We start from the raw sequence: 57,671 nt of genomic DNA on the forward strand, positions 1-57,671 counted from the left end.
CGGGCGTCACTCCGTCACTCACTACGAGACGATCGAGGCCTTCCGTCACGCGACCCTGCTCAAGGTGCATCTCGAGACCGGTCGAACCCACCAGATCCGGGTGCACATGGCAGCCGTCAAACATCCCTGCTGTGGAGATCCGCTTTACGGGTGTGATCCGGTGCTGGCCAAGGAACTGGGGCTGGAGCGGCAGTGGTTGCATGCCGCGGAACTGTCATTCACCCATCCAGGACGTGGCGAATGGGTGACGTTCCGCTCGGACCCGTCCGAGGATCTTCAGCACGCGCTGGATGTGGTGAGGCAAGCCTGAACAGTCGCTCAGTCGGCTGTGGTCATCCGTGCATCATGGATGAACGTCTGGTGTACATCCGGCGCTGAGAGGCTCATTGAGTCGGGTTCCCTCCATGTCGGGCGGTATCGTGAGAGGTGTGCGTAGAGCTAAGATTGTGAACACCCTTGGACCCGCTGTGTCCAGCCATGACGCCATGAAGGAGCTCATGGAGGCTGGCATGAACATCGCCCGCCTCAACATGAGCCACGGCGACTACTCCGAACACCAGGAGCGTCTTGACCTGGTTCGCTCGGTTTCGAAGGAGCTCGGGCTCAACGTGGCAGCCCTGGCCGACCTGCAGGGCCCGAAGATCCGTACCGGCCTGTTCGAGAAGGCCGAGGGAGAGTCGAACGGCAAGATCGACCTTGAGATTGGTGACAAGTTCACCATCACCACCGATGACATCATGGGCAACCAGGAGCGCGTCTCCACCACCTTCAAGGGACTGCCCGAGGACTGCAAGGCTGGTGACGTCATCCTCATCGACGACGGCAAGACCGTCCTGCAGGTTGACTCCGTCAGCGGCAACGACGTCAACTGCCACTGCACCGTCGCCGGCCCGGTCGGTGACCACAAGGGCATCAACCTTCCCGGTGTCGCCGTGTCCATCCCGGCCCTGACCGAGAAGGACGAGGAGAACCTGCGCTGGGCACTCAAGGCCGGCATCGATCTCGTCGCCCTGTCCTTTGTCCGTCACGGTTCCGACATCGACCGCGTCCACGAGATCATGGATGAGGAGGGACGCACCGTCCCAGTCATCGCCAAGCTCGAGAAGCCGCAGGCCATCGAGAACCTCGACGAGATCATCGACGCCTTCGACGCAGTCATGGTTGCCCGTGGCGACATGGCCGTTGAGTGCCCGCTCGAGGAGGTCCCGCTGATCCAGAAGCAGATCATCGAGAAAGCTCGTCTGCAGGCCAAGCCCGCTATCGTGGCCACCCAGATGCTCGAGTCGATGATCCACGCTCCCCGTCCGACTCGCGCTGAGGCTGCCGACGTGGCCAACGCCATCCTGGACGGTGCCGACGGCGTCATGACCTCCGCTGAGACCAGCGTTGGCGACTTCCCGGGCGAGACCGTTCGCACCATGGCCAAGATCGTGGAGTCCACCGAGGCTCACGGCCTGGACAAGATCGCCAAGATCGACTGGGACCCGCACACCACCGGCGGCATCATGTCGAAGGCTGCTGCCGAGATCGCCGAACGTGCCGAGGCCAAGTTCATCGTGGCCTTCACCAAGTCCGGTGACACCGCTCGCCGTATCGCCCGTCTGCGTCCGAGCACCCCGCTCATCGTCTTCACCCCTGATGAGACCACCACCAAGGATCTCGCCTGGGTGTGGGGTGCCCACGCCGTCGTCACCCCAGTCTTCAAGACCGCTGAGGAGCTGTACCGCTGGGTCAACGCCTACCTGCGTGACAAGGGCTTCGTGCCGGTCGGCGACCGCGTCGTCGTGCTGTCCGGCTCCCCGATGGACATCCCCGGCAAGACCAATGATCTGCGCATCCTTCGCATCAAGGAGGACGACTGATCGCGGTTGAACCTCGATTGTCGCGACGTCCCTCACCCCTTCTGGGGCGGGGGACGTCGCCCTTTTCAGGACGGGGAGAGCGACTTCGTCCGCACCTCGGAAGGATTCGACGAGGTGGGGGACGGGGCTGGTAAAGTCCGTGACGGCGATGGATCCCGCCTGGCCGATGCCGAACTGCCGATCTGGCTGATGGTTCCTGCCCCGTCATGCGTGGGTGGGAGTCTGCCCTCGCACCAATGAATGAGCGAGATGACGATGGATCCCGTGCAGTCGCGTGGCCTCCAATGCGGAGGATGGTCATGAGTGGACACATGGCGGCGAAAGATGGCGCAGTGCCTCAGCCGCACCCCTCCCGAATGGTCGAGTTCCGCGGTCACCCCATCGTCGTCGCGGTGGTTCCGGGGCAATCGAGTCTGGTGGCCCTGACGGCTGCCTCACTGGCCCGTGCAACCAAGGCCTCCCAAATTGTCTTCGCCCACGTTGATCAGCGGCGCTGTGTCGTCGAGGAGAACACAGATGGGTCGGTGGTGTCCGTACCCATCGACCCGGACGCCATGGATGGTGACGCTGAGACCCTCCGTCAGCGTCTGACCGAGGAAATCTCGACAGCCTTGGGAGACTGCGATGTCCCGTGGTGGCTGGAATACCTTGCTGGTCGGCCAGATCGTGCCTTGACCCACCTCGCTCGAGCCATTGACGCCGCGGCCTTCGTCGTGGGAGCCAGAACGCATCGCCGGCGTCGGGTCCAGGAATTCGTGAGTGGATCGATTGCGACCAATCTGTCCCACCATCAGCACCGTCCGGTACTTGTGGTGCCCACCGCCGTCGTCGACTGGAAGGATTCCTCGCCATGGCAGTGAGATCGGGATTTCTCGATCGTCGTCCGGTACTGGTGGGGTTGGTCTTCCTGGGGGGATGCCTGGGCACCCTCATGCGAGCCGAAATAGCCCACGCCTGGCCGGCTCCTGCCGACGGTGTGCCCTGGGCGACCCTGGTGACCAATCTCGTCGGGGCCTTCGTGCTCGCGACCCTGCTCGAAGTTCTCGTCCATGCCGGCCCTGACGAGGGGATTCGCCGAGCGGTTCGGCTCTGCCTTGGCACCGGTCTGCTTGGCGGGTTCACGACCTATTCCACCCTCGCAGTGGAGTCCGGGCAGCGTGTCATGTCTGGGTACTGGCTGTTGGGCATTGCCTACCTCTTGACGAGTGTCGCGGCAGGTGCCTTCCTGGCCTGGGCCATGATCACCACGGTGCGTGCTGCAGTTCGCAGGAGGTCGTCATGACGATGCTGTGGATCTGCCTGGCTGGTGGCCTTGGTGCGGTCACGAGGTTCTTGCTTGACTCGCGCGTCAACTCTCGTTTCCCGGCCCCAGTGCCGGTGGGAACCCTCGTCATCAATGTGCTGGGATCCCTGCTGTTGGGATTCATCATCGCGGTGGCTCTCAACCATGTGGGATTCTCACAGAGTCTCAAGGGTCCGCTGGGAACCGGATTCTGCGGTGGCTTCACGACTTTCAGCACGGCGTCAGTGGAGACCTCGCGCACCGCGTCCAGCCGTGGGATGAGCGTGGGAGCTCTGCACTGTCTGGGGATGGCCATTGCGGGAGCGCTGGCAGCGATCCTGGGCCTGTCCCTGGGATCACTGGTGTAAGCCGACGGTGCCCGAGAGGGGAGTCGAACCCCTACGCCCGCAAGGACAGCGCATTTTGAGTGCGCCGCGTCTACCATTCCGCCACTCGGGCCGGCTCGCCTATTGTGCCACAGTTGCGCCGGTATGCCGATTTTGCGGCCACTGGGTGTTGCCGCTGATCGACCATTCGGTCGTCACTGAGGGAAATGCCGTTACGATCGGGCACGCCTGCAGGTGCGTCAAGGCCTGTCAACCATTAGGATTGAATCGAGTTGTCAACGATCGACATGCAAGGAACCACCGTGAGCAAGCCACAGGACCCCACCCGGTCAACCTCTGATTCGGGGGTGGAGAAGGAACATCCACGCGTCGTGGTGGCCGAGGACGAGGCTCTCATCCGCCTTGATCTCGTCGAGCTTCTCGAGGAGCATGGTTACGAGATCGTCGGCCAGGCCAGTGACGGCGAAGAGGCTGTCCGTCTCGCCAATGAGCTCGAACCTGACTTGGTCGTCATGGACGTCAAGATGCCGAAGATGGACGGCATCACCGCAGCCGACAAGATCGCCGAGGACCGCATCTGTGCGGTCGTCATGCTGACCGCCTTCTCCCAGCGCGACCTCATCAAACGTGCCAAGGAGGCCGGTGCGATGGCCTACGTCGTCAAGCCCTTCGATGCCTCGGACGTCATTCCGGCCATCGAGATCGCCATGGCCCGCTTTGCCGAGATCCGCGGCGTGGAGGACGAGGTCATGGACCTGGAGGAGCGTCTGGAATCGCGCAAGATCGTCGACCAAGCCAAGGGCATCCTGCAGACCAGCCTTGATCTCACCGAGCCGGAGGCCTTCCGGTGGATCCAGAAGACCGCCATGGACCTGCGCAAGTCGATGCGCGAGGTGGCTCAGGGAGTCATTGACCACGCCGAGAACGAGAAGTGATCTCGGCGCAGCCCCATTCTCAGATGACCTGACAGGTCATCCTTCCAACAGCACAGATACGGCCCTCATTGTCGACAATCTCGACGGTGTGGGTCGTTGTGTGTCTGCCCAGATGCACCGCCGTCGCGGTCGCGATGACCTGATGGCCGTGGGGTGGGCGCAGATGCGATACCGAGAGTTCAGTACCGACGGCAGAATGCTCGAAGGTGCGCGCGTGGGCCATGGCAGCCAGGGAGCCGGCTGTCTCCACGAGGACGCCAGAGCCGCCGCCGTGCCACAGACCCATGGGCTGGGTGTTGCCGTCGAGCGGTGCGGTGACGACACAGCGGGTGGGAGAGATCTCACGTACCTTGACGCCGAGTTTGTCGTCAAGGGGGCTGACGAGCTCGGCCAGCCACTCGGGAAGCGGATGTTCAGGGATGGAATAGCTCACAGGTGAAGCATGCCACCGTTTGCCATGTCGATCCCTCAAGACTGTCCGCGGTGTCCTCTAAAGTCGAGGACATGAGCGAGACGACGCAGCCCACCCTCATGGTCCTCGATGGGCATTCCATGGCCTTCCGGGCTTTCTATGCCTTGCCGGTGGAGAACTTCATCACCTCGACGGGCCAGCACACCAATGCGGTGCACGGTTTTGTCGCCATGCTCATCAACCTGCTGCGTAATGAGAAGCCCACGCACATCGCGGTGGCGTGGGACCTTGCCGGTGGTACCTTCCGAACTACTGAGTACCCCGAGTACAAGGCGGGACGAGCCGCCACTCCGCCGGAATTCCCCGGCCAGATCGATCTCATCAAGGAGGTCCTCGACGCCCTCCACATCGTTCATCTGTCCAAGAAGAACTACGAGGCCGATGACATTCTCGCCACCCTGTCCACCCGGGCGACCGCTGAGGGGTTCAAGTCCTTGCTCGTCTCGGGGGACCGGGACGCCATGCAGCTCGTCAATGACCAGGTGACGGTGCTCTATCCGCGCAAGGGTGTCTCGGACCTCGCCCGCATGACACCGGAAGGCGTTGAGGAGAAGTATCTCGTGCCCCCCGCCCGTTACCCCGAGCTGGCGGCCTTGGTGGGGGAGAGCGCTGACCATCTTCCCGGCGTTCCCGGGGTTGGCCCCAAGACGGCTGTGAAGTGGCTCAACGCCTATGACGGTCTGGAGAACCTCATTCGTGAGGCTGACACCGTCAGGGGCAAGGCGGGCCAGTCCTTCCGTGACCATCTCGACGACGTCATTCGTAACCGCAAACTCAACGCCCTGGTCCGTGACCTCGACCTTGACGTCACCCTGGCCGACCTTGCTCGTCAGGCCTGGGATCCCAAGGCCACCCGCGCGGTCTTCGACACCCTCGAGTTCCGTACCCTGTGGGATCGTGTGCGTGTGCTGGCATCCGAGTCGGATGCCGATGAGGTCGTCGAGATTGACGAGACCCTTGACGTCTCCGGCGCGGCGCTCGAGCCGGGCACCTTGGGAGACTGGCTCTCCACGGTGGAAGGCCGGATCGGTGTTGACGTCACGGGCACCTGGGGCAGTGGGGCCGGTGACGTGGAGGCCGTGGCGTTGGGAGCCGGAGACGGCACTGCGGTGTGGTTCGACACAGCTGATCTCGGCCCGGGTGACGAGAAGGCCTTTGCACAATGGCTCGCAGACGAGGCCCATGCGAAGGCGATGCATTCGGCCAAGGGCCCGGTGGAGGCGTTGGCCGAGCGCGGCTGGGAGGTCAATGGGCTCACCTGCGACACCGAGCTTGCCTCGTACCTGCTGCACCCGGATCGCCGCACCCACAAGTTCGACGACGCGGTGCGCACCCACCTCAACGTCACCTTGGGTGAGGAGGAGGACCAGTCCGACCAAGGGATGCTCGACTTCGGGGACGACCGGTCCGCTGAAACCATGGAGGGGGCGGTGGCGGTCACCAAGCTGGCCGACGTCATGGAGAAGGAGGTCGAGGCTCGCGGCGGGTCCGAGCTGCTCCACGACGTCGAGATGAGGGTGCAGCGGTGCCTCATCTCGATGGAGCGGGCCGGCATCGCCGTCGACGCCGACGTTCTGGAAGGGCTGCGATCCGAATTCGACGAGCGTGTCACTCGCGCCCAGGAGGCTGCCTGGGAGGCGGCTGGTGAGAAGATCAATCTGTCCTCTCCCAAGCAGTTGCAGGGGATACTCTTCGACAAGCTCGACATGCCGAAGACCCGGCGCACCAAGTCCGGATACACCACCGACGCCGATGCGCTGGCTGGTCTGTACGAGAAGACCGAGCATCCCTTCCTGGCCCATCTGCTGGAGCATCGCGATGCCATCAAGTTGCGTCAGACCGTCGACGGACTGCTCAAGGAAGTTCGTGACGACGGCCGGGTCCACACCACTTACATGCAGACGATCGCCGCGACCGGACGCCTGTCGAGCAAGGATCCGAACCTGCAGAACATTCCCATGCGCACCGAGGAGGGACGACGCATTCGGGAAGGATTCGTCGTCGGTGAGGGGTATGAGTCCCTCATGAGTGCCGACTATTCCCAGATTGAGATGCGGATCATGGCTCATGTCTCGGGGGATCAGTCCCTCATCGACGCCTTCCGGTCTGGGCAGGATTTCCATACGGTGACGGCCTCGCACGTCTTCGGAGTGGCTCCTGAGGATGTCAGTGTCGCCCAACGTTCCAAGATCAAGGCCATGAACTACGGTCTGGCCTACGGTCTGAGCGCCTATGGGCTGTCCAACCAGCTCAAGGTGAGCGTCGGCGAGGCCAAGGAACTCATGGCTGATTACTTCAGCATCTTCGGGAAGGTCCACGAATATCTCGAGGAGGTCGTCGACCAGGCCCGTCATCAGGGATACACCGAGACCCTGCTGGGACGCCGTCGCTACCTTCCCGACCTCACCTCGACCAATCGCCAGCGTCGCGAGATGGCGGAACGCGCCGCCCTCAACGCACCCATCCAGGGATCGGCCGCAGATCTCATCAAGCTCGCCATGCTCGCCACCGACGAGAAACTTGACGAGGCTGGTCTGACGAGTCGCGTCCTGCTGCAGGTCCATGACGAGCTTATCCTCGAGGTCGCCAATGGCGAGGAGAAGAGGGTCCGCGAGATCGTCACCGACGCGATGGTCCACGCCATGGAATTGTCAGTGCCGCTGACGGTGTCGATTGGCGTCGGACGGTCGTGGTTCGACGCTGCGCACTGAACCCCGCCAACGAGATGAGGGGCATCCCAACCGGGACGCCCCTCATCTCGTCATCAGTTGTGACGATCACCCCATGTCGAACCAGACTGAGCCGGAGTAGGTGACTTCGGTGCCATCGACGGTGATGGTTCGGGTTTCGGTAGTAGCGGTGAGAGGCATCTGAACTCCCGGCGTTGCAACGGCGATGTGGTACGCAGTGCAGTGGACTGTACCTATTCAGAGATCGTTCCGCGAGAGAAAAAGAGATATTTCTCTCATTTTAGCTTGCCGGGGGTTGAGGGGTCATGAGAACCCGAGGGACGTCTGCGCCCGATACGCAACTGGCCCGGCCGATGTCGGCCGGGCCAGCAGGGCCTACGAATCACTGATCATGCCGGGGCGTACTCCACCATTCGTTCGGACAGGACCGAGAGCACGTGGCGCCACGGCTTTCCGGTGGCTCGTTCCATCCCGAGCTCGCAGGTGCGGTTGGCCGACAGGTAGAGGTCGAAATCTCGTGCCGACAGTTCGGCTGCCTCGCGGCGGCTGGCTGATTCGGTGAGCTCGGGGTGCAGCATCCCGCGGTCTCCGGCGAATCCACAGCAGCCCCAGGCGTCTGCGACGACGACCTCGTCAGCGACCGCTTCAGCGCAGCGTTTGAGGGCATCGTTCCAGCCCATCCGCGTTGAGGAGCAGGTGGGATGAAGGGCGGCTGAACCAACCTTGGGAAGGGGCGGCATGATCGGGAGGACCTCGTCGGCGACGTACTGGACTGCGTCGACGACCCGGATCCCCGTCACTCCCTCGTACTCGAGCTCGTGGACGAATCCTTCCGAGCAGCTGACGGCGTCGGAGATGATCGTCAGCTCACCATTCCTGGTGGCCCGACGCATGACGTCGACGACACGCCGCCGCATCGTCGCGTATCCCCTCGTCATCCCCTTGGACTTCCAGGGCGTGCCACAGCACAGCGAATTGATGCCCTCGGGGACCGTCACGCCAATGCCAGCCGCAGTGAGCAGCGCAATGATCGAGAATTCCGTGGTCTGCTCGCCCGGTACCGCGCCACCGAACATGGTGTTGACGCAGGCCGGCAGGTAGACGACTTCCGGTCGTCCTCTTGGTGCGCTGCGATGTCCAGAACTGCGTCGGTGCCCGCCACCAGGTAGCTCGTCGGACACCTTTGGGATTCGGTCGGCTCCCAGAACAGCGCGTGCCGCACCGGTGAGCACATTGGTGGCGGACGTCGGGATCGGCTTGATTGCGGACATTCCGGCGCTCGCCGCGGTGACGAAGGGATTCCATCCCTTGGCGGCCAGGTCCCAGGTGGTTTGCCAAGCAGCTGGATTCTGTTCGGCTCGCAGGCGGCGAACCAGGTCTCCGGTGTTGATGTGCAGTGGACAGTTCGTCTCGCACATCCCGTCGACGGCACAGGTCTGCACCACCGGGTAGGTGGCGCGCTGCTCGAGATCTGCAGCCAGCTCCTCGTCGCCGTCGTCGCGGGCCTGGGCGATGGCCCGTTGCATGACGATGCGTTGGCGAGGAGTCACGGTGAGATCGCGGGACGGGCAGACCGGCTCGCAGTATCCACACTCGACGCAGCGATCGACCTCTTCCTGGACGGTCGGGGTGAGCTTGACCTCCTTGAGGTGCAGCTTGGGGTCGTCGGTGATGATGCTGCCGCGGTTGAGTACACCCGTCGGATCCACTGATTCCTTGACCTGCCGCATGATCCGGTAGAGATCGGGGCCGTACTGACGCTCCACGAAAGGGGCCATGATCCGTCCCGTGCCGTGCTCGGCCTTGAGGGTGCCGTGGGCATCGAGGACGAGGGTGACCATGTCCTCGGTGAATCGTTCGTAACGATCCAGCCCCTTCTTCTCCCGGAAGTCCTCGAGGACCAAGAAGTGGATGTTTCCGTCCTTGGCATGGCCGAAGATGACCGACTCCGGGTAGTTGTGCTCGCCGAAGAGCTGCTGTAGGTCTCCGCACACCCCGGCGAGGGTCTCGACGGGGACGGCAATGTCCTCCAGCAGTGCTGTCTGGCCAGATGGTCGGGTGCCGGCAATTTTGGCGTAGAGGCCATTGCGCAGGGTCCAGATCGGGCCGCGGACGGCGGGATCGTCGGTGAAGGTGGGCTCGTTGACGAGGTCAAGACCGGAGATAACGGAGTTGCCAGCCTCGATGGCTTCCTTGCGGGACTGATCGTCGGGGCAGTGGTACTCGACGAGGAGAGCAGCGTCTCCGCTTCCGGGGGCTGGCGGGATGATGTGGCCGTTGGCTGGGTCGTCGCGACATAGCTGAAGGGACGAGGAGTCCATCAGCTCGGTGACGGTGACGCCGGATTCCACCAGGGCGGGAAGGGCCTTGGTTGCGGAGTCAAGGGTCGGGAAGTGGAGGAGGGCTGTGGCCAGTTTCGGCATGATCTGCACCGTGTTCATGACAGCCGATGAGATGAACCCGAGTGTGCCCTCGGAGCCGATCATGAGGTGGGAGAGGATCTGGGCGGGGGTGTCGTAGTCGAGGAAGGCGTTGAGCCCATACCCCATGGTGTTCTTGCGAGAGAACTGGAAGGCAATCTCATCAGCGCGGGCCCTCTCTCGGCACTGATCGCGCAACGCCAGCAAGGTTTCCACGAGTTCTGGCTCGTCGTGGGCCAATTTGTCCTCGCACTGTGGTTCCGAGGTGTTGACGACAGTCCCCGAGGCCAACACGAAGACCATCGAATCCAGAGTTCGGTAGGAATTGGCGATGGTGCCGCAACTCATGCCCGAGGAGTTGTCAGCGAGGACGCCGCCCAAGGTGCATGCCACTGACGAGGCCGGGTCGGGGCCAAGTTTGCGTCCGTACCTGGCAAGGACCGCATTGACTGCGACGACGGTTGCCCCAGGCTGGACGCGTACCTTGCGGCCACCGTCGAGAACCTCAATGCCACGGAACGACCTGCGGGTGTCGACCATGACGCCGTTCGTCAGGCCCTGCCCCGACAGACTCGTTCCGCCGGAACGGAAATTGACAGCCACGTTGTGGCGTTTGGCTGCCGCCATGGCTGCTGCGACATCGGAGGTCGATCCGGCGCGGACGAGGGCACCTGGAGTGAGGAGGTAGTGGGAGGCATCGGGGGCCACCGCAGCCAGGTTGAGAGGATCGTGGCTGACCTTGGTCTCCCCGAGCGCTGCGAGCAGATCGGTGAGAAGTGTGGACGGAATGGACGAGCGTGCACCGCGGTTCATATTCCTAACTTTAGGTATGACCGAACGTGCGCGCCCTTCTCAGGGTGGCCTTATGTGAACTTGTGGTGAACCCTTGGGGTCAGGCGACCGGATCAGCATGGAAGAACACGCGGGACTCCCAGTCCTCCTTGCCCTTGTAATCGTCACAGACAACGATGATGGCTTGAGCAGGACCGTTGTCGTTGTAAAGAACATTGGAGTTCGGGTCGTAATCCTTGACCATGATCTTCGTCTTGTGGTCGTAGCGGTAGCAGACCGTCTGCCCAGCCTTGTCAGTCAGACGAATGATGTCGCCCTTCTTGAGATCGGCCATCAAGCGGTTCCCGATGGCCCCGCCCTTGTGGTAGGTGTGGCCATTCAAAACGACGTTGCCCTTGTCGGAGCCAGGCTTCGGGCCTTTGCTGAACCAGGCCCAGGAGGACGGATCGCTCTTCGGCGGAGTCCCTGCGGCGCCAGTCTCATCGATACCGCGCGACAGCACCTTGGCGGAGACTTTCATACCGTCGATGGAGTACTTGACCGGCACGATGGGCTTCGGGTTCTTCATGCAGCCGGCCGGGGCGGGGTCCTTCTTCTCGGCCGAGGTCTGCGGGGCTGCCGACGATGTATGTGAGCCGCCTGCGGCAGTGCTCGAGCCGGAGGCCGGGCTGCCGGCGGAGTCGTCGTCGGTGTCACGTTGGACGAAGATGGCTGCAATGGCAGCGATGATCAGGGCAATGACCACCACGATTGCGACGATTCGCCACTTCGGGCCACCAGACTGGGGGTCCTCGCCAGCAGAGGCAGCGGAACTGAGCGATCGCCTGGCCGACGGGCCGTGGCTTTTGGGGCGAGGAGACTGATCAGTCATGGCAGTGATGTCCTCCAGAGCGCGTGAGGGTCCACTCTCGGGATGGGTTTCCCGAAGGGCTTAGTGTCCGACGAAATCGGACTCCCGAATGCAGGGTACCTTCTCCTGAGGCTGGCCTCCTGCTGACTCGACCTCGTGTTGACGGTGTGGATGACGAAGAGGTGTCGGCAAAGGTATGGGGCTGGTTGACCCTTGAATGCCTGGGTATTAAACTGACCTCTGCGTTGTGGTCTGTGCGATCTCGGACGGGAGTAGATCGTGCTCGATCACCAAGGTCGGGGCTGCGACGCGTTTCAAACCACCTGACATCAATCGGAGTCCTACTACATGACCTCCTCCACTGAGGCCTCCACCTCGAACCCGGTCGACATCGACCAGCAGAATGCCGCCAACACCGCCGATGGATCCGTGGCGGTTGACGACCTTGGCAGCCCGGAGGCCTTCCTGGCCGCTGTGGACGCCACCATCAAGTACTTTAACGACGGCGACATCGTTTCTGGCACCGTCGTCAAGGTGGACCGCGACGAGGTTCTCCTTGACATCGGTTACAAGACCGAGGGCGTCATCCCGTCCAAGGAGTTGTCGATCAAGCATGACGTGGACCCCTTCGAGGTCGTCAACGTCGGTGACGAGATCGAGGCCCTCGTCCAGCAGAAGGAGGACAAGGAGGGTCGCCTCATCCTGTCCAAGAAGCGCGCTCAGTATGAGCGCGCCTGGGGCACGATCGAGCAGATCAAGGAAGAGGATGGCGTCGTCACCGGTACCGTCATCGAGGTCGTCAAGGGTGGGCTGATCGTCGACATCGGCCTGCGTGGCTTCCTTCCCGCATCCCTCGTCGAGATGCGCCGCGTCCGCGATCTCCAGCCCTACGTCGGCCAGGAGATCGAGGCCAAGATCATCGAGCTCGACAAGAACCGCAACAACGTTGTGCTGTCTCGTCGTGCCTGGCTCGAGCAGACCCAGTCCGAGGTTCGCCAGAACTTCCTGCACCAGCTGCAGAAGGGGCAGATCCGCAAGGGCGTCGTCTCCTCGATCGTCAACTTCGGTGCCTTCGTCGACCTAGGTGGAGTGGACGGTCTGGTTCACGTCTCCGAGCTGTCCTGGAAGCACATCGACCACCCGAGCGAGGTCGTCGAGGTCGGTCAGCCCGTCACCGTTGAGGTGTTGGACGTCGACATGGATCGCGAGCGCGTCTCGCTGTCCCTCAAGGCGACCCAGGAAGATCCGTGGCAGGCCTTCGCCCGTCTGCACCAGATTGGCCAGATCGTTCCCGGTAAGGTCACCAAGCTCGTTCCGTTCGGTGCCTTCGTCCGCGTCGAGGATGGTATCGAGGGCTTGGTCCACGTCTCCGAGCTGGCTGAGCGCCACGTCGAGATCCCGGAGCAGGTCGTCAGCGTCAACGACGATGTCATGGTCAAGATCATCGACATCGACCTCGACCGTCGCCGCATCTCGCTGTCCCTCAAGCAGGCCAACGAGGGCATCGACGTCGAGTCTGACGAGTTCGACCCGTCGCTCTACGGCATGACCGCCTCTTACGACGAGGACGGCAACTACATCTACCCCGAGGGCTTCGATCCGGAGACCAACGACTGGAAGCCGGGCTACGACGAGCAGCGCATCGCCTGGGAGCAGCAGTACGCCGAGGCCCAGGCTCGCTGGGAGGCTCATCGCAAGCAGGTCATCGATGCCGAGCAGGCCGAGCAGGAGGCCGCCCTCAACGACGGTGGAGCCCAGTCGTCCTACACCAGTGGCCCGGCCGAGGGCTCGCTGGCTTCTGACGAGGCCCTGCAGGCTCTCCGCGACAAGCTGACCCACAACTGATTGGTCAGTTGTTGACCCATCGCAACGTCGAGGGGCCCCGCCATCGTGGCGGGGCCCCTCGTGTTTCATCAGCTGGCCGGGCCGAGGCGGGCCCTGATAGATCGGGGCAGCCACGGTCTTACTTGGTCGCGGCCTCCTCGAAAGTCTTGCCGTAGCGTCTCTCGAACCAGGAGGTGATGGCCTTATTCTCCCCCTCGGTGACCTTGGTGACCATGTCCCAGCGCCCCATCTTCTTGAGCTTCGCGGTGATGTCGTGGTGGACGGCGACGATGACGATTCGCGGGAACCGCATCGAGCCAGCGCAGCGACGGCTGCTGTCATCAGGACGACGCGGCGCGAAATCTGAACCATGGTACTCACTCTTGCCTCGAGAGTGTGTGCCGCTCGTCGACCAGGTCGGGCTTGTCACGGGGGAGTGACACACCGTTGCGGGACAGCTCCGGATTCTCACCGGTATTCGTCGTCGAAGGGACAGTTTCGTGGCAACGCTCGGGAGTTCAGCAAGGCCGAAGAGGGTGCCCTTACCATGGGCCCTTTCCGCAAAGTCTCCTTCTGCTCACATGGCTGCGACCAGCATTTTCACCCTTGCGCGCAATATTTAGGTGAGGCTAACCGTTGGAACGGCTCAAGGTGAGCCGAATCGATCAGCAAAGGGGGACGCCTCACGACCACATCGGCCATGCGCAGACTTGTCGCCAGCGTGCTCGGGGCCATGTTGGCCCTAGCTGGAGCTCTTGTCGCTCCGGCAGCGTGGGCGACCGACGGTCCGACTGTGACCGTCTCACAAGCATCCCGGGATGGCGGCAAGGTCATCATCACCGGAAAGGGATTCGCGACCAAAGGGACCGGTGTGTACGTTGCCGTCGCGCCCGCGTCGGTCAAGCAGTTCTACGGTAATTCGGACAAATTCGTCGGGTACGACCCGAACAAGCCCATGACGGAGTCCACCTCCACGATCTGGGTCTACCCGCCGGCGATGAAGGCCGTGGGTTCCAAGTTCACCCAGGGCGCGCCTATGGCCGCGGATGGTTCGTTCACCATCAAGATGTACGTTCCTGCCTTTGAGAAGGGCAAGGGCTACGTCGTTCTGACCAGCAAGGCTCATGGCGTCGGGATGCGCGACAAGTCCGATGACACTCGTACCCCGGTGACCTACCAGGCGGCCCCGGTTCCTCCGGCGCCAAAGCCATCGATCGCTCCGTCGACCCCGGTCAAGCCCAGCACCCCGGTCAAGCCCAGCACCCCGTCCAAGTCCAGCATGCCGTCCAAGTCCAGCGTTTCTGCCAAGCCGTCCCCCACTCTCAAGTCCGCACCGGCGAAGCCGGTTGTCACCACCCCGGCCCCCACCGCACCATCACCAGGAAGGTCTGCACCAACGGCCGGTCCAAGATCACCGCCGGTTTCCTCAGGTGGGGTCTGCGCACCTCCTTCACCAGCTACCTGCGTGGCCCGATCGCCAATGGTTTTTGGAAGCTGTCGGACGGCGCTGACTGGAACGGTTCGGCCTTCACCTTCCCGCTGCGCAGCGGGTCATTCGATCCCGCCACCAAGTCGGGCACCCTCAACTACTCCGGGACCGTCCACATGACTGGTCACAACGGCATCCTGGACATGACGATCTCCAACCCCGCCCTGGTCATCAAGGGGTCAACGGGTCACGTGTACATGACCGTCAAGTCCTCCTCGATGGATGGGAGGAAGACCGACTACGGGCGAGTTGACTTTGCCACCTTCTCCACTTCCACCTCTGGAAATGTCAAGATCAATGGCTCTTCGGTCAAGCTCAAGGCCCAGGGTGCCAAGGCGTTTGCCGGGTTCTACAAGGCTGGGGAGCCGATGGATTCGTTGTCGCCGAGTGTCACCCTCTCGGCCGAGAAGGTCTGCCACGATGTCACCATCGATGCTGTCACCGGCAAGGTCATCAGCGGCGGTCCTGGGTCCGGTCGTGGGCTGCCCGCCACCGGTGCCCTCGTACCGTCGGCCGCTCGTGGCGACCTCGCTGCTGCTAGCAGCTTGGCCTTCATCGTCGTCATCTCGACGGTGGCCGCGTGCCGACGCCGCTACGCCGAGCGCTGATCCAGCCAACCTGACTCATGGGGGTGGGGTCGCCCGACCTCACCCCCAACCATCCTCCCGAAAGGTCGTTGCATGATCCGGATGCGCCGTCGAGTTGCCGGAGCCGGCCTCGTACTCGCGATGTTGGTTGCCGGGTGTGGCCCCTCGGCCACGCAGTCAGAAACATCGCCCCACTCCGTTGCCCCCACAACGTCCCCGTCCCCGACGCACTCGGCGACTCCGTCCACTGCGGCGCCGAGGCTGCCTGACCCTCGCAACCTTCGCGGCCTCACTGAGGTGCCGGACCTGTCGGACCCAAAGCCGGTCGACGGGTCTTTCGGCCAGAAGCTGCCAGTCACGGTCACCGACGTCGAGAACAACACGGTGACGGTCACCGACACCTCTCGGATCCTGGCCCTCGACCTCTACGGCACCCTCTCCCGTACCCTCATCGGACTGGGCATGGGGGACAAGATCGTCGGGCGCACCGTCTCGTCGACCGAGAAACAATTGCACAATCTTCCCGTCGTCACCGAGAACGGCCACACCCTCAACGTCGAGGCCATCGCCGCCCTCAAACCGACCCTCGTCATTGCCGACCGCAGCCTCGGCCCCCGTGAAGCCCTTGATCAGCTTCGCAAGTCCGGGATCCCGGTCGTCCTCGTCAACCCCCATCGCAGCGTCGACAAGACCGCTGACCTCATCCGTACGGTTGCGAAAGCAGTCGGCAAGCCCGCCGCCGGTGAAGCCTTGGTGAAGCGTGCCCGTGATGAGATCGACGCAGCCAAGGAGGAAATAACTCAGTGGGCCCCGAAGAAGCCGATGAAGATCGCCTTCCTCTACGTGCGCGGCACCGCTGGGATCTTCTTCATCCTCGGCTCGCAGGACGGGGCCAGTGAGCTCATCCATGGCGTGGGAGGCGACGATGTCGCCGGAGACAAGGGCATCAAGAGCGTCGCCCCCGCGAATGCGGAGTCCCTCGTCTCCCTCAATCCGGATGCCATCTTCGTCATGAAAAACGGGTTGACGTCCACCGGTGGCATGAAGGGTCTGCTGGCGAGAGCTGGGGTGGCCAACACCACTGCGGGCAGGAACCATCGCGTCATCGCCATCCCGGACGGTATCTCCTTGTCCTTCGGACCGCAGACCGGTGAGGTGCTGACCTCGGTCGCCAAGGCACTGTACGGGGTCAAATGAGTGCTCTCGTCCAACCTGTGACTGCGCGAACGGGAATTGCCCGACGAGCGCGAACCCGAGTCGTCACCTTCATCATCCTGGTTGTCATCGTGTGCTGCCTCGTGCTGCTCTCGGCGATGGTCGGGCAGTACCGAGTCGAGGCCACTGACGTTGTCGGAGGAGTCTTTGGCGGCTCATTGGCTGACCCCCTGGCGGAGTCCGTGTTGTGGCAGATCCGGTTCCCCCGCATTGTCCTGGGCCTTCTGGTGGGAGCCAGCCTCGCGGTGGCTGGAACCGTCATGCAGGCGCTGTTCTCCAACCCGCTCGCTGAACCCGGCATCATCGGGGTCTCCTCGGGGGCTGCTGTGGGGGCATCGATCATGATCGTGGTGGCTCCCACCTTCCTGGCCGGATTCGGGGTTCCCGCGGCTGCCTTTCTCTCGGGGCTGCTGGCTGCTAGCACCGTCTACGTCATGGCGCGATCCGGACGACGGACAGAATCGACCACACTCGTGCTGACCGGCATCGCGGTGACGGCGGTCTGTTCGGCGATCACCTCAGTGTCAACCTATGTCGCCCCGACGACCGCACGAGACCAGATCGTCTTCTGGCAGATGGGTTCCCTCAACGGGGCCACCTGGAATCAGGTGGCGACGATCGGGACGGTGGCCGCCGTCGGCATCGTCTGGGCCGTGTTCCTTGCCGCCAGGCTCGACACTCTGGCCCTGGGGGAGAGGGCTGCCGGGCACCTCGGTATCAACGTCAATCGGCTGAGGCTGTCCTCGATCGCGCTCACCGCCCTGCTCACCTCTGCGGCGGTGGCCTATGCCGGGGTCATCGCATTCGTCGGCCTCATCGTGCCTCATGTGCTTCGGCTGGTCATCGGGCCAGCGAACACATGGCTCATCCCGGCCTCCATACTGGGTGGGTGCTTGCTGGTGACCCTGTCGGACGTCGCAGCTCGCACCCTTGTCCCCTACGCCGATCTTCCCATCGGCATCTTCACGGCCATCGTGGGTGGGCCGACCTTCTTCATCCTGTTGCGACGAGGAATGCGACGAGGGGGAGCGTCGGGATGATTCGTGCCCGTGGTGTTTCCTTTCGGTACGGGGAGCGGACAATCCTGGACGGAGTCGATCTTGACGTCCGCGCCGGAGAATTCGTCGGCTTGCTCGGGCCCAACGGGGCCGGCAAGACGACTCTGCTGAGCGTGCTGTGCGGAGACCTCGACGGTTGGCAGGGAACCGTTGAACTCGACAGGGTTCCGCTGCAGGATATCGCGCGACCCGACCTGGCCCTCCGCCGCTCCGTGATGCCCCAGTTCAGCGAGTTCCCGTTCTCCTACCTGGTTCACGACATCGTCATGATGGGTCGTTCCCCGCATCCACGCGGCCCAGAGGACGCCATTCTCGTCGAGGCCGCGATGGAGCGCACCGAAGTCACTGGGTTGGCGGACCGAGAGGTCACCGCTCTGTCCGGGGGAGAACGCTCCCGGGTGACCCTTGCCCGGGTATTGGCCCAGGACACCCCCTGTGTGTTTCTCGACGAGCCCACTGCTGCTCTCGACATCTGTCATCAGGAACGCACCATGGAGATATGCCAGGAATTGGCTGCAGCGGGATGCGCAGTGGTTGCGGTGATGCATGACGTCGGATTGGCTGCGGCCTGCTGCGATCGCATTGCCCTGCTTTCCGCAGGAAAACTCGTGGCCGTCGGCGATCCCGAGGAGGTTATCACGGAGGGTAACCTCACTTCCGTGTACGGATGGCCCATCGACGTCATCACGTTGTCGACCGGGGATCTCGTCGTTCTGCCCAGACGTCCCTGGAACCCCACCCGCGACGAGCGAAGGACACCATGCCCAGAGATGCAACATCGGTGATGTCGCCCCGATCACCCCACCGGGCTCGACAAGTTGCTGCGGTGCACCTTCTCGAAGTTGCTGCCACGGCACTTGTCCTCGTCGCCGTGGGGCAGGCCGTCGGTGGTCGCCTTGAGGGGTTCGTCCTCGGCTCCGGGTGGTACTGGGCGATGGGAGTCGGCGGCGTCGTCGCTGCCGTAGCCGCAGGTGCAGCCATGGGGATGTCAGGTCGTCATGCCCGCGCCGAGGAGGCTGCCCTGCATCCCCGAGTACTCGACGTCCTCTATCGACGATCCCTCTCCGCTCCACCTGCTCCGGATGAAGGTGACAGGGTCGTCATCCTGGCTGGTGACAACGCCGAGCGGGTGAGTGAGTACCGCCAGGTGTTCCGTCCCGACATGATCGCGGCGCTGACCACCCCCGTCCTCGTGTGCCTCGGGATCCTCATTGGTCTGGACTGGCTCACGGGACTTGTCCTGCTGGTGATGTGCCCGCTCATTCCAACCTTGATCAAGGGATTCCTCAAGCTCTTCCGTAAGAGGTCCTCGGAATCCCGGCGGGAACGAGCACGCCTGACTGCTCGCTACCTGGACGCCATCTCGAACCTCGTCCTCATAAGGATGCTGGGAGCCGGCCAACGAGTCGAGGATGATCTGCGACAGCGAGGGGAGGCCAACCGCGGAACGATCATGAAGCTCTTGGCCGGAAACCAAGTCGTCATCATCGTCGTGGACGGCCTGTTCTCCCTCCTCTTCATCGTCATGTCGGCAGGCATGGCCATGACGCGGTGGCAGAACGGCCACATCACGGCGAGCTCAGCCATCACCATCGTGCTGCTCTCGGTTCTGTTGTTGGAGCCGCTGCACCAGGTGGCGGCCTTCTTCTACATCGGCATGGGCGGCAAGGCGTCGGAGAAGGCCATTAGCAGGTGGTTCGACGAGGCTCCGCAGACCGCAGCGTCGCGTCGTTCGGTCACCAGCACAGGTGACGGTTCGGGAGCCATGTCGCTTCGCGACGTCACCGTCTGCTATGGGGACTCGCAGATCCTGCACGGCGTTGATTTCGTCATCCCGCACGGATCACGCACCGCGATCGTCGGGCGGTCAGGGGCTGGCAAGTCAACCCTCCTCGGGGTCATGACAGGGACGCTGCCCCCGCACTGTGGTCAGGTCGTCGTCGACGGCCTTGACGCCGAGATGGCCGAGGCCGGCGCCATCCGTGGAGCAAGTGCATCGGTCAACCAGCGGACCTGGTTGTTTGCCGGCACGATCGCCGACAACCTCGCTGTCGCTAATCCGCATGCCACCGCGGAGCAGATGTGGGAAGCGCTGAGACGCGCGGACATCGCCGACGATGTGGCGTCAATGCCTCGTGAATTGAATTCTGATGTCGGTGAACAGGGTTGCCTGCTCTCGGGCGGCCAGGCCCAGCGCATCTCGCTGGCTCGGGCCTTCCTGTCCGGGCGGAAGATCCTCCTGCTCGACGAGCCCACCTCCCACGTGGACATGGATTCCGAACAGCGCATCATCGACGCCATCTCCAGGATTGGTGACGACACCACGGTCGTCATGGTCACCCATCGACGCCGTCTCCTGGATTTGGCCCGTGACGTCTACCGGGTCACGGACGGCACCCTCGTGCCAGTCGGCGCCGACGGGGTGACCGGTGAGGACCTTGACAGAGTCGAGAGCGAGGACCGAGTATGACCGAACCGTCGACACACGAGGTCGTGACGTGGCTCACCGGAATCACACGTCCGGTTCATCCTCCTCTCTACTTCTCGGCCGTCATGAGGATCGTCCACCTGGTTGCCGACATGGGGCTGTTCGCAGTGGCGGCCGGAGGAATGGTTGCCGTCGTCACTTCCGGATGGTCGGTGTGGGCCTGGCTGGGATGGTTGGTCGGGCTGGCCCTGGTGCAGGCCGTGACCTTCTACCTGGAGCAGTTCAGCGGTCATTACGTGGCCTTCAAGGCCCTCGAGGTGTTGCGAACGCACGCCTTCTCCCAGCTGTGGCCCAAGGCTCCGGCCGTCGTCAGCCATTCGCGCACCGGTGACGTTCTCGCCAGTCTCACCCGAGACGTCGACCGCATCGAGGTCGTCTACGCGCACACCTTTGCTCCCGTCGTGGCGGCTTTCCTGGCCCCTCTCATCGCTGTCGTTACAGGCGGAGCACTCTACGGATGGTCGGTGGTGGCCATACCTGCCGTCGTGCTGGTGGCTCTCATTGCAGTCCTACTCGTCGTCGGGACGAGATCGAGTCTGGATGCCACCCACGAGGTCCTCGGACTGAGACGCGAGCTCGCGGCTCACGTCACGGATTCCGTCTTCGGCGCAGCTGAAGTGGTGGGATACGGTCGCCAGCAGGACCGGATGGCCGAGATGGCTCATCTTGACGGGCAGATCGCGGAAGGATCGGCCAAGGCCCGTCGATACGTCGCCGTCCGACGAGCTGCGTGCGTGGCGGCGGCAATGGGGATCGTCGTCTCGGTGACCCTGATGGCGATCCACGAGGGGATCGGCGCTGTGGGGGTGTGCGCTCTGGCCGCCGCTGGTCTGAGGATTGTCGAGGGACCGCGCGGGATTGAGGACGCCGTCGGGTATCTCGACCATTCCCTGGCGGCGGCGCGACGATTGTGGCAGATCAGCCACTCGCCCATGGAGGTCGTGGATGGACCACGAGAACTGTGCTTGGACCATGCTCCGACAGTCGAATGGCGCGACGTCACCTTCTCCTACCGCGAGGCCGATGGAACAGTTTTGGCTCCTGCTCTTGAAGACGTGAGCCTCAGCGTTCCTGCAGGTGGGCACATCGTCGTGACCGGGGCGTCCGGTTCAGGCAAGACGACCTTGGTGAATCTGCTGCTGCGCCATCACGACCCTGACTCCGGACAGATCCTCCTCGACGGTGAGCCGGTCTCGTCGTTCACCTTGGACTCCCTGCGTCGCACCATGGCGGTGGTGTCCCAGCGCGTGGAGCTGCTCAACGCCTCGATCGCGGACAACCTACGACTGGCCGTTCCCAATGCCAGCGACGATGACTTGTGGCAGGTGCTTGGGGAAGTCGGACTGGCCGAGGAGGTGCGAGGGATGGACCGCGGTCTGGGCACCGTCATCGGCCCACGAGGAACGAGACTGTCGGGAGGTCAAGCCCAGCGAATGACGGTGGCACGGGCCATCCTGCAGCAGCCTCGCATCCTCGTGTTGGACGAGTTCACCGCATCCCTTGATCCACGTCTGGCGGCAGAGATCCGAACCAATCTTGCACGGTGCCTGCCGGCAGTGACGGTGGTGGAGATCAGTCATGGCCAGGATCATGACGGTGAGGTCGTCGTCATGGACAGAGGACACCTGGTTGAACCGGCGACGATGGGGTGACGCGCCCTTATGCTGGTGCCACGACCGATGGAGGTGTCATGAGGGCTGCGCGAGTGGCCACGGCAGTCCTGATCTTGACTGCTGCCGCGGCGTTGACTGGCTGTTCATTTTCTGACGAAGGGTCGAGGCCGGCAACGACCCAGGCGAGTTCCGACGTTTCCAACGTCGGGTTGACGTGCGATTCCGCCCTGGCCAAGAAAATGGTCGAGCCCGCCACGGCTACCGCCGTCAGGGGATGGAAGGGCAAGACCGTCACGGTCTGCCTGATGGACTCGAGCGGCAAGGTCAACGAGTCCATGGAACAGGCCTTCAGCGGTGACGACGACATCGATGACATCATCCAGGGCAATGCCGAGACCGCCAAGGACCGGCCTGCCACCTGTCGTCCACAGGAGGATCAGTGGACCATGGTCATCGACCAGTCCGGTAAGGCCTGGCGCCTCACTCCGCTGGAATGCACCGTGGCTCCTGGTGGGTCGGCGACCCCGTCTGACGAGAAGACCCCAGCCTGATGTCCGGTCGTCAGAAGAGCATTATCCGGGTCGGCTTGACGGGCGGAATCGCCAGCGGCAAGTCGACGGTATCCGCGCTCTTGGCCGAGCACGGGGCCGTCATCGTCGATTACGACCAGCTCTCCCGGAACGTCGTCGCAGTCGGATCCGAGGGACTTCGCCAGGTCGTCGAGGCATTCGGTGAGAAGGTGCTCTCCGAGGATGGTTCCCTGAACCGTCCTGCGCTGGGGGCCATCGTCTTCGCTGATCCAGCGGCCAGGCGACGTCTGGAAGGGATCATCCATCCTCTGGTCGAGGAGGCTGCACGGCGAGTTGACGAAGAAGCCCGTGCTGCGGACGAACAAGTCGTCGTGGTCCACGACATTCCCCTGCTCGTGGAAACCGGCAGAGCTGACGAGTTCGACACGGTCCTCGTCACTGATGTCGATCCTGCCGAGCAGGTGCGACGTGTGGTTGAGAGGGACGGCCGTTCCGGGGCGGACGCCTGGGCCAGGATCCGTGCCCAGGCCTCGCGCAGGGAGCGTCTGGGGGTCGCTGACATCGTCATCGACACCAGCGGTCCGCTCGAGGACCTTCCCCACGCGGTGGACCGAGCCTGGACCCACATCCTGGGGCGTGGACGACCTGGCGGTGATCAGCGGTAGAATCGGTCACCCTCCCTGGCACCGTGGCACATCTCCTTGTCCTTGCCCTGGTCCGAGTTCCCACCGAGCTGAAATCCGGAGGCCCGCGTCGGGGTGGCACCGAACTAGGGTTGTCCCCATGCGTCCAGTTACCGACATCACTCGCCGTGTTGCGCCCTTCCATGTCGTCAGTGAGTTCGACCCCTCTGGCGACCAGCCGCAGGCCATTGCGGAGCTGGAGAAGAGGGTCAAGAACGGTGAGCAGGACGTCGTCCTGCTTGGTGCCACTGGTACTGGTAAGACGGCCACGGTGGCGTGGCTGGCGGAGAAGTTGCAGCGGCCGATGCTCGTCATGCAGCCCAACAAGACCCTGGCGGCCCAGTTCGCCCAGGAGCTGCGCACCTTCTTCCCGGACAATGCCGTCGAGTACTTCGTCTCGTACTACGACTATTACCAACCCGAGGCGTACATCCCTCAGACGGACACCTTCATCGAGAAGGACTCCAGTCTCAACGAGGAGGTCGAGAGGCTGCGTCACTCCGCGACGAATTCCCTGCTGACCCGGCGAGACGTCATCGTCGTGGCGACCGTCTCGGCCATCTACGGTCTGGGTACTCCGCAGGAGTATGTCGACCGGATGATCCCGTTGGAGGTCGGGCAGGAATGGGATCGTGACGAGCTGCTGCGTGACCTCGTCACCAACCAGTACGTCCGCAACGACATCTCGGGGGAGCGGGGCACCTTCCGAGTGCGCGGAGATACCCTGGAGATCTTCCCGGTCTACGAGGAGAACGCCCTGCGCGTGGAGTTCTTCGGAGACGAGATCGAGGCCCTCACGACCATGCATCCTCTTACCGGCGAGGTCGTCAGCGAGGACGAGCAGGTCTACGTCTTCCCGGCGACCCACTACGTTGCTGGACCGGAGCGCATGGAGAGGGCGATCGCGTCCATCCAGAAGGAGTTGGGGGAACGCCTCGCCGTCCTGGAACGGGACGGGAAACTGCTGGAGGCCCAGCGACTCCGAATGCGCACCACCTACGACGTCGAGATGATGCAGCAGGTCGGCGCCTGTGCCGGTATCGAGAACTATTCGCGTCACATTGACGGACGCGCTCCCGGCTCGGCCCCGAACTGTCTGCTCGACTACTTCCCCGAGGACTTCGTGCTCGTCATCGACGAGTCCCATGTCACCGTCCCGCAGATCGGAGGCATGTACGAGGGCGACATGAGCCGTAAGCGCACCCTCGTGGAGCATGGCTTCCGACTGCCCAGCGCGATGGACAACCGCCCTCTCAAATTCGACGAGTTCACCCAGAGGATCGGCCAGACCGTCTACCTGTCGGCCACGCCCGGAGCCTACGAGACCGAGCGGGCCAATGGCGTCGTCCAGCAGATCATCCGCCCGACGGGACTGGTCGACCCTGAGATCATTGTCAAGCCCACTCGCGGCCAGATCGACGACCTCATGGCCGAGATTCGCACCCGAGTGGATCGCGGTGATCGTGTCCTGGTGACGACCCTGACCAAGAAGATGGCCGAGGATCTCACCGACTACCTCATGGAACACGGCATACGCACCCGGTACCTGCACTCGGAGATCGACACCCTCAAGCGCATCGAACTGCTCAAGGAACTGCGCATGGGAGAGTTCGACGTCCTCGTCGGCATCAACCTGTTGCGAGAGGGGCTCGATCTTCCGGAGGTGTCCCTGGTGGCCATTCTGGATGCGGACAAGGAAGGGTTCCTTCGCTCGGAACGCTCCCTCATCCAGACCGTCGGCCGTGCCGCTCGAAACGTCAACGGTCAGGTCATCATGTACGCCGACCAGATCACCGACTCGATGCGGGTCGCCATTGACGAGACGAATCGTCGTCGCGAGATCCAGATGGCCTACAACAAGGAGCATGGCATCGACCCGCAACCGCTTTGCAAGAAGATCGGCGACATCACCGAGATGCTGGCCCGCGAGGAGGCCGACACCGACGCTCTCGTCGAGAAGTTCAACTATGGCAAGGGCCATCGCGGCTACAACTCGATGATCACCGACGAGCAGCGGGCGGCCCAGGGCAAGCGCCTGGACGCCTCGAAGATGGCCGAGGAAGATCTCGGCAACCTCATCGTCGAGCTCACCGAAGAGATGCGCTCTGCTGCTGGCGAGCTCAAGTTCGAAGTGGCGGCTCGTCTTCGCGACGAGATTGCGGACCTGAAGAAGGAATTGCGCCAGATGGTGGAGGCGAATCGCTAGTTCCCGCACGGTTTCGACTCGCGTCGGATGATGCGGGTGTGAGAGGATGAGAACCCCTGGAGGGGAGTACTCCTGAGAAGAGTGTGGTCGTCATCACGATCGTGTCATCACGGTCCGGCTGCACAGCCCCGGTAAAACGGCACCTGCCGCGCCGGTGCGGACGAGACCTCCGGACCTTCTCTCTATTCCCTCGGAGGCCCGGTTTTGCACGTTCACGCGTATGTCTGGATCATCACCATCCTTGTGATGGGGGCCTTGCTCTTCTTGGACGTCATGGTCCTGGGGCGAAAGCCTCACGTCCCCTCTACCAAGGAATGTGCCACCTTCGTCGGTGTGTTCGTCGGCCTGGCAGTGTTGTTCGGCTTGGGCGTCTGGATCCTGCAAGGGCATTCCGCAGGCGGTCAGTTCTTCGCGGTGTGGTTGACCGAGTACAGCTTGTCGATCGACAACCTGTTCATCTTCCTCATCCTCATGGAGAAGTTCGACGTTCCACGGAAGCTGCAGCAATTTGCCCTGCTGGTGGGCATCATCGTCGCCCTGGTCTTTCGAGGTGTCTTCATTGCTCTGGGACAGGCGATCCTGGAAGCTTGGGCTTGGGTGTTCTTCATCTTCGGTGCTTTCCTGCTGTACTCGGCGATCGACCAGGTGCGTGAGTACCGTCACCGGGATGACGAGGATGAGGTCACCGGCGAGAACGGCCGCTTGTTGGCGTGGCTCAAGCGTACGGTTCCGACCACCGGTGACTACCGCGGCACCAGATTCTTCGTTCGTGAGAACGGCAAGATCCTGGCCACCTCGATGTTCACGGTCTGTGTCGCCCTCGGCATGACTGACCTGCTCTTCGCCCTGGACTCCATCCCAGCCTCCTACGGTCTGACGAGCGAGGGCTACCTCATCTTCACCGCCAACGTCTTCGCCCTCATGGGCCTGCGCCAGCTGTACTTCCTCATCGGAAGCCTGCTCGAGCGCCTGGCGTACCTGTCACTGGGCCTGGCGGTCATCTTGGGCTTCATCGCTCTCAAGCTCATCGGCCACGCCATGCACCACTATGGCCTGGACCAGGCGTGGTTGGGCATCAGCACGGAGATCTCGATCGGTGTGTCCCTGATCACCATCGTCGCGACCTTGGTCCTCACCACCGTCGCGAGCATCATCAAGAGCAAGAGAGACGACGCAAAGACCAAGATCGAAGCCTGATCTCGGCAGGACATGAGCGGTTGGGATCACCAGCCGCGTTCCCGCCACTGGCGGAGATGAGCAGGGATGCCGCGGCGCTGTCTCGTGGTTCAGGGCAGGGGAGTGCCGAGTGGTGCCATGATGAGATGTCCTTCTGCGCGGATCTGCTCGACCGCTACGACGTACCGTGGAGGGGTCGAGGTCGAGCTCACTTGGACAGGTCCTTGACGAAGAGGAAGAGGAGGGGAAATGCGAGTCTCGTTCCCATGGGATTCGGACGTATGGGCACCCACGGTGAAAGTGGCCCAGCAAGCTGAGAAGGCCCAGCTGATGACGGTGCTGATCCAGGTGGCGCCGGCTGTCGCCCTGGAGCAGGCCTGGGCGGAGTTGTCGCGCGACCACGCGAGCGAAGAGGAGTACATACTGGACGGGGGAGCGTCCCTGCTTCGGCGCGGCGATGGGCTGGTCGAAGCGTGCAGTGGTGGTGAGGACGTGCTGAGTTCGCTGTCGTGGATACTGAACCAGACGCTCGAAGGCGCCGTCCACCATGCCGACGCAAACGCAACCCTGACCGTGGTCGGCGAAGCGCCCGATCGTAGGCATGTGGACCTCTAGAACGACTTCCGTCACCAGCCCCGCTCGCGCCACTCGCCCAGATGGGGCCGCTCTGCACCCAGCGTCGTCGGCAGCCCATGTCCCGGCCAGATGACCGTCTCATCGTTGTAGACCCCGAAGACCTTCTTCTCCAGGTCCGCCATCAGCGTGGCGAACTGGGTGTCATTTTGTACCCGTCCAGGGCCACCGGGGAAGAGGGAATCTCCCGTGAGGATGTGGTCACTCGGGTTGCCGCGCAGTCGGAGGGCGATGGATCCGCGGGTATGACCCACCAGGCCGATGACGTCGAGTTCGATGTCGCCGAGGCGGAAGACATCCCCGTCCCACACCGTGCGGCAGGTCACGCCGGTGCTGGCCTCGATGGCCTCGGCGTCGGGTTTGCCGCACCAGGGCTGGGCGCCCGTCGCAGCAATGACGTCAGCGAGAGCTCCGGTGTGGTCGGAGTGACGGTGGGTCGTGATGACGGCGCCGACCTCGTCGTCGCCGACGAGGGCCTTGAGCCGACCGGGTTCCGCTGCCGCGTCGACGAGGATGGCAGGACCGGCCTCGGGACGAATGAGATAGGCGTTGTTGTCCATCGGGCCCACCGACACCTTGATGAGGTCAATATCCTCGTTGACCCTGATGAACTCAGCCCCAGGTACCGGACCGACGTGGTGGAGCGTCATGACGATGCCTTCCTGGGACGAGCGGGCGATCCGCTGGGCGTCCCCGTCAGATGAGCATGGGGACGGCGAGCTGGTCGGCCCCGGCGAGACGCTCGGTCCCACCTCTGCCTGACAACCATCCTGCCAGCGCACCGTCAGGCCCATGAACCGTCGTAGCGAATCCAACCCCGCCGATACGATCAGTCAGACCCGAATCGGAGACGATACGCATGGCCGGGACTTCCGGGCGGTCCCGCAGCCGGAAACACGCCCACTCCAACAAGGTACGGGATGCGACCACAGGGAGGTCGTCGACGGTCATTCCAAGAGCGAGGTCGACGTGATGGAGTGCGATCTCGGCAAGCCGCAGGGCAGGCAGGTCGGTGGCGTCGACACGGATGTCGTCAGTGAGCCAAACCGCAGTGCCTGGTTCCATGCCTTCCAGAGAATCGAAGGTGGCATTGAGGGAGCCTGCCGTGGTGTCCAAATCGATCTGCAACTCCACCCCGGTGCGTTCCGAACCGCGCTCGATGTCGCCGTCGCGGACCTCGTCAGAGGGATACAGGCGGGGCACCTCACGGCCAGCGACAACGGCCCTCGTCACTGTTTCCAGGGCCTCGCCATTGCGGGCTATATGGGTCGCAATGTGCGCGCGGGTCCATCCAGCCAGGCGACTGGGGGCCTGCCACTCCTCATCCGACAAGCCCATGGTGGCCCCGAGAAGTCGCTGGGTCGCTTCCCGTTTGGCAGTGCGGATTTCGGGTAGGGGAGCGCTCGGACACAGACCTGGAGGTCGTGTGGCTGCGCTCATGTCGTCCAACCTACTTGCACTTCAAGGAAGTTGCCAGATCAATGGCCACCGGATGGGTCTGCTGGGCCCAGGCCCACAGTGCCTCAGGAGGCTCGTCCGTGTTCCGTTCTGCCGACCGCGCAGAGCCACAGAACTGTCTTCCATGGCCTCTACCATGAAGCCTGTGAGTGACCACATCATCGTCCGCGGTGCCCGAGAGCACAATTTGCGCAACGTCAGCCTGGATCTTCCCCGGGACGCCATGATTGTGTTCACTGGCTTGTCAGGATCGGGGAAGTCCTCCCTTGCCTTCGACACCATCTTTGCTGAGGGCCAGCGTCGTTACGTGGAATCCTTGTCCTCCTACGCCCGCCAGTTCCTCGGACAGATGGACAAGCCAGACGTCGACTTCATCGAGGGTCTCAGCCCCGCTGTCTCCATCGATCAGAAGTCCACGTCCCGCAACCCACGTTCGACGGTCGGCACGATCACGGAGATCCATGACTACCTGCGTCTGCTCTGGGCCCGTATCGGCAAGCCCCACTGCCCGGTGTGTGGGGAGCTCATCAACCGTCAGACCCCTCAGCAGATCGTCGATCGGTTGATGGCCCTGGACGAGGGCACGAAGTTCCAGGTGCTGGCGCCGGTCGTCCGTGGCCGCAAGGGCGAGTACATCGAACTCTTCCGGCAGCTGACGACTGACGGTTTCACCCGTGTGCGCGTTGATGGTGAGGTCCATCGACTCGGTGAGGTGCCGCCCCTGGACAAGAAACGCAAGCATGACGTCGACGTTGTCGTCGACCGGATCGCGGTCAAACCGTCGGCCAAGCAGCGTCTGACGGAGTCCGTGGAGACCGCCCTCGGTCTGGCCCACGGGATCGTGGGTATCGACTTCGTCGATCGTGACCCTTCCGACCCGCATCGCGAACGTCGATTCTCCGAGACGATGGCCTGCCCCAACCAGCATGACATCGACATCGATGAGCTGGAACCTCGCCAGTTCTCCTTCAACGGCCCCTGGGGAGCGTGCCCGACGTGTTCGGGTTTGGGGGCAACCCTCGAGGTCGATCCCGAACTCGTGGTTCCCGACTCAGGGCTGAGTCTGCTCGAGGGAGCCATCGCGCCGTGGTCAGGGCCGCGAGTGGCCAACCACTACCAGCACGTCTTTGCGGGTCTGGGGGAGAGCCACGGTTTTGACGCGGCCCTGCCCTGGTCAGAACTTCCCGCGAAGGCGCGCAAGCTGGTGATGCATGGCGAGGGCGATCCGGTGATGGTCTCGTACCGCAACCGGTTCGGCCGAATGCGCACCTACTCGCAGAATTACGAGGGAGTGCTGCACTACGTGCGTCGTCGCTACGACGAGGCCGAGACCGACGCCGCCCGCTCCCGGTGGGGACAGTACCTGCGCGAGGTGCCATGTCGTGACTGCCATGGCAAGCGACTCAAGCCGACGAGCTTGGCCGTGACGGTTGGCGATCGCAACATCGCCGAGGTCTCCGACATGTCCATCGGGGAGGCCTCGCAATTCCTCAATGCCCTGACGCTGACGGAGCGTGAGGCGACCATTGCCGAGCGGGTCATCAAGGAGGTGCGAGCGCGGCTGCGGTTCCTTGTCGATGTCGGTCTGGACTACCTGACCTTGTCCCGGTCAGCCGGATCGCTGTCGGGCGGTGAGGCTCAGCGCATCCGACTGGCCACTCAGATTGGTTCGGGACTGGTCGGTGTGCTCTACGTCCTCGACGAGCCCTCCATCGGCTTGCACCAGCGCGACAACCGCCGTCTCATCGATACCCTTGTCAGGCTGCGGGATCTCGGGAACACGCTCATCGTCGTCGAGCATGACGAGGACACCATTCGCGTCGCCGACTGGGTTGTCGATGTCGGCCCGGGAGCCGGCGAGCACGGCGGAGAGGTCGTCGTCTCGGGAACCGTCGACGATCTGCTGGACAGCGAGAGGTCGCTGACGGGTGCCTACCTGTCGGGCAAGAGGTCCATCCCGTTGCCGGCGAGCCGACGTCCCCGAACCGGACGGGAGTTGGTCGTCAAGGGCGCTCGTGAGAACAATTTGCAGAACGTGGATGTCACCTTCCCGTTGGGCCAGCTCGTCGTCGTCACGGGAGTGAGTGGTTCTGGCAAGTCGACTCTGGTCAACCAGATTCTCTACACCTCGTTGGCACACCGGATTCACGGAGCTCGGGCGGTCCCTGGCAAGCACGAGACGATGACCGGCGTCGAGGAGATCGACAAGGTCATTCATGTCGACCAGTCCCCGATTGGGCGGACGCCGAGGTCGAACCCGGCAACGTACACCGGGGTCTTCGACAAGATTCGTGCCCTCTTCGCCCAGACCCCCGAGGCCAAGGTGCGCGGCTACCAGCAGGGCCGGTTCTCCTTCAACATCAAGGGGGGACGCTGTGAGAACTGCCAGGGTGAAGGCACCATCAAGATCGAGATGAACTTCCTTCCTGACGTCTACGTGCCGTGTGAGGTCTGCCACGGGGCCCGGTACAACCGCGAGACCTTGGAGGTCCACTACAAGGGCAAGACGATCGCCGAGGTGCTCGACATGCCCATCGAGGAGGCGTCCTCCTTCTTCGAGCCGATCTCCTCGATCCATCGTCACCTCAAGACCCTCGTCGAGGTGGGGCTGGGTTACGTCCGGCTGGGGCAGCCGGCCACGACCCTGTCGGGAGGCGAAGCTCAGCGCGTCAAGCTGGCCTCAGAGTTGCAGAAACGTTCCACCGGCAAGACGTTGTACGTTCTCGACGAGCCCACGACAGGTCTGCACTTCGAGGACATTCGCAAGCTCTTGCTGGTGCTGGGACGACTTGTCGACCAGGGCAACTCGGTACTCGTCATCGAGCACAACCTTGATGTCATCAAGACCGCCGATTGGATCATCGACATGGGTCCCGAAGGTGGTAACGGTGGCGGCATGGTCGTCGCGGAGGGGACTCCCGAGCAGGTGGCCGCCGTCGACGGCTCCTACACAGGGCAGTTCCTCGCCGAGATCCTGGCCGGGCGGGAAGTCCCGGTTGGTGACGAGCCGCCCCTCATCGAGGAGCCGGCTGAGGCCAAGAAGAAGGGTGGGAGGAAGACCTCGCGGAAGAAGGCCCGCTGAGCGGTTCAGGAACCGCTGACGCTCAAGGTGCCGCCCTTCTCGGTCACCTTGGCCTTGCCCAGGCCAGCAGTAGCGGGGCCCTTGGTGACATGACCGTCAGTGATGTCGAACTCCGAACCGTGGCAGGGGCACAGCAGGGAGCCGTCACGGACCTCGTCGACCTGGCATCCAGCGTGTGGGCACACCCGCACGAAGCCCTTGTAGGTGCCCTTGGTGGGCTGGGTGACGACGAAGTTCGTGCCGTCGATCACGATTCCGCCGCCCACCGGGACATCAACAGCCTTGATGGTCGCCGGGCCGGTGTGGACGTCATTGGAGTTCTGGTAGGTGCTGCAACCGGTGACCGCTCCGGTGGTGGCCAGGGCAGCGACGCCGCCAGCGGTACGCAGGATCTCGCGTCGAGTGGGGGACATGGTCTCTCCTTCGTGCTCAGCGGGTGCCGGGGTTGCCTGTGGAGGCGGCGACGGCGCCGTGAACCATACCTGCCTCGATGAGGTGATCCACCCGATTGATCCAATGAACCTCATACCCATTCGGGTGAAGCTCGATCATCGAGGTGGCGGTGTTCTGCAGGCCGACCCAGTGGGGTTCACTGCCGATGGGGTAATTGCGCAGATCAGCGGCAAGTCGTGGGGCAATGAGGTGCAGCAGGAGCATCGATCCGATGGCTCCATGGGCCACCAGGGCAATGCAATCGTCGTCATAGTGTGCCTCCCGCACCCATTCGGCGATACGACCGGCACGATCTGCCGCCTCTGCGGCAGTTTCGATGCGGGCCTCGCGCCACCCCTCCTCGGTAATCGTCTCCGGGAAGACGGCGCGATCGGTGATGGCAGACAGGGCCGACAGCGGTGACCCGGGGTGACCGGTCTCGACTCCGTCAACAATCTCAACTGGACCGGGGCGTTCGAAGATGAGGTCGCTGACGGTGATGGGCATGTCGAGGGCTTCGGCGACCGGGGCTGCCGTCTGAATGGTGCGCATCATGGGGGAGGAATACAGCTTGGTCGGTCGCGGAGAGACTGACCCGATCCATGTCCCCAGGGCCTCAGCCTGATGTCGTCCCAATTCGGTGAGTTCGGGGTCAGGCTTGCGCCCTTGACGGTATGCCTCGACGGACTTTGCCGCATTGGCATTGTTTTCGGACTGGCCGTGGCGAATGAGGAGAAGATGCACGTGGCCAGCCTACCGGTGAAGCTGCTGGAGCATTTCCCGCCCGCAGGACGGGGGCGTTCGGACGGAGAGAGGAACCACGTCGTCATGGCCCCTAGGCTTGCCCCATGGCCGATCCGTCCAGTTACCGTCCTGCCCCGGGGACCATCCCCACTCAACCAGGGGTCTATCGATTCAGTGACGAGCACGGGCAGGTCATCTACGTCGGCAAGGCCAAGAACCTGCGTAACCGGCTCAACTCCTACTTCCAGGACATCTCGGCCCTCCACCCGCGTACTCAACGGATGGTCACTACGGCCGCCCACGTGCAATGGACGGTGGTGCAGAACGAGGTCGAGTCCCTCCAGCTCGAATACACCTGGATCAAGGAATTCGATCCGCGGTTCAACGTCATGTACCGCGACGACAAGTCCTACCCGTGGCTGTGTTTCACCTGGACAGACGAGTATCCGCGCGTCTTCGTCGGTCGCGGTGCTCATCACAAGGGGTGGCGCTACTACGGACCGTTCGGCCAGGCGTGGGCAATCCGGGACACCGTCGAGACCTTGCTGCGGGTCTTCCCGATGAGGTCCTGCTCGACCGGCGTCTTCAATCGGGCGAAGAACCAGGGGCGTCCATGTTTGCTCGGCTACATCGGCAAGTGCTCGGCGCCGTGCGTCGGTCGGATCACCCCGGAGGCCCACCGCGAGATCGCCGACGAGTTCTGTGACTTCATGGCGGGCCGGACGACGAAGATCGTCAAACGGCTTGAGGCCGAGATGGCGGAGGCCTCCGAGAACCTGGAATTCGAACGTGCCGCCGTCATCCGCGACTCCCTGGGAGCCCTGTCAAAGACTCTGGAGCGCAATGCCGTCGTCCTCGGTGACGGGACTGACGCCGACGTCATCTCGATGGCCGTCGACCCGCTGGAGGTGGGCGTCAAGATCTTCCACGTTCGCGGCGGTCGCATCCGTGGTGAGCGAGGCTGGGTGGCAGACCGTGCCGACGACGCCGACGAGGCCGAGTTGATGGAGACCTTCCTCACCCAGCTCTACGGCATCAATTCCAGTGACGGTCAGGTTCGTGATGACGGTCATGGCAATGCCGTCCCGCCGCTGTTGCTCGTCTCCACCAATCCCGCGAATCCCGACGTCATGTCCACGATCCTCAGCTCCGAACGCGGCTCCCACGTCGAGATCCGTGTTCCCCGTCGAGGTGACAAGGCGACCCTCATGGACACCGTCACCCGCAACGCCCAGGAAACCCTCGCCCAGCACAAACTGAAGCGAGCCTCCGACCTGGCCACTCGAACCCGAGCCCTGGAGGAGATCCAGGAGGCCCTCGGTCTGGACCGCGCCCCGCTGCGGATGGAGTCCTACGACATCTCCCACATCCAGGGAACCAACGTCGTCGGGTCGATGGTCGTCTTCGAGGACGGCATGCCGCGCAAGTCCGAGTATCGGCGATTCATCATCAAGGGATTCGAGGGGTCCGACGACTTCGCCGCCATGCACGAGGTGCTGTCGCGCCGGCTGCGTCGCCTTGTCGAGGACCGCGACGCCATGGCCAAGGCCCAAACCCCTGACGGTGACGTCGGCTCCCTCATCGACCCCACCACTGGCGCTCCCCGCAAGTTCGCCTACGCTCCGCATCTCATCGTCGTCGACGGCGGCGCACCTCAGGTACACGCCGCCCAGGAAGTGCTCGAGGAGTTCGGCCTCGAGGATGAGATCGCACTGTGCGGGCTGGCGAAACGCCTGGAGGAGGTGTGGCTCCCCGACGAGGAGTGGCCGGTCATCCTGCCGCGCACCTCCGAGGGGCTCTACCTACTACAGCGTCTTCGTGACGAGGCTCACCGGTTCGCCATCACCTTTCACCGGTCCAAGCGATCCAAGGCAATGGTGGAGTCCGTACTCGACGGGGTGTCCGGACTGGGGGAGACCCGTCGCAAGGCCCTCGTCTCTCACTTCGGATCAGTGCGAGCGCTGCGGAAGGCGACCGTCGAGGACATCGCCGAAATTCCTGGGTTCGGTCCCAAACTCGCGGGAGAGGTCGTCGCGGCCCTCTCCAAGGACAAGCCCGGTGAGGCGATCAACACGGCAACCGGCGAGGTTGCTGACGCTGACGGACTGGCTGATGCCGATAACAGCACTACCCTTGAGCCGTGAGCACCGAACAGACGACCAGGACCCCGCGAGTTGTCATCATCTCCGGCATCTCCGGTGCTGGCCGTCGTACCGCGGCCCATGCCATGGAGGACCTGGGCTGGTACGTCGTCGACAACCTGCCCCCGGTGATGTTGGGGGCGCTTGTCGACGAGATCGGCGCTAATGACATCGATCGTCTGGCAGTCGTCCTCGACGTTCGAAGTCGGATCATGTTCGACACCCTGGGAGTGGCCGTCGCCGCCCTCGACGAGCGCGGCATCGACCCCGCCATCGTCTTCCTGGAAGCCTCCGACGAGACCATCGTGCGTCGTCAGGAGTCCAGCCGTCGTCCCATGCCGCTCCAACAAGGAGGTCATCTCCTCGACGCCGTGGCCCTCGAGCGTCGCATGCTCTCCGACCTGCGTGCCGAGGCTGACCTCGTCATCGACACCACCTCCATCACCGCTCGACAGCTCGCCCAACGCATCGACCACGCCTTCGCCGAGGGGATCGACGAGGGCCTGGCCTTCCAGGTGATGTCCTTCGGATTCAAGCGTGGGGTTCCGATCGACGCCGACCTCGTCTTCGACGTGCGTTTCCTGCCGAACCCGTACTGGGTCCCTGAGCTTCGTCCCAAGACGGGTCTGTCCTCCGACGTCGCCTCCTATGTCATGGCCCAGGCCGGCGCGACCGAGTTCATCGATCGAGTCGAGGAACTCCTGGCTGGCATGGCACCGGGGTATCTTCGTGAGGGCAAGAAGCAGGTCACGGTGGCCGTTGGCTGCACCGGCGGGAAACATCGCAGTACCGCCATTTCCGAGGAATTGTCCGCTCGTCTGGCGGATCGGGGGCACCGCACCGCCGTCCTGCACCGAGATCTTGGGAAGGAATGACGATGGTGTCAACCCCCTCGAAGTTGCCGATTGTCACGGCCTTCGGCGGTGGACACGGGCTGGCCGTGTCGCTGCGTGCCTTGCGGCGGCTCACAGACCGGCTCACTGCTGTGGTCACCGTCGCCGACAACGGTGGCTCTTCCGGTCGGCTGCGCGAGGAATTCGACATCCTGCCGCCGGGAGACCTGCGTCGTGCTCTTGCCGCGCTGTGTGCTGATGATCACCTCGGACGTACCTGGGCCGAGGTGCTGCAGGCGCGCTTCAACGGCATCGGTGAGCTCGCCGGTCACGCCATCGGTAACCTGCTCATCGCGGGCCTGTGGCAGGAGCTTGGCGACCCTGTGTCCGGCCTGGACATGGTCGGTCAGCTCCTTGACGTTCGGGGTCGCGTCCTGCCGATGTCCCTGACCCCGCTTGACATCAGCGCCCAAGTGGTCGGCCTGGACCCGAATCAGCCGGACGAGGAGTACACCCTCACCGGGCAGGCCACGGTCGCCAAGACCCGGGCCGAGGTGCTCAAGGTGAGGCTGGAGCCCTCCGAACCCGAGGCCTGCCCTCAGGCGTTGGAGGCGATTCGCGAGTCCGACAACCTCGTCCTGGGGCCGGGATCGTGGTTCACCTCGGTCATGCCGCATCTCCTGGTGCCTGAGATCGTCGACGCGATCCTTGAGTCGAAGGCGCGGAAGATCCTCACCCTCAATGTGTCGGGAGCTGATGAAACGGACGGATTCAGCCCCGCGCGACATCTTGAGGTCATCGCCGAGCACGAGCCACGTATGCGTTTCGACGTCGTCCTCGTCGATCGCGGGTTTGCTGGTCAGGATCCCCATCTGGAATCGTTTGCGCACAATCTGGGAGCTGAAATCGTCGTCGACGATTTGGCAATGCGCGATGGATCGGCTCGGCATGACCCACTGCGGTTGGCGTCGGCATACGCCAACATCATGGGCGTCCAGCCTCGCTGATTGTCGCCTAAGATCACCCTGTCACCCTTTGTATTCCTTTCCGGAGGCTAGAACCACATGTCGCTCACCCTGCAGGTGAAGAACGAACTCGCGACGGTGCCGGTGCAGAAGCTGTGCTGCCGCCGTTCCGAGATCGCCACCACCCTTCGCTTCGCAGGTGGCATCCATTTAGTGCAGCATCGCCACATCACGATTGAGGCCGAGGTCGACACCGGGGGTGCGGCGCGACGACTTCGTCAATCCATCCAGGAGGTCTTCGGTTTCGACACCGACCTCGTCGTCGTCAATGGCACTGGTTTGCACTCGAACACCCGGTACCTGGTGCGGATGGTGCGCGGCGGCGCTGATCTGGCTCGTCTGACGGGTCTGCTCGATCGTCGCGGTCGCCCGGTGCGTGGCCTTCCGGTTCCGGTCGTCGGTGGCGGACGGTGCTGCCAGGCTGCCGCGTGGCGTGGCGCCTTCCTGGCCCGTGGTTCCCTGACCGAACCTGGACGTTCCATGGCCATGGAGATCACCGCTCCCGGTGAGGAGGCCGCAATGGCTCTGGTGGGTGCAGCTCGCCGTCTGGAGATCCCGGCCAAGCAGCGGGAGTCCCGACGCATCGACCGCGTGACGATCCGGGACGGTGATGCCATTTCCGCCATGCTGACGCGGATGGGCGCCCACGAATCGGTGCTGGTCTGGGAGGATCGTCGTCTCCGCCGTGAGGTGAGGGCGTCGGCGAATCGTCTTGCCAATTTTGACGATGCCAACCTGCGTCGTTCCGCCAGAGCTGCTGTCACTGCCAGTGCCAGGGTGGAACGCGCGCTGGAAATCCTCGGGGATTCCGTTCCGGAACATCTCCAGGCCGCTGGCCAACTTCGCCTTGAGCACAGAAATGCCAGCTTGGAAGAATTGGGTAAGTTGCACGAACCTCCGGTGACGAAGGATGCCATTGCCGGACGGATTCGTCGTCTGTTGGCCCTGGCCGACAAGACGGCCCGTAACAACGGCGAGCCCACCACGGTGGAGAGTCTTCCTCCCGAGATGCGCGACGACCGCGCCTGATCACCATCCCGGCGTCTACAACCGGCCCTTGGCTCCTCCCACCAGGGGAGGGATTCACGCAACCGCATGGTCATTTGTGCGTCGACCTGATCGATGCTCGTGATCGTTCGCCCGTGACATTGCCTTAAAACGGGGCCAGGGCTTTGTTCATTGCCCTTGGTCGCTATGCTTAGAGATGTCCGAGTGCTGAACGCACAAACCTCATCTGGAGGAGATTCCTTAATGACCGTCAAGGTTGGTATCAACGGGTTTGGCCGTATTGGCCGTAACTTCTTCCGCGCCCTCTCCGAGCAGGGTGCTGACCTCGAGGTCGTGGCCGTCAACGACCTCACCGACACCAAGACCCTGGCCCACCTCCTGAAGTACGACTCCATCATGGGTCGTTTCTCCGGTGAGGTCAGCTACGACGATGACTCCATCACCGTTGACGGCAAGACCATCAAGGTCCTTGCCGAGCGCAACCCCGCTGACCTCCCTTGGAAGGAGCTCGGCGCTGAGATCGTTGTCGAGTCCACCGGACTCTTCACCGATGGCGAGAAGGCCAAGGCCCACATCGAGGCTGGCGCCAAGAAGGTCATCATCTCCGCTCCCGGCAAGAACGTCGACGGCACCTTCGTCATGGGCGTCAACAGCGACGACTACGACACCGAGAAGCACAACGTCATCTCGAACGCTTCGTGCACCACCAACTGCCTCGCCCCGCTGGCCAAGGTCCTCAACGACGCCTTCGGCATCGAGCGTGGCATCATGACCACCGTTCACGCCTACACCGGTGACCAGCGCCTGCAAGACGCCCCCCACAAGGATCTGCGTCGCGCCCGCGCTGCTGCCCTCAACATGATCCCCACCAAGACCGGCGCCGCCCAGGCCGTGGCCCTGGTCCTGCCGGAGCTCAAGGGCAAGTTCGACGGCCTCGCCGTCCGCGTCCCGACTCCGACCGGCTCCCTGACCGACCTGACCTTCCAGACCTCCAAGGAGACCACCGTCGAGGAGGTCCAGGCTGCCGTCAAGAAGGCTGCTGAGGGTCCGTTGAAGGGCATCCTGGCCTACACCGAGGATCCGATCGTGTCGAAGGACATCGAGGGCGACCCGCACTCCTCGATCTTCGACGCCACCGAGACCAAGGTCATCGGTAACCTCGTCAAGGTCCTCTCTTGGTACGACAACGAGTGGGGCTACTCCAACCGTCTGGTTGACCTCACCAAGCTCGTCGCCAGCAAGCTTGCCTGATCTCACCATCGTGAGCTGATGACGGCCCCGTGCCCATGCGGGCGCGGGGCCGTCATCCGTACCCGGGCCACGACGCTCGTGAAACGTCGTTCACGACCATCGCCTTAAGAAAGGGCTTCCACATGAAATCTGTTGAGGATCTCGGAGACCTGCGCGGCAAGCGCGTCGTCATCCGTTGCGACTTCAACGTCCCGCTCGACGGGGACAAGATCACCGATGACGGCCGCATCAAGGCCGCCCTGCCCACCCTGACCCAGCTGCACGAGGCCGGCGCGCGCACCACTGTGCTCGCCCACCTCGGTCGTCCCAAGGGTGCCGTCGATCCCAAGTACTCCCTGGCCCCGGTCGCCAAGCGTCTGGGCGAGCTCATGAACCTCGACGTCAAGCTCGCTGAGGACGTCGTCGGCCCGTCCGCCACCAAGACCTCCGAGTCCCTCGCCGACGGCGAGATCGCTCTGGTCGAGAACGTCCGCTTCGAGAAGGGCGAGACCAGCAAGGACGAGGCTGAGCGCACCGAGCTCGCTAAGAAGTACGCCTCCTTCGGTGAGTTCTACGTCTCCAACGGTTTCGGTGTCGTGCACCGCAAGCAGGCTTCCGTCTACGACGTCGCCAAGCTGCTGCCGAGCGCTGCTGGCTCCCTGGTCGCCAAGGAGGTCGAGGTCCTCGAGGGCCTGACCGCCGACCCGAAGCGTCCGTTCGTCGTCGTCCTCGGTGGTGCCAAGGTCGCCGACAAGCTCGCCGTGATCGACAACCTGCTCAAGGTTGCCGACACCCTTGTCGTCGGTGGCGGCATGTTGTTCACCTTCCTCAAGGCACAGGGCCTGGAGGTCGGCAAGTCGCTGGTCGACGATGACTCCGTCGAGGCCTGCAAGAAGTACCTCGAGGCCGCCAAGGCCGCTGGCAAGCAGATCCTGCTGCCGACCGACGTCCGCGTCGCCTCTGACGTCGACTTCGATGCCCACACCGTCGGCCAGGTCGACGTCGTGCCCGTCGACGCCATTCCGGCCGATAAGATGGGCCTCGACGTCGGCCCGGAGACCGAGAAGGCCTACGCCGAGGCCATCAAGGGCGCCAAGTCGGTGTTCTGGAATGGCCCGATGGGCGTCTTCGAGATCAAGGGCCTCGAGCTCGGCACCAAGGCCGTTGCCCAGGCTCTCACCGAGGTCGACGGCCTTTCGGTGGTTGGCGGTGGAGACTCCGCCTCCGCCGTTCGCGCCCTCGGCTTCGCCGACGACCAGTTCGGTCACATTTCCACCGGTGGTGGCGCCTCCCTCGAGCTCATGGAGGGCAAGGAGCTGCCCGGAATCGCAGTCCTCAAGGAGAACAACTGATGTCTCGTACCCCGATCATGGCCGGCAACTGGAAGATGAATCTCGACCACGTTGCCGCCACCTCCCTCGTCCAGGATCTCGGTGAGGCCCTCAAGGCTGCCGGATACGACTCCTCCAAGTCCGAGGCCGTCGTCATCCCGCCATTCACCGACATCCGCTCCGTGGCCACCATCATCGACGGTGACAAGCTGCCGATCGCCTATGGCGCCCAGGACATCTCCGCTCACGACGACGGCGCCTACACCGGTGAGGTGTCCGGCACCATGCTGTCGAAGCTGGGCTGCTCCTACGTCGTCGTTGGTCACTCCGAGCGTCGCGAGTACCACAACGAGTCCGACGAGCTGGTCAACGTCAAGGCCAAGAAGGCCATCGAGAATGGCATGACCCCGATCATCTGCTGTGGCGAGGACCTCGAGGTTCGCAAGGCCGGCAAGCACGTCGAGCACACCGTCGGCCAGATCAAGGCTGACCTCGACGGCATCTCGGCCGAGCAGGTCGCCAAGCTCGTCATCGCCTACGAGCCCATCTGGGCCATCGGCACCGGCGAGACCGCCACCGCTGACGACGCCCAGGAGGTCTGCCAGGCCATCCGCGAGGCCGTCAAGGAGCTCTACGACGCCCCGACCGCCGAGGCCGTGCGCATCCAGTACGGCGGCTCGGTCAAGCCGGCCAACGTCGCCGAGATCATGGCCAAGCCTGATGTTGACGGCGCCCTGGTGGGCGGCGCTTCGCTCAAGGCTGGCGACTTCTCCAAGATCGTGACCTTCTACGAGGCCTGATCCGCGACAAGTTCAACGACGACCCCCGCACCACTCGGTGCGGGGGTCGTTTCGTCCCTGCGTTGATGTGTATGCACACTTCGCGCATGGTTTCGGGGCTCGATGTGGGGATCTGGCGGCTCGTGAGTTACCCTGTACGACGTGATTTCGGCTCCCCTCATGACCTGGCCCGTGCTGACGATGTCGATCATCCTGTGCGTGCTGAGCGTCATCCTCACCCTCTTCGTCCTCCTCCACAAGAGCAAGGGCGGCGGCCTCTCCGACCTCTTCGGTGGAGGTGTGTCGACCTCCATGGGTGGAACCTCCGTGGCTGAGCGGAATCTTGACCGTCTGACGGTCGTCATTGGCCTGCTATGGCTGGCCTCCATCATTGTCCTGCTGGTGCTCTACAGCCATTCCTGAGCCGGAATCGGGCGGCAGTCTGCCGCGCAGGAGCACAAGGGAGGGCTGATCCCTTCCGACCCCCAATGATGCTGCCCCCCAGGCAGTATTGTGACCCCCTCGAGGAGAGTGAACGAATGTCAGGTGGAAGCGCCATCCGTGGAAGTCGCGTCGGTGCCGGCCCCATGGGAGAGGCAGAGCGCGGCGAGTCTGCCCCCCGCGAGTACGTCTCCTACTTCTGCGCCAACCACCACGTGATCCGCCCGGCCTTCTCGGCCGAGGCAGAGGTCCCCGACACCTGGGATTGCCCGAAGTGCGGTCTGCCGGCCAACCGTGATCAGGCCAATCCTCCTGCTCCGCCGAAGATCGTGCCTTACAAGACTCATCTGGCCTATGTGAAGGAGCGCCGCAGCGAGGCCGAGGCCGCTGCCATCCTCGCCGAGGCGCTGGAGAACCTGCGTCAGCGTCGACGTGATGGCGAGGTCATCTATTGAGCAGCCATGACCAGCTCGTGGCAGAGCTGACCGCTCGTTGGCCAGAGCACCGCATCGGTCCCGGCCTTGACCGGGAACGTGCCCTTCTGGACCTGCTGGGCAACCCACAGCAGGCCTGCCCTGTCATCCAGATTGCCGGCACCAACGGCAAGGGATCGACGGCCATCATGATCGACTCGCTGCTGCGGTCCGCCGGTCTGCGGGTGGGACGTTACTGCTCCCCACATCTGGTCGACGTCACCGAGCGCATCTGCATCGACGGTCGTCCCGTCAGCCGCGAGCTGTTCGACGAGACCTGGCGTCAGATCGAGCCGATGGTGGCCATGGTCGACGGTCAGCACATCGACGGCATCCAGATGACCTTCTTCGAGGTCGTAACGGCCATGGCCTTCGCGGCTTTCGCGGATGCCCCGGTGGACGTCGCTGTGGTCGAGGTCGGCCTGGGAGGACGCTGGGATGCCACCAACGTTGCCGACGCAACTGTTGCGGTCGTCACCCCTGTCGCCATGGACCACATGCACATCCTTGGCAACACCATCGACAAAATTGCCGCCGAGAAGGCGGGAATCATCAAACCAGGTTGCACTCCGGTCATTGCTGGCCAGGAGCCGGAAGCCGCGCCGATCCTGCTTGCCCAGTGCACCGACGCCGGCGTCAAGCCGCTGCTGGAGGGCCCGGACTGGGGCCTGTTGGACCGCCGCAGTGCCCTCGGCGGCCAGGTGCTGCGTGTTCAGACTGCTTCCGGGCCGCTGGGGGAGTTGTTCCTTCCGCTCTTCGGTGAACACATGGCTCACAACGCTGCCCAGGCTGTTGCGGCGACCGAGGCTCTCACCGGGCCGCTCAAGCCCGCCATCATCGAGCAGGGTTTGGCTGCTGTGGAGGCTCCAGCTCGTCTCGAGGTCGTCCGACGGTCTCCGCTCGTCATCCTCGACACTTTCCACAATCCCCACGGAGCGACGTCGGCGATGGCCGGGATGCGCGAGTCCTTCGAGACCGAGCCCCTCATCGCTGTCGTGGCGGCAATGGCCGACAAGGACATCGACGGGGTGCTGTCGGTGCTGTCGGACTCGGTGAGCCACGTCATCGTCACCTCGATGCCGGACCTGCCGCGTGCCTTGAGTGTTGACGACTTGGCGGAGAAGGCCTCGGCCCATTGGGATGACGACCACCTTACCCGGGTTGCGGACGTCCCCGAGGCCCTTGAGGAAGCCTTCCGCATCGCAGATGCGTCCGGGCCAGGGGCCGGTGTCCTCATCGCCGGATCGGTCGTGCTGGCGGGTCGTGCCAGGGCGATCCTGCGTCCCGACGGCACCATGCTTGACGCTCCGCAGACCGCCATCGTCGAGACCCCGGACCTGTCCCAGGAACAGATCGAGGCGATGGAGGGTCAGCGCCTCGACCCACTGCCTGACGATGACATGGTCACCGACATGAATGACGACGGAGGTTGGTGACGATGGCCGCGCAGCCCGGGATCGCAAGAGGAAGCTTCCTCACCCTGCCCGCGGGCAACCCGATGACGAAGGTCGTGGTGAGTTTCCTGGCCTTTGAGGTCATCGTCTTCGGCCTGACGATCCCGGGCATGATCTTGGTCTCCGGCATCAGTGTGGCCATGTCAGTTGTCCTGGGATGTATCGGCATGGTCGCCTCGATCCTCTGCGCTGTTGGCGTCCCCCGCACGTGGGGATACCTGCTTGCATGGGCCCTGCAGATCTTTGGAATCCTGCTGGGGCTGGCCACCCCGATGATGTACGCCGTCGGGATCGTCTTCGCCGCGATTTGGGTGTCTATTATCGTGCTGGGTAGGCGTATTGACGGAAACCCCGAGGTCCGCTGAGGTCGTGATCCGCGCTGCGATAAGTTGGGGCCATGACTGACACGGAACGTACCCTGGTCCTGCTGAAGCCGGATGCCGTTGAGCGTCATCTCATTGGCGAGATCATTAGCAGGTACGAGGCCAAGGGTCTCATCGTGCGCGCAATGGAGCTGCGGACGATTGATGTTGATACTGCATCCAATCATTACGCCGAGCACGTCGGACGCGACTATTACCCGCCGCTGGAGGAGTTCATCACCTCCGGGCCGCTGGTCGCCCTGGTGCTCGAGGGACGCAAGGCCATCCAGGTCGTTCGCGCCATGAATGGCAAGACTGACTGCGCCGAGGCAGCTCCAGGAACAATTCGTGGCGATTACGGCACGCTCAAGAACCGCAACCTCGTCCACGCCTCTGACTGCCCGGAATCCGCCGAGCGCGAGATCGGCATCTGGTTCCCCGATCTGGTGTGATCTGGTTCCGTGATCCGGCCCGAACCGCCTACCATGACCGTTCGTGAGTACCCAGGATCTCCTCGGTAGGATTGAACCGCTGCTGGCCCGAGTCAACAAACCCATCCAGTACGTGGGTGGGGAGCACAACAGCATCGTCAAGGATTGGCAGGACGCTGACGTCCGCTGGGTCCTGATGTACCCCGACGCGTACGAGGTTGGCCAGCCCAATCAGGGCGTGGCCATCCTCTACGAGGTGCTCAATGAACGTGACTGGATCCTGGCTGAGCGCACCTACTCGGTGTGGCCGGACATGGAGAAGCAGATGAGAGCTGCTGGGATTCCTCAGTTCACCCTTGACGGGCACCGGCCGGTGCGCGATTTCGACGTCATGTCGGTCTCACTGTCGACGGAGTTGGGCTACACTAACATGCTCAATGCCATCAGTCTGGCCGGTATCCCCGTCCATCAGGTTGATCGCACCGATGACGACCCCATCGTCCTCATCGGCGGTCACGCCGCCTTCAATCCCGAACCCGTAGCCGACTTCATCGACGCCGCCGTCCTGGGGGACGGTGAGGAGGCCTCCCTGGAGATCTCCGAGATCATCCGGGGCTGGAAGGAGGAAGGCCGACCGGGCGGACGCGAAGGTCTGCTGGTGAGGCTTGCCGAGACCGGCGGGGTCTACGTACCTTCCTTCTACGACGTCGAATACCTCGACGACGGAACGATCGGTCGAGTTGCCCCTAATCGTCCGGAGGCACCGTTCACCGTCTCCAAACACACCGTCATGGACCTTGACGAGTGGCAGTATCCGAAGAAGCCCATCGTCCCGGTCGCCGAGACCGTCCACGAGCGCTACTCGGTGGAGATCTTCCGCGGCTGCACCCGTGGCTGCCGGTTCTGCCAGGCGGGCATGATCACCCGTCCGGTGCGCGAGCGATCCATCGACACGATCGCCCAGATGGTCGATAACGGCCTGCAGGCCACCGGTCTGGAAGAGGTCGGTCTGTTGAGCCTGTCGAGCGCCGACCACTCGGAGATTTCTGACATCACCAAGGGGCTTGCGGATCGCTACGAGGGGACGAATGTGTCCCTGTCCCTGCCGAGCACTCGCGTGGACGCCTTCAACATCGATCTTGCCAACGAGTTGAGCCGCAACGGTCGTCGTTCTGGTCTCACCTTCGCTCCCGAGGGAGGCTCGGAGCGGATGCGCCAGGTCATCAACAAGCAGGTGACCGAGGACGACCTCATCCGCACCGTTGCCACCGCATTCGGCAATGGTTGGCGTCAGGTGAAGCTGTACTTCATGTGCGGTCTGCCCACCGAGACCGACGAGGATGTGCTGGGAATCCACGACATGGCCTCCCACGTCATCGAGGCCGGTCGTGCTGCGGCCGGACGCAAGGACATTCGGTGCACGATCTCCATCGGCGGATTCGTGCCCAAACCTCACACTCCCTTCCAGTGGGCCGCCCAGGCGTCTGCCGACGAGGTCGACCACCGCCTGTCCGTGCTACGAGATTCTATTCGCGCTGACCGCCAGTTCGGTCGGTCCATCGGCATGCGCTACCACGACGGGCGCCCCGGCATCATCGAGGGGCTGCTCTCGCGCGGTGACCGACGGGTCGGCAAGGTCATCGAGGCCGTCTGGCGTGACGGGGGAGTCTTCGACGGTTGGAACGAGTACTTCTCCTACGACCGGTGGGTGGCATGCTGTGAGCAGGAGCTCGAGCCGCTCGGTGTCTCCCTGGACTGGTTCACCACTCGTGAGCGTGATTACGAGGAAGTGCTGCCCTGGGACCATCTTGACTCCGGACTTGACCGCGACTGGTTGTGGGACGACTGGCAAGACGCCCTAGACGGCGAGGCCGTCGACGACTGCCGCTGGAACCCCTGCTACGACTGTGGGGTGTGCCCGCAGATGGGTACCGAGATCCAGGTGGGTCCGTCAGGGCATTCGCTCATCCCGCTGACCCCGGTCAACCCTGACCTCGCGCCGGCGAAGGAGGCCTGACGATGTCGAAGCGCGCCCAGAAGCAGCCCGAGCAGCAGGCCCCGCCGAAGCAGAGGTTGAGGATGCGGTACGCCAAGCGCGGCACCGCCAGGTTCACCTCCCATCGTGACTTCGCCCGCGCCTTCGAGCGAGCTCTCAACCGGGCCCACATTCCGATGGCGTACTCGTCGGGATTCAGCCCGCACCCGCGTATCTCCTACGCCAACGCCTCGGCCACCGGGGCGGCCTCGGAGGCCGAGTACCTCGAGGTGGCGTTGGCCGAGATCTGCGACCCGGACAAGGTCCTGACGGTCCTTGGCACCGAAATGCCACCCGGCATGGAGGTGCTGGAAGTCGTCGAGACTGATCGCACCCCCTTCACCGAACTGTTGACGGCGTCGGCCTGGCTCATCGCGCCCGCTGGTGAGGTTGCAGGGCTGGCCGAGGCCGTGAAAGCCGTCATGACAGCCGAGACCGTCGAGGTGGAGCGGATGACGAAGTCCGGTATGCGCACCTTCGACGTCCGTGCAGCTCTCATCGGTCTGGACGTCTCGGACGGGAAGCTGCGGCTCATGCTGCGTCACGTCACTCCGTTGGTTCGGCCGGATGACGTACTGCGTGCGTTGGCCGAGAAATGCCCGGCGCTGGACGTTGACGCCGCGCGGGCAACGCGACTGGCTCAGGGCGCCTGTGACGAGGATGCCAGCGGGGTTTCGACGGTCCTGGCCGACCCGTTTTCCAGGGCTGCCGTAACGGTGTGGTGACGTCGTCGTCACTGTGCGGTATCTGGCATCGACCCCTGTGACGTGACATACTGGGACTCAGGTGAACGGGGTGCCACCCCACTCGACGGTTCTTACCGCGACGCCGAGAGGCGACCGCGGGGGACTCGAGGGCTCACCGAAAGCTTTTGCCCCATGCCGGGGATGACGCCGTCAGTACAGCGCGAGGCGTTTGCACACGTCTGCGGAAGGATTTTCGCAGGGCCGTACCCGGGTGGGCACTGACCGTGCCGAAAGGCCAAGGAGAGCACAATGCTCGACGAGACTGACAACACCACATTGAATTCTGACGAGAATTCCACCGCTGAGATTCCCGCTTCTCGACGCCGTCGGGCCGCATCGCGTCCTGCCGGGGCTCCTGCCCAAGGCGAGACCGCGAGCGCCTCGGTGACGATCACCGCTGCCGGTACCGGCGGCTCCGTCATCACCTCCGACGCCGAGGCATCCGACCTTCCTCGCCCTCCGATGGGACGCCGTCGCAAGGCCGCCAAGGCTGAGACCCTCAAGGTCGAGGAACCCAGGAAGACCGAGACCCCGAAGACTGAGGACCCCAAGGCCGCCGAGACGAAGACCGAGGACACGATGTCCGAGGAGATGACGACCGGGGCCGAGAAGCCGCGTCGCACCCGTACCCGCCGCAATGGCGACTCCGCTGCCAACTCGACCCGGACGAGGACCAGGAGCACCCGCGCGGCCGCCGAGAACGAGTCCCCGTCCGAGGTTGACAACACCGAGTCCGCCACTGAGACGAACGAGGATTCCGAGACCCGCACCACCCGTCGTGGCGCATCTGAGACCGCTCCGTCCGTCGAGACCGAGCGTGGAACCTCCCAGCGTCGTCGCGCCACTCGCCGTCGTTCCTCCCGGGCTTCTGACAAGTCCGAGGAAAATACCGAGGGCAAGGCGACCATCACGGATGCCAAGGATGACAAGAGTGCCAAGAACAAGGGATCTGACGACGATCCCATCAATGCCGCGTTGACCAAGGCCAAGGCCCAGGCCCGTAATCACAAGGTTGAGGGAACCCTGGCCAATCCCTTCGGGCTCAAGGACGGTGAGGAGCGCTCGGCCAGCGACATCCTCGACTCCTTGGCCGTCGAGATCGGAGGGGGAGAGGCCGCGGTGCCGAAGAGGCGTCGCCGTCGCGCCACTCGTCCGTCCGAGGCTGGCAATCACGCTGAGGAGACCGCCGAGAAGACCGAGGAGGTGGCCGAGCTCGAGCCTGAGAAGGGCAAGGGCGAGGCCAAGGACCGAAAGGGCTCTAGCGAGAAGAACGAGAAGTCGGACGAGAAGACTGCTGATTCCGTCGAGGAGGAGACGACCTCCGAGTCCGAGGACACCACCTCCGAGGAGGAAGGCCAGAACCGTCGTCGCCGTCGTCGGGGTGGACGTCGTCGTCGGCGCAGCGAGGACACCGAGGACAACACTTCGGAGGGCGAGTCGGACGACGATGACGACTCGGGGAACAGCTCTGAGAATGGCTCGGAGTCCCGGAATTCGGATACCACCCGTCGTCGTCGCCGTCGTCGCCGCCGCCGTGGTGAGGACATCAGCGGTTCTGACGACGATCCCAGCGAGGTCGTCATCAAGGTTCGTGAGCCGCGCTCGCGTCAGTCGGTGGCTGACGAGGTCACCGGCATCGAGGGCTCGACTCGTATGGAGGCCAAGAAGCAGCGTCGTCGTGAGGGGCGTGCCGCCGGTCGCCGACGCAGCGCGGTCATCACCGACGCCGAATTCCTGGCTCGCCGCGAATCGGTGGACCGCAAGATGGTCGTCCGTCAGTCCGACGAGTACTCGCAGTTGGCGGTGCTGGAGGACGGCGTCCTCGTCGAGCACTACGTCGACCGTGCCTCGGCCGCGTCCTCGATCGGCAGCATCTACCTGGGCAAGGTCCAGAACGTCCTGCCCTCGATGGAGGCCGCGTTCATCGACATCGGCCGTGGTCGCAACGCCGTGCTCTACGCCGGCGAGGTCGACTGGGCCAAGTACGGCAAGGAGGGTGAGGACAAGCGCATCGAGCATGCCCTGAAGTCGGGAGACCAGGTCCTGGTGCAGGTCACCAAGGACCCGGTTGGCGCCAAGGGTGCTCGTCTGACCAGTCACATATCGGTGCCTGGACGCTTCGTCGTCTACTCGCCCGGCGGTCATCTCTCGGGAATCTCCCGCAAGTTGGCCGACTCCGAGCGCAAGCGCCTCAAGAAGATCGTCGAGAACAACATCCCGTCGGATGCCTCCGTCATCGTGCGCACTGCCGCAGAGGGGGCCACCGAGGAGGATCTCGTCCGCGACATCAACCGTCTCAAGGCTCAGTGGGAGGTCATCGAGCGCAAGGCCAGCACCAGCAAGGCGCCGCTCATGCTGTACTCGGAGCCGGACTTGACGGTGCGCATCATCCGTGACCTGTTCACCGCAGACTTCTCCGAGCTCGTCATCGCCGGCAACGGTGGCTCGGACGACGCTTACGACACCATCAAGGCCTATGTCGATCACGTCGCCCCGGAGATGGCCTCGCGCCTGACTCACTGGGAGGACGCCGATAAGGATCCCTTCGCTGAGCACCGCATCGACGAGCAGGTCGCCAAGGCCCTGGAGCGCAAGGTCTACCTGCCCTCGGGTGGGTCGCTGGTCATCGACCGCACCGAGGCCATGACGGTCATCGACGTCAACACCGGCAAGTTCACCGGATCTGCCGGCAACCTCGAGGCCACCGTCACCGCCAACAACCTGGAGGCGGCCGAGGAGATCGTCCGTCAGCTGCGGCTACGGGACATCGGCGGAATCATCGTCGTCGACTTCATCGACATGGTGTTGCCGACCAACCGTGAGCTCCTGGTCCGTCGCCTCACCGAGTGCCTGGGACGGGATCGCACCCGCCACCAGGTTGCCGAGGTGACGTCGCTGGGGCTGGTCCAGATGACCCGCAAGAAGATCGGCACCGGCCTGGCTGAGGCCTTCACTGAGGAGTGTGAGGCCTGTGGTGGCCGTGGCTACCACCGCTTCGACAAGCCGGTGGATTCCCAGGCCCCGGCCGATGGTGGTGAGCGTTCCAAGGGCCGTGGACGCGGTCGCAAAGGCTCCTCTGGTAAGTCCCATTCCAAGTGAGGATGGGCCCGGGTAAGGGCGGTGGACGGTCGTTTTGACCGTCCACCACAGGAAATGTAAAATGAGCAGCCGGTCCGGCGCGAGTCGTCGGTCAGGTTTGTCCGGGGCCGTTGGTTCCGGCCCCGGAAATGTACGACAAGAACGAGAGTAGGTCAGGCGTGTACGCGATCGTGCGTAGTGGCGGCCGCCAGCACAAGGTGGCAGTGGGTGACGTCGTCGAGATCGACAAGGTCGCCGACGAGGCGGGCAGCAGCATCGAGCTGACCCCGCTCCTCGTGGTTGATGGCGAGTCCGTCACCTCCGACAAGGACGCGCTCGGAAAGGTCAAGGTCACCGCTGAGGTTCTCGGCGAGACCAAGGGCCCGAAGATCCGCATCCTCAAGTACAAGAACAAGACCGGCTACAAGAAGCGCCAGGGGCACCGTCAGAAGTACACCCAGGTCAAGGTCACCGGAATCGAAGGCTGAGGTAGACAGACATGGCACACAAGAAGGGCGCGTCCTCTTCGCGCAACGGTCGTGACTCCAACGCTCAGCGTCTCGGCGTGAAGCGTTTCGGCGGTCAACTCGTCAACGCTGGCGAGATCATCGTGCGTCAGCGCGGCACTCACTTCCACCCCGGTGACGGGGTTGGCCGCGGTGGCGACGACACCCTCTTCGCCCTGCGTGACGGCAATGTCGAGTTCGGCACCCGTCGTGGCCGCAAGATCGTCAACGTGAACCCCGTGGAGGTCCCGGTCGAGGCCTGAGTCCCCACGACACAGATGTTGATCGGCCCCCGCCCTTGAGGTGGGGGCCGATCTGCGTCTGGGGGATCGATCTGAGCGGAATCGGGAATTCGGTACCTGAGCATTTGTGTGCCCGCGACTTGGCGGAACCTGAGAATTATGCCGGGGATTGTGACTGTCGTCGGATCCTCGCAGCGACCGTGGTCGTCACTGTGCCGCGACCGCTGGAAGTGACGAAATGGCGACCTACTCTCAAAACTTGGTCGTTATCGACCCTGTGACGATGGGAGATCAGAGAACCGTGGGTAATCGGATATTCAGCGAGGACGAGAGGTGGCTGTACCGGATCGAGCCGGGGTCGGACGCGCCGACCTTGGTGTCGACGGGGTCGATGCCCAGGATTACCGCGCCGCTGGCACCGATTCGTTCCTCTCGGCCCGCCGCAGCTGAGTCTTACAACCCTCGGGCTGCCCAAGCGGCACCCGCGCAGAAGGCCGAGCCCCGTCACCGGTGGCCTCAACCCTATGAGGTGGCGGCTGGCGCCTGCGCCTCGGCCGTTGCGACCGGAGTCGTGGGAGGCCTGGGAATCGGCGGGACGATGATCGGCGCTGCCGTCACCAGCCTCGTCATCGCTCTGGGCGGTGCCTTCTTTACCAGATGGTTCTCCCGGACCCACGACAATGTCTCGGGAGCTCGTCAACGTCGAGGGATGTGGACCCGCATGGTCACAGTGGCCCTCGTCGTGAGTGTGTTCACGGTTGTCGTCGGGGTGCTGTGGTTGGCGCCATCGGTCGGTCAGGAAGCCGGATCCTGGGTGCATCGGGCCACCGGCTCGCTCGAGCAGTGGCGGGAGTCAGCCCAACGTGCCTGGCCTTATCTCAAAGGTGCCTGGCGCGCCTTCCGGTGAACCTTCTCACGCCGTCGTTCACCGAGGGCGTGACCCTTTGTGTACTGGGTGCAGATTCTGCACTTGATGCAGACACTGCACTCAGTGTAAAATTGTGAGTGTGACTTCACCAACAGCAATCCGCACTCAGGGCGTCATTCGCCGTGCCGCAATGGAATTGTCGGTCGAGAAGCCGGTGGACGAGGTCACAGTCGACGACATCGCCGAGCGTGCTGGGGTGTCGCGACGAACCGTGTTCAACCACTTCCCGTCCAAGTACGACGTCTATCTGCCTCCGGTGGTCGCCCACTCGGAGGAGGCCCTCGAGACCTTCGCGACGGACACCTCGACGTCACTGGCCGATGCCATTCGCACCCTGCTCGATGCCAGGTGGCGAAGCTTCGACGTCGACCTCGACGATCTGCGAGAGCTCATGAGAATCAGCGGGGAGAGCACCGAGCTTCGGATGGCCCTCAAGGAGTCCGTTGACTGTCAACGCGCTGCCCTCATGGCGGCAGCTGCTCGCCGGATCGGCCGCTCCGAGGACTCTCTGGAAGTCCTTGCCCTCGTGGGCACCATCCAGGCGATGGAGCGCTCAGTCTTCCAAGCGGCCATGGTCCGTCCTGGGGCCAGTTCTGCCGAGGTGGTCGGCACCTTTGACCGGGTCGTCGATGTCTGGGTCAGGCTGTCCGCGGAATTGGCCGGCGATCAGGTGTCGGTCTTGATGCCGTGAGCAGCGAGCTGACTCGTCACAACCTGCGCGACAGCGCGCCCCGCACTTCCCATCCAACATCAGAAAGCTGTGACATGTCTGCAACTGCTGCCGTTCCTGAGGCTGCCAAGTTCAAACCAGATCGTCGATTCTGGGTTGTCTATCTCTGCCTCATGATGGTGATGTTCCTGTCCTCCTTGGACCAGACGATTGTCGCCACCGCTCTGCCGACCATTGTCGGTGACCTGTCCGGCGTCGAGCACATGGCGTGGGTCATCACCGCGTACACCCTGGCCATCACCGTCGGTATGCCGCTGTATGGCCGTCTCTCCGACCTCATCGGTCGTAAGACCCTCTACCTCATCGCCATTGGCCTGTTCCTGCTGGGGTCTGCCCTGTGCGGCACCGCTAACACCATGATCACCTTCATTTTCTTCCGCTTCATCCAGGGCCTGGGTGGCGGTGGCCTCATGATCTTGTCCCAGGCCATCACCGGCGACCTCATCCCACCGCGCGTTCGTGCCGCCTACATGGCGCCGATGGGCGCGATGTTCGGTGTGTCCTCGGTGCTCGGCCCGCTGCTGGGCGGCTGGCTCACCGACTCGATCTCCTGGCGCTGGGTGTTCTGGATCAACTTGCCGCTGGGTGTCGTGGCCTGGGTGGCCTGCCTCTTCGCCCTCAAGCTACCCAAGCATGAGCTGACGACGAAGATTGACTGGCTAGGTCTGACCCTTATGGACGTCGGCGCCGTGGCCATCGTGCTGGTGGCCACCTGGGGCGGTTCCCAGTACCACTGGCTGTCCTGGCAGATCATCGGCCTGGGCGTCGTCGCGGTCGTGGCGTGGGCTGTGCTGCCCGTCGTCGAGTGTCGGGTCGAGGATCCGGTGCTGCCGCTGGAGCTGTTCCACAACCGCACCTTCGTCGTCTCGACGATCATCGGAATGCTCGCCATGGGTGCCATGTTCGGTGTGCTGGCCTATCTGCCGACCTACATGCAGATGACCTACGGCTACTCGGCCACGGTGTCTGGTCTACTGCTCATCCCCATGACGATCGGTATTCTGTTGGCCTCGACGGTGACTGGCCTGTTGACCTCCCGGATAGGTCGTTACCGCATCTTCATCATCATCGGCCCGATCGTCGCTGCCGGTGGCATGACGCTGATGTCGACCCTGAACCAGGACTCCCCGGTCTGGCGGATCATGGGCGACACCTTCGTCCTCGGTCTGGGCATGGGTATGTTCTTCCAGCTGCTCGTCATGGCGGTCCAGAACGACGTCCGCCCAACCCTGCTGGGAACGGCCACCAGCCACAACAACTTCTTCCGTCAGATCGGTGTGTGCCTGGGCTCTTCTCTTATCGGCGTGGCCTTCACCACCCGCCTGACCAATCGTGTCACGGACCTGTTCACCTCCCTGGCCACCAGCAAGGATCCGACCGTTCTCAAGGCGCTGGGCTCGATGAGCTCGCACAGCCACGCCGCAGCCTCGCTGACCCCGGGTGCCGTCAATCAGATGCCTGACGCCATTCGGGACGGTATCGTCCAGGCCTACGTCAACTCCCTGACCCCGCTGTTCCTGTGGATGGCCCCGATGGTTGCTGTAGCAGGTCTGCTGGCCTTCCTCCTCAAGGACGTGCCGCTGTCCCACCACACTGGTATCCAGATGCGCGCCGCGTCTGAGTCCAGGGAGAGAACTTCTCAGGAGACTTTGGCAGCCTCCGGTGACGCTGTGGAGATTCCTTCCCAGGACGCCCGCGCTGAGGCTCCGGACGGCTCGGAGAGGGACGAGCCCTCCGGTACGCCACGGCATAACGCAGATGCCGTGAAGGTTGAAGGAGCTCCGCCGCGTCGAGCTGCTGGACCGGAACGACCAGCACAGGCCTGACAGTTCGGGACGCGCCACCTGGAAGGGGTGGCGCGTCCCGGCGTCTAGACTTGTGATCCACCCTGGGCCAGACGGCCCGACCCCATCTTCGAGGAGCAGAACATGGCCATCCCGTCCTTCGTCGACCGCGCGACGCTGACCGCCGTGGCGGGCAAGGGGGGACACGGCTGCGCCTCCGTCAGACGTGAGAAGTTCAAGCCGTTGGGCGGCCCCGATGGTGGCAACGGCGGTCATGGCGGGTCGGTCATTCTGCGCGTCGACCCCCAGGTGACGACCCTGGTCGACTATCACTGGCAGTCCACTCGCAAGGCCACCAACGGAGAGCCCGGACGCGGTGACAACCAAGCCGGGGCCAACGGCTCCGACATCGTCCTGGGTGTTCCCGAGGGCACGGTCGTCTCCGACGCCGACACCGGCGAGCCACTGGGAGACCTCGTCGGAGCGGGATCCGAGCTCGTCGTCGCGGCCGGTGGTCGTGGTGGTCTCGGCAATGCCGCGCTGGCCAACTCGGCGCGCAAGGCCCCCGGCTTCGCCTTGCTCGGTGAGGCCGGGGAGGAGCGCAAGGTCCTGCTCGAGCTCAAGGTCGTCGCCGACATCGGCCTGGTGGGATTCCCCTCGGCCGGGAAGTCCAGCCTCATCGCGGCGATCTCGCGAGCGAAGCCGAAAATTGCCGATTATCCCTTCACCACCCTGGTGCCGAATCTTGGCGTGGTCGTCGCAGGGGAGACGACCTACACCGTCGCGGACGTGCCCGGCCTCATCCCGGGAGCCTCGCTGGGCAAGGGTCTTGGCTTCGACTTCCTGCGCCACATCGAGCGCTGCCGGGCCATCGTCCACGTCATCGACTGCGCCACCTACGAGCCGGGTCGCGACCCTGTCACCGACCTCGACGTCATCGAGGGGGAGCTTGCTGCCCATGGTGGCCTGGAGGATCGTCCACGTCTGGTGGTGCTCAACAAAGTTGACGTCCCAGACGCCGCTGACCTGGCCGACATCGTCTTCGACGATGTCGGCAAGCGTGGCTGGGCGGTCTTCCGTGTCTCGACGAAGTCCGGAGAGGGGCTCAACTCCCTCAAGTTCGCCATGGCCGATCTGGTCGAGAAGGCTCGCGAGGACGAGCCCGAACCCGAGCCGGAGCGGATCGTCATCCGGCCCAGGCCCAAGGAGGAGGGCCCGGCCTTCTCCATCAAGCGTCAGGGCGACGGTGAGGGCGGTTTCCTGTGGCGTGTGACCGGTGACAAGCCGGCTCGTTGGGTCGCTCAGACTGACTTCAACAACCCGGAGGCCGTCGGCTACCTGTCGGATCGCCTCAACCGCCTGGGCGTCGAGGAGGAGCTGCTGGCCATGGGGGCCATTGCCGGTGACGCCGTCGCCGTCGGCGGTGAGGACGCCGTCATCTTCGACTTCGCCCCGCAGATCGAGTCGGGTGCCGAGCTGTTGTCCCGCCGCGGTGAGGACCAGCGTCTGGAGACCGAGCGTCCCTCGGCCACCCGTCGTCGCGAGATGGATCGCGAATATCACCGCGCCCGTGAGGAATACGGCCAGGTCGGCCGCGATCCACGGGGTGAGTCGTGGCGTGCCCGCGTCGCCGAGGATGAGCGGTTCGAGAGCCGTGACTGATCAACGTCGAGTCATTTCCGCGGCCACCACTGTGGTGGTCAAGATCGGATCATCCTCGTTGACCCTGCCCGGCGGCGGGATCGATGTTCGCCGTGTCGACGAGCTGGTCGACGTGCTTAGCGAGGTCGTCGCGGACGGCAAGCGGGTCGTCCTGGTGAGCTCAGGAGCCATCGCCACCGGGTTCCCAGCGATGGGAATGACCCACCGCCCACGGAGCGTGGCCGGCAAGCAGGCGGCAGCCTCGGTCGGGCAGGGAATCCTGCTGGCCCACTACACGTCACGTTTTGCCAGCCACGGGTTGCGGGTCGGACAGGTACTGCTGACCGTCAATGACCTGGTCCGCCCCACCTCCTATCGAAATGCCTGGTCGACCCTGGACACCCTGCTCGAGCTGGGAGTCGTGCCAATCGTCAACGAGAACGACACCGTTGCCACCGGGGAGATCAAGTTCGGCGACAACGACCGACTCGCTGCCCTGGTGGCTGAGTTGGTGCGCGCTCAGGCCCTCGTGCTGCTGTCTGACGTCGACGCCCTTTACACCGCTCATCCGGATTCCCCGGACGCCCGTCGTCTGGATGTCGTCGAGGACATTGACGCGCTGGAGATCGACACCCACAAGGCCGGATCCGGGGTCGGTACCGGGGGCATGACGACGAAGCTGGAGGCCGCCCGAATGGCCACCAGCGCGGGGGTTCCTGTGGTGCTCGCATCGGCTTCGGACGCCCGTGGCGTCCTGGGTGGGGCAGCCGTGGGCACCTACTTCCGACCGATGGCGACGCGGCGGTCCCGGCGTCTGCTGTGGCTGGCCGACGCCGCTACCCCGCAGGGCCAGATCGTCATCGACGAGGGGGCCGTCGAGGCCCTCACCACACGCCATTCGTCGTTGTTGGCGGTGGGTGTCACTCGGGTTCACGGGGATTTCCAGGCGGGTGATCCGGTGACGATCCTAGCCCCGGACGGTCGGCTCGTCGGACGCGGCATCGCTCAGTTCTCCCATGACGAGGTGCGCGTGATGAGAGGACGTTCGAGCGCCTGGCTGGCCGCGGAAATGGGCCCGGCGGCGTCCCGGGAGATCATCCATCGCGACGCCATGGTGTTGAGCCGTCGTCGAACTACCAAGAAGTGACTCACCGTCGCTGTGGTCACCATGGTGGTGTTGCCCATGCCCACCTGACGAATACCATGTGGCCATGAGCTCGCGAGTCATCGAACAGGCCAAGGCTGCCCGATCTGCTGCCACGGTGTTGCGTCGGCTGCGTCGCATCGACAAGGACGACCTGCTGATGGCCATGGCCGCCGGGTTGCGCAAGAACGTCGACGACATCCTGGCCGCCAACCGTGCCGATGTCGATCGTGGCCGTGAGGACGGGATGGACGAGGCCATCGTCGATCGTCTCACCCTCACCCCGGAACGGGTCGAGGGAATGGCCGTCGGCCTGGAAGGGGTCGCTCGGCTCGACGACCCCGTCGGTGAGGTCGTGCGTGGCTGGCACACCCCGCTGGGAGTCAAGGTGGAGCAGGTCCGGGTGCCGATCGGCGTCATCGGGATCATCTACGAGGCTCGTCCCAATGTCACCTCTGACG

Annotated in this window: 49 protein-coding genes, 1 tRNA gene, 2 pseudogenes and 2 riboswitches (2 of these 54 running past the window's edge); of the genes and pseudogenes, 43 read left to right on the forward strand and 9 right to left on the reverse strand. The window is 63.8% G+C overall.

Going from position 1 to position 57,671, the window contains the following annotated elements:
* From AC6I1W_RS06750 to AC6I1W_RS06770, 5 genes are all read left to right on the forward strand, one after another.
* Positions 1–310: the end of an RluA family pseudouridine synthase gene (locus AC6I1W_RS06750; protein ID WP_462552441.1), read on the forward strand. 611 nt of this gene lie to the left of the window's left edge; the window shows 310 of its 921 coding nt (coding positions 612–921); the start codon falls outside the window, past its left edge; its stop codon occupies positions 308–310.
* A 175-nt stretch (positions 311–485) separates the two neighbouring features.
* Positions 486–1,862 (forward strand): pyruvate kinase, encoded by a 1,377-nt coding sequence (pyk, locus tag AC6I1W_RS06755; RefSeq protein WP_065673941.1) that lies wholly within the window; start codon positions 486–488, stop codon positions 1,860–1,862.
* Between the two features lie 135 nt (positions 1,863–1,997).
* A riboswitch (Fluoride riboswitch) is annotated at positions 1,998–2,068 on the forward strand.
* A 93-nt stretch (positions 2,069–2,161) separates the two neighbouring features.
* A complete protein-coding gene (locus AC6I1W_RS06760) occupies positions 2,162–2,722 on the forward strand; it encodes a universal stress protein (RefSeq protein WP_249361226.1) in 561 nt (186 codons plus the stop codon).
* Entirely contained in the window at positions 2,713–3,144 is a 432-nt protein-coding gene (locus AC6I1W_RS06765; RefSeq protein ID WP_065673943.1) for a fluoride efflux transporter FluC, read from the forward strand. The genes AC6I1W_RS06760 and AC6I1W_RS06765 overlap by 10 nt, the downstream gene beginning before the upstream one ends.
* Positions 3,141–3,512 (forward strand): fluoride efflux transporter FluC, encoded by a 372-nt coding sequence (locus AC6I1W_RS06770; protein ID WP_016667332.1) that lies wholly within the window; start codon positions 3,141–3,143, stop codon positions 3,510–3,512. The genes AC6I1W_RS06765 and AC6I1W_RS06770 overlap by 4 nt, the downstream gene beginning before the upstream one ends.
* 8 nt (positions 3,513–3,520) lie before the next feature.
* Here AC6I1W_RS06770 and AC6I1W_RS06775 read toward each other — a convergent pair.
* A tRNA-Leu gene (locus tag AC6I1W_RS06775) sits at positions 3,521–3,603 on the reverse strand.
* Between the two features lie 175 nt (positions 3,604–3,778).
* Between AC6I1W_RS06775 and AC6I1W_RS06780 the strand changes: the two genes are divergently transcribed.
* Positions 3,779–4,426: an ANTAR domain-containing response regulator gene (locus AC6I1W_RS06780; protein WP_036975884.1), complete on the forward strand. Its 648-nt coding sequence runs from the start codon at positions 3,779–3,781 to the stop codon at positions 4,424–4,426.
* A 19-nt stretch (positions 4,427–4,445) separates the two neighbouring features.
* On the opposite strand, the gene AC6I1W_RS06785 is transcribed toward AC6I1W_RS06780, so the two are convergent.
* A complete protein-coding gene (locus tag AC6I1W_RS06785) occupies positions 4,446–4,859 on the reverse strand; it encodes a PaaI family thioesterase (RefSeq protein ID WP_065673944.1) in 414 nt (137 codons plus the stop codon).
* 71 nt (positions 4,860–4,930) lie between these two features.
* Here AC6I1W_RS06785 and polA point away from each other — a divergent pair, with 71 nt between their 5' ends.
* Positions 4,931–7,609: a DNA polymerase I gene (polA, locus tag AC6I1W_RS06790; protein WP_065673945.1), complete on the forward strand. Its 2,679-nt coding sequence runs from the start codon at positions 4,931–4,933 to the stop codon at positions 7,607–7,609.
* A 368-nt stretch (positions 7,610–7,977) separates the two neighbouring features.
* On the opposite strand, the gene AC6I1W_RS06795 is transcribed toward polA, so the two are convergent.
* Both AC6I1W_RS06795 and AC6I1W_RS06800 read right to left on the reverse strand, forming a co-directional pair.
* On the reverse strand, positions 7,978–10,821 hold the full coding sequence (locus AC6I1W_RS06795; protein ID WP_493536955.1) for an FAD-binding and (Fe-S)-binding domain-containing protein: 2,844 nt from the start codon (positions 10,819–10,821) through the stop codon (positions 7,978–7,980).
* Between the two features lie 79 nt (positions 10,822–10,900).
* Positions 10,901–11,671, reverse strand: coding sequence for a class F sortase (locus AC6I1W_RS06800; RefSeq protein ID WP_117189282.1), 771 nt, complete (start codon positions 11,669–11,671; stop codon positions 10,901–10,903).
* A gap of 327 nt (positions 11,672–11,998) precedes the next feature.
* On the opposite strand from AC6I1W_RS06800, the gene rpsA reads away from it, so the two are divergent.
* Positions 11,999–13,495 (forward strand): 30S ribosomal protein S1, encoded by a 1,497-nt coding sequence (rpsA, locus tag AC6I1W_RS06805; RefSeq protein ID WP_004811777.1) that lies wholly within the window; start codon positions 11,999–12,001, stop codon positions 13,493–13,495.
* A 118-nt stretch (positions 13,496–13,613) separates the two neighbouring features.
* Here the strand turns inward: rpsA and AC6I1W_RS06810 are convergent, their stop codons facing one another.
* Entirely contained in the window at positions 13,614–13,787 is a 174-nt protein-coding gene (locus AC6I1W_RS06810) for a hypothetical protein (RefSeq protein WP_171048577.1), read from the reverse strand.
* Positions 13,788–13,843: 56 nt separating this feature from the next.
* A riboswitch (adenosylcobalamin (AdoCbl) riboswitch) is annotated at positions 13,844–13,971 on the reverse strand.
* Positions 13,972–14,174: 203 nt separating this feature from the next.
* Between AC6I1W_RS06810 and AC6I1W_RS06815 the strand changes: the two are divergent.
* From AC6I1W_RS06815 to AC6I1W_RS06865, 11 genes and pseudogenes are all read left to right on the forward strand, one after another.
* Positions 14,175–15,571 (forward strand): annotated as a pseudogene (locus tag AC6I1W_RS06815) (HtaA domain-containing protein).
* A 72-nt stretch (positions 15,572–15,643) separates the two neighbouring features.
* On the forward strand, positions 15,644–16,747 hold the full coding sequence (locus tag AC6I1W_RS06820; RefSeq protein ID WP_117189281.1) for a heme/hemin ABC transporter substrate-binding protein: 1,104 nt from the start codon (positions 15,644–15,646) through the stop codon (positions 16,745–16,747).
* Positions 16,744–17,805 (forward strand): FecCD family ABC transporter permease, encoded by a 1,062-nt coding sequence (locus AC6I1W_RS06825; protein ID WP_117189280.1) that lies wholly within the window; start codon positions 16,744–16,746, stop codon positions 17,803–17,805. Before AC6I1W_RS06820 ends, AC6I1W_RS06825 begins: the two co-directional genes overlap by 4 nt.
* A complete protein-coding gene (locus tag AC6I1W_RS06830; RefSeq protein ID WP_016667340.1) occupies positions 17,802–18,608 on the forward strand; it encodes a heme ABC transporter ATP-binding protein in 807 nt (268 codons plus the stop codon). Before AC6I1W_RS06825 ends, AC6I1W_RS06830 begins: the two co-directional genes overlap by 4 nt.
* Positions 18,608–20,293 (forward strand): ABC transporter ATP-binding protein/permease, encoded by a 1,686-nt coding sequence (locus AC6I1W_RS06835; RefSeq protein WP_065673947.1) that lies wholly within the window; start codon positions 18,608–18,610, stop codon positions 20,291–20,293. Before AC6I1W_RS06830 ends, AC6I1W_RS06835 begins: the two co-directional genes overlap by 1 nt.
* Complete coding sequence (locus tag AC6I1W_RS06840; RefSeq protein ID WP_117189279.1) at positions 20,290–21,963, forward strand: amino acid ABC transporter ATP-binding/permease protein; 1,674 nt, start codon at positions 20,290–20,292, stop codon at positions 21,961–21,963. The genes AC6I1W_RS06835 and AC6I1W_RS06840 overlap by 4 nt, the downstream gene beginning before the upstream one ends.
* Before the next feature lie 38 nt (positions 21,964–22,001).
* Positions 22,002–22,475 (forward strand): transcriptional regulator, encoded by a 474-nt coding sequence (locus AC6I1W_RS06845; protein WP_117189363.1) that lies wholly within the window; start codon positions 22,002–22,004, stop codon positions 22,473–22,475.
* The gene (coaE, locus tag AC6I1W_RS06850; RefSeq protein ID WP_065673948.1) at positions 22,475–23,119 is read left to right on the forward strand and encodes a dephospho-CoA kinase; all 645 of its coding nucleotides are present in this window, start codon (positions 22,475–22,477) and stop codon (positions 23,117–23,119) included. The genes AC6I1W_RS06845 and coaE overlap by 1 nt, the downstream gene beginning before the upstream one ends.
* A 118-nt stretch (positions 23,120–23,237) precedes the next feature.
* Entirely contained in the window at positions 23,238–25,343 is a 2,106-nt protein-coding gene (gene uvrB / locus AC6I1W_RS06855; protein WP_065673949.1) for an excinuclease ABC subunit UvrB, read from the forward strand.
* Positions 25,344–25,547: 204 nt separating this feature from the next.
* On the forward strand, positions 25,548–26,540 hold the full coding sequence (locus AC6I1W_RS06860) for a TerC family protein (protein ID WP_065673950.1): 993 nt from the start codon (positions 25,548–25,550) through the stop codon (positions 26,538–26,540).
* Between the two features lie 228 nt (positions 26,541–26,768).
* Complete coding sequence (locus AC6I1W_RS06865) at positions 26,769–27,134, forward strand: hypothetical protein (RefSeq protein WP_016667348.1); 366 nt, start codon at positions 26,769–26,771, stop codon at positions 27,132–27,134.
* An 11-nt stretch (positions 27,135–27,145) separates the two neighbouring features.
* Here the strand turns inward: AC6I1W_RS06865 and AC6I1W_RS06870 are convergent, their stop codons facing one another.
* Both AC6I1W_RS06870 and AC6I1W_RS06875 read right to left on the reverse strand, forming a co-directional pair.
* On the reverse strand, positions 27,146–27,802 hold the full coding sequence (locus AC6I1W_RS06870) for an MBL fold metallo-hydrolase (protein WP_065673951.1): 657 nt from the start codon (positions 27,800–27,802) through the stop codon (positions 27,146–27,148).
* Positions 27,803–27,848: 46 nt separating this feature from the next.
* Positions 27,849–28,592 (reverse strand): maleylpyruvate isomerase family mycothiol-dependent enzyme, encoded by a 744-nt coding sequence (locus tag AC6I1W_RS06875; RefSeq protein ID WP_117189278.1) that lies wholly within the window; start codon positions 28,590–28,592, stop codon positions 27,849–27,851.
* Between the two features lie 154 nt (positions 28,593–28,746).
* Here AC6I1W_RS06875 and uvrA point away from each other — a divergent pair, with 154 nt between their 5' ends.
* Positions 28,747–31,692 (forward strand): excinuclease ABC subunit UvrA, encoded by a 2,946-nt coding sequence (gene uvrA / locus AC6I1W_RS06880; protein WP_270236140.1) that lies wholly within the window; start codon positions 28,747–28,749, stop codon positions 31,690–31,692.
* A gap of 5 nt (positions 31,693–31,697) precedes the next feature.
* Here uvrA and AC6I1W_RS06885 read toward each other — a convergent pair whose 3' ends face one another.
* The gene (locus tag AC6I1W_RS06885; RefSeq protein WP_270235815.1) at positions 31,698–32,105 is read right to left on the reverse strand and encodes a Rieske (2Fe-2S) protein; all 408 of its coding nucleotides are present in this window, start codon (positions 32,103–32,105) and stop codon (positions 31,698–31,700) included.
* Positions 32,106–32,121: 16 nt separating this feature from the next.
* Positions 32,122–32,868, reverse strand: a complete 747-nt coding sequence (locus AC6I1W_RS06890; protein WP_270235816.1) for a histidine phosphatase family protein — start codon at positions 32,866–32,868, stop codon at positions 32,122–32,124.
* 104 nt (positions 32,869–32,972) lie between these two features.
* Here AC6I1W_RS06890 and uvrC point away from each other — a divergent pair, with 104 nt between their 5' ends.
* From uvrC to AC6I1W_RS07005, 23 genes and pseudogenes are all read left to right on the forward strand, one after another.
* Positions 32,973–35,012 carry an excinuclease ABC subunit UvrC gene (uvrC, locus tag AC6I1W_RS06895; protein WP_270235817.1) on the forward strand — a complete coding sequence of 680 codons (2,040 nt, stop codon included), beginning with the start codon at positions 32,973–32,975 and terminating at the stop codon, positions 35,010–35,012.
* Entirely contained in the window at positions 35,009–35,884 is an 876-nt protein-coding gene (gene rapZ, locus AC6I1W_RS06900; RefSeq protein WP_016667355.1) for an RNase adapter RapZ, read from the forward strand. Before uvrC ends, rapZ begins: the two co-directional genes overlap by 4 nt.
* Complete coding sequence (locus AC6I1W_RS06905; protein WP_036975897.1) at positions 35,881–36,849, forward strand: gluconeogenesis factor YvcK family protein; 969 nt, start codon at positions 35,881–35,883, stop codon at positions 36,847–36,849. Before rapZ ends, AC6I1W_RS06905 begins: the two co-directional genes overlap by 4 nt.
* A 57-nt stretch (positions 36,850–36,906) precedes the next feature.
* A complete protein-coding gene (gene whiA, locus AC6I1W_RS06910; protein ID WP_270235820.1) occupies positions 36,907–37,896 on the forward strand; it encodes a DNA-binding protein WhiA in 990 nt (329 codons plus the stop codon).
* A 222-nt stretch (positions 37,897–38,118) separates the two neighbouring features.
* Positions 38,119–39,126 carry a type I glyceraldehyde-3-phosphate dehydrogenase gene (gene gap / locus AC6I1W_RS06915; RefSeq protein WP_004811755.1) on the forward strand — a complete coding sequence of 336 codons (1,008 nt, stop codon included), beginning with the start codon at positions 38,119–38,121 and terminating at the stop codon, positions 39,124–39,126.
* A gap of 122 nt (positions 39,127–39,248) precedes the next feature.
* Positions 39,249–40,457 (forward strand): phosphoglycerate kinase, encoded by a 1,209-nt coding sequence (locus AC6I1W_RS06920; protein ID WP_036975900.1) that lies wholly within the window; start codon positions 39,249–39,251, stop codon positions 40,455–40,457.
* The gene (gene tpiA, locus AC6I1W_RS06925; protein WP_016667360.1) at positions 40,457–41,236 is read left to right on the forward strand and encodes a triose-phosphate isomerase; all 780 of its coding nucleotides are present in this window, start codon (positions 40,457–40,459) and stop codon (positions 41,234–41,236) included. Before AC6I1W_RS06920 ends, tpiA begins: the two co-directional genes overlap by 1 nt.
* Before the next feature lie 159 nt (positions 41,237–41,395).
* The gene (secG, locus tag AC6I1W_RS06930; protein WP_016667361.1) at positions 41,396–41,638 is read left to right on the forward strand and encodes a preprotein translocase subunit SecG; all 243 of its coding nucleotides are present in this window, start codon (positions 41,396–41,398) and stop codon (positions 41,636–41,638) included.
* Positions 41,639–41,754: 116 nt separating this feature from the next.
* A complete protein-coding gene (locus AC6I1W_RS06935; protein ID WP_081302706.1) occupies positions 41,755–42,111 on the forward strand; it encodes an RNA polymerase-binding protein RbpA in 357 nt (118 codons plus the stop codon).
* A complete protein-coding gene (locus AC6I1W_RS06940; protein ID WP_065673957.1) occupies positions 42,108–43,565 on the forward strand; it encodes a bifunctional folylpolyglutamate synthase/dihydrofolate synthase in 1,458 nt (485 codons plus the stop codon). The genes AC6I1W_RS06935 and AC6I1W_RS06940 overlap by 4 nt, the downstream gene beginning before the upstream one ends.
* Positions 43,562–43,948 (forward strand): DUF4233 domain-containing protein, encoded by a 387-nt coding sequence (locus tag AC6I1W_RS06945; protein ID WP_036975906.1) that lies wholly within the window; start codon positions 43,562–43,564, stop codon positions 43,946–43,948. The genes AC6I1W_RS06940 and AC6I1W_RS06945 overlap by 4 nt, the downstream gene beginning before the upstream one ends.
* 32 nt (positions 43,949–43,980) lie before the next feature.
* Positions 43,981–44,397 (forward strand): nucleoside-diphosphate kinase, encoded by a 417-nt coding sequence (gene ndk / locus AC6I1W_RS06950; protein WP_004811748.1) that lies wholly within the window; start codon positions 43,981–43,983, stop codon positions 44,395–44,397.
* Between the two features lie 43 nt (positions 44,398–44,440).
* The gene (locus AC6I1W_RS06955; protein WP_063279982.1) at positions 44,441–46,393 is read left to right on the forward strand and encodes a TIGR03960 family B12-binding radical SAM protein; all 1,953 of its coding nucleotides are present in this window, start codon (positions 44,441–44,443) and stop codon (positions 46,391–46,393) included.
* Positions 46,394–46,395: 2 nt separating this feature from the next.
* Complete coding sequence (locus AC6I1W_RS06960) at positions 46,396–47,136, forward strand: TIGR03936 family radical SAM-associated protein (protein ID WP_065673959.1); 741 nt, start codon at positions 46,396–46,398, stop codon at positions 47,134–47,136.
* 786 nt (positions 47,137–47,922) lie between these two features.
* Positions 47,923–50,256: pseudogene (locus AC6I1W_RS06965) on the forward strand (Rne/Rng family ribonuclease); the annotation flags it as partial.
* 158 nt (positions 50,257–50,414) lie between these two features.
* On the forward strand, positions 50,415–50,723 hold the full coding sequence (gene rplU / locus AC6I1W_RS06970; RefSeq protein ID WP_002515641.1) for a 50S ribosomal protein L21: 309 nt from the start codon (positions 50,415–50,417) through the stop codon (positions 50,721–50,723).
* 11 nt (positions 50,724–50,734) lie between these two features.
* A complete protein-coding gene (gene rpmA / locus AC6I1W_RS06975; protein ID WP_004811744.1) occupies positions 50,735–51,004 on the forward strand; it encodes a 50S ribosomal protein L27 in 270 nt (89 codons plus the stop codon).
* Positions 51,005–51,221: 217 nt separating this feature from the next.
* Positions 51,222–51,890, forward strand: a complete 669-nt coding sequence (locus AC6I1W_RS06980; protein ID WP_284950782.1) for a hypothetical protein — start codon at positions 51,222–51,224, stop codon at positions 51,888–51,890.
* 100 nt (positions 51,891–51,990) lie between these two features.
* Positions 51,991–52,602, forward strand: coding sequence for a TetR/AcrR family transcriptional regulator (locus AC6I1W_RS06985; protein ID WP_284950783.1), 612 nt, complete (start codon positions 51,991–51,993; stop codon positions 52,600–52,602).
* A 74-nt stretch (positions 52,603–52,676) separates the two neighbouring features.
* On the forward strand, positions 52,677–54,467 hold the full coding sequence (locus tag AC6I1W_RS06990; protein ID WP_065673963.1) for an MDR family MFS transporter: 1,791 nt from the start codon (positions 52,677–52,679) through the stop codon (positions 54,465–54,467).
* Positions 54,468–54,569: 102 nt separating this feature from the next.
* Positions 54,570–56,087, forward strand: coding sequence for a GTPase ObgE (gene obgE, locus AC6I1W_RS06995; RefSeq protein WP_063279977.1), 1,518 nt, complete (start codon positions 54,570–54,572; stop codon positions 56,085–56,087).
* Complete coding sequence (gene proB / locus AC6I1W_RS07000; protein ID WP_016667373.1) at positions 56,080–57,213, forward strand: glutamate 5-kinase; 1,134 nt, start codon at positions 56,080–56,082, stop codon at positions 57,211–57,213. Before obgE ends, proB begins: the two co-directional genes overlap by 8 nt.
* 58 nt (positions 57,214–57,271) lie before the next feature.
* Positions 57,272–57,671, forward strand: the 5' portion of a protein-coding gene (locus tag AC6I1W_RS07005) for a glutamate-5-semialdehyde dehydrogenase (RefSeq protein WP_065673964.1). 848 nt of this gene lie beyond the right edge of the window; 400 of the gene's 1,248 nt are visible here — the first part of the coding sequence; its start codon is at positions 57,272–57,274; the stop codon falls past the right edge of the window.

Source organism: Cutibacterium sp. KB22876 (genome assembly GCF_059728865.1).

Bases quoted from the DNA above. Each gene is read 5' to 3' on its own strand.
- pyk (WP_065673941.1), top strand. From the start codon at position 486: ATGAAGGAGCTCATGGAGGCTGGCATGAACATCGCCCGCCTCAACATG.
- AC6I1W_RS06760 (WP_249361226.1), top strand. From the start codon at position 2,162: ATGAGTGGACACATGGCGGCGAAAGATGGCGCAGTGCCTCAGCCGCAC.
- AC6I1W_RS06765 (WP_065673943.1), top strand. From the start codon at position 2,713: ATGGCAGTGAGATCGGGATTTCTCGATCGTCGTCCGGTACTGGTGGGG.
- AC6I1W_RS06770 (WP_016667332.1), top strand. From the start codon at position 3,141: ATGACGATGCTGTGGATCTGCCTGGCTGGTGGCCTTGGTGCGGTCACG.
- AC6I1W_RS06780 (WP_036975884.1), top strand. From the start codon at position 3,779: ATGCAAGGAACCACCGTGAGCAAGCCACAGGACCCCACCCGGTCAACC.
- polA (WP_065673945.1), top strand. From the start codon at position 4,931: ATGAGCGAGACGACGCAGCCCACCCTCATGGTCCTCGATGGGCATTCC.
- AC6I1W_RS06795 (WP_493536955.1), bottom strand. From the start codon at position 10,821: ATGAACCGCGGTGCACGCTCGTCCATTCCGTCCACACTTCTCACCGAT.
- AC6I1W_RS06800 (WP_117189282.1), bottom strand. From the start codon at position 11,671: ATGACTGATCAGTCTCCTCGCCCCAAAAGCCACGGCCCGTCGGCCAGG.
- rpsA (WP_004811777.1), top strand. From the start codon at position 11,999: ATGACCTCCTCCACTGAGGCCTCCACCTCGAACCCGGTCGACATCGAC.
- AC6I1W_RS06810 (WP_171048577.1), bottom strand. From the start codon at position 13,787: ATGCGGTTCCCGCGAATCGTCATCGTCGCCGTCCACCACGACATCACC.
- AC6I1W_RS06820 (WP_117189281.1), top strand. From the start codon at position 15,644: ATGATCCGGATGCGCCGTCGAGTTGCCGGAGCCGGCCTCGTACTCGCG.
- AC6I1W_RS06825 (WP_117189280.1), top strand. From the start codon at position 16,744: ATGAGTGCTCTCGTCCAACCTGTGACTGCGCGAACGGGAATTGCCCGA.
- AC6I1W_RS06830 (WP_016667340.1), top strand. From the start codon at position 17,802: ATGATTCGTGCCCGTGGTGTTTCCTTTCGGTACGGGGAGCGGACAATC.
- AC6I1W_RS06835 (WP_065673947.1), top strand. From the start codon at position 18,608: ATGTCGCCCCGATCACCCCACCGGGCTCGACAAGTTGCTGCGGTGCAC.
- AC6I1W_RS06840 (WP_117189279.1), top strand. From the start codon at position 20,290: ATGACCGAACCGTCGACACACGAGGTCGTGACGTGGCTCACCGGAATC.
- AC6I1W_RS06845 (WP_117189363.1), top strand. From the start codon at position 22,002: ATGAGGGCTGCGCGAGTGGCCACGGCAGTCCTGATCTTGACTGCTGCC.
- coaE (WP_065673948.1), top strand. From the start codon at position 22,475: ATGTCCGGTCGTCAGAAGAGCATTATCCGGGTCGGCTTGACGGGCGGA.
- uvrB (WP_065673949.1), top strand. From the start codon at position 23,238: ATGCGTCCAGTTACCGACATCACTCGCCGTGTTGCGCCCTTCCATGTC.
- AC6I1W_RS06865 (WP_016667348.1), top strand. From the start codon at position 26,769: ATGCGAGTCTCGTTCCCATGGGATTCGGACGTATGGGCACCCACGGTG.
- AC6I1W_RS06870 (WP_065673951.1), bottom strand. From the start codon at position 27,802: ATGACGCTCCACCACGTCGGTCCGGTACCTGGGGCTGAGTTCATCAGG.
- AC6I1W_RS06875 (WP_117189278.1), bottom strand. From the start codon at position 28,592: ATGAGCGCAGCCACACGACCTCCAGGTCTGTGTCCGAGCGCTCCCCTA.
- uvrA (WP_270236140.1), top strand. From the start codon at position 28,747: ATGAAGCCTGTGAGTGACCACATCATCGTCCGCGGTGCCCGAGAGCAC.
- AC6I1W_RS06885 (WP_270235815.1), bottom strand. From the start codon at position 32,105: ATGTCCCCCACTCGACGCGAGATCCTGCGTACCGCTGGCGGCGTCGCT.
- uvrC (WP_270235817.1), top strand. From the start codon at position 32,973: ATGGCCGATCCGTCCAGTTACCGTCCTGCCCCGGGGACCATCCCCACT.
- AC6I1W_RS06905 (WP_036975897.1), top strand. From the start codon at position 35,881: ATGACGATGGTGTCAACCCCCTCGAAGTTGCCGATTGTCACGGCCTTC.
- whiA (WP_270235820.1), top strand. From the start codon at position 36,907: ATGTCGCTCACCCTGCAGGTGAAGAACGAACTCGCGACGGTGCCGGTG.
- gap (WP_004811755.1), top strand. From the start codon at position 38,119: ATGACCGTCAAGGTTGGTATCAACGGGTTTGGCCGTATTGGCCGTAAC.
- AC6I1W_RS06920 (WP_036975900.1), top strand. From the start codon at position 39,249: ATGAAATCTGTTGAGGATCTCGGAGACCTGCGCGGCAAGCGCGTCGTC.
- tpiA (WP_016667360.1), top strand. From the start codon at position 40,457: ATGTCTCGTACCCCGATCATGGCCGGCAACTGGAAGATGAATCTCGAC.
- secG (WP_016667361.1), top strand. From the start codon at position 41,396: ATGACCTGGCCCGTGCTGACGATGTCGATCATCCTGTGCGTGCTGAGC.
- AC6I1W_RS06935 (WP_081302706.1), top strand. From the start codon at position 41,755: ATGTCAGGTGGAAGCGCCATCCGTGGAAGTCGCGTCGGTGCCGGCCCC.
- ndk (WP_004811748.1), top strand. From the start codon at position 43,981: ATGACTGACACGGAACGTACCCTGGTCCTGCTGAAGCCGGATGCCGTT.
- AC6I1W_RS06960 (WP_065673959.1), top strand. From the start codon at position 46,396: ATGTCGAAGCGCGCCCAGAAGCAGCCCGAGCAGCAGGCCCCGCCGAAG.
- rpmA (WP_004811744.1), top strand. From the start codon at position 50,735: ATGGCACACAAGAAGGGCGCGTCCTCTTCGCGCAACGGTCGTGACTCC.
- AC6I1W_RS06980 (WP_284950782.1), top strand. From the start codon at position 51,222: ATGGCGACCTACTCTCAAAACTTGGTCGTTATCGACCCTGTGACGATG.
- AC6I1W_RS06990 (WP_065673963.1), top strand. From the start codon at position 52,677: ATGTCTGCAACTGCTGCCGTTCCTGAGGCTGCCAAGTTCAAACCAGAT.
- obgE (WP_063279977.1), top strand. From the start codon at position 54,570: ATGGCCATCCCGTCCTTCGTCGACCGCGCGACGCTGACCGCCGTGGCG.